We start from the raw sequence: 57671 nt of genomic DNA on the forward strand, positions 1-57671 counted from the left end.
ACGGACTCATACTAATATCTAGTTATCTTTTGCAAACAGCCAATAGTATTATGGAAAGATAACTGACTACTTGCACTATCATCGTAAATATAAGCCAACGACTGGAAAGCCAAATGCCTTCATTCTTTTGAAGGTGTTTGGCTAACTCTTTACTATGTTCCTCCAAAAGTTTCTTCTCTTCCTTGATGTGATTGGCAGAGCATTGGTTCACCTTGGCAAGTTCACTGTCGTCAACCTTAGCATGGATGATGGTATTCTTTTCCACTTTGACAATGGCATTGCTGATGCCGTCCACTATGTTGTCGGCACTTTCCTTGGCTGCTTCCAGAGCCTTGAAAGCCGCCCGTTCCCGTTGGACGGTGTGCTTTAGGCTGCCGTGTATGCCGTGCAGTTCTTCTTTCAGGACTTGGATTTCATTCAGCAGATTGCGAAGTCCAACTATTTGACAGTTGACTTCTTGAAGCAGTCCGTCAAGCTCCTGCATATCCTGTTTCAACTCCTCTTCGTGCGTATAATTGGCAAGCCGCTCACGCAGGGCGGCGGTATCGGGTTGTTTCATATCCTCTGTTGTTTATTGGGTTTGTCATTTGCGTTTCATTCCTGATTTCTTCTGTGTGCCGAGCCTGTGCGAAGCCTCATGCGCACAACGGCGGGCAAACTCTATCTCGTCCTCCTCCGGGTCGCGTCCCCATTTGAGGTCGGACTGCGAGCCGCCTCCACCGCCGCCGGATGTCATCTCGTAGGGTGACGCTATAAGGGTGAAGTAAGCCATCGCCAAGTTCTGCTAGTCCTGCCAGTTGGTAAGTTCTTGGTAGTCGAACTCGTTGTTGAAGAAGTCAAGCACCTTGTCGGGCAGATAGCGTTTGTAGGTTTTTCCGTCATGTTCAAACTCCGTGGGCTGGCGGTTCGGCTTATAGTCCGTTGTCGGGCTTCATTAGGAACGGATGGCTTCAGTGTCGCTGTGGCGGTCGGTTTGGGTGTCGGGCTTGCTTGTTTGGCTTTCTGTTTGTTCTGTTCCGGATGCAGCTTCTCCCATGTCTGCCTGATGCGTGATGCGGTCAGGTTGCGCCCCTTACCAAGTTCGGAAGCCTTAAACCTTGTGTTGCTCTTGCAAAGCACATAGCCGCGTATCACATCCTTCTTGTTCTTGCGCAAGTACAAATCGTACCCTTTGGCGGCAAGCAGTTCCTTGTAACCGTCCCATGACCATTCGTCAAGCTTACGCAAGGCTTCCATGCAATCGGCACTGACTTGTGGGATGTTCGCCTCGTGTATGTGCATGGCGGTAGTCCAGCCCCTTTGCCGTGCGATCTTTTCAGTTGCCCGTTGTGCCCGTAAGTGGATGGCGTGGTCGTTGTTGATGTTCCCGTCCTCGTCCACACGGCAGACAATGGCATGGAGGTGCGGTATGCCGCTCTTGGATTCCTCGTGCAACCATACGGAGGACTTGCTGCCCGATACGTTGGTGCGTGGGGAAACAGCATTGCCGTCCTTGTCTCGGATTTCCTGCTCGTCGAAAGCCGCCACGAAGTCGTACCACAGTTGCCGCCAGTCATCCAAGGTGAAGTCTTCAGTATGTTCCATCGCTGGGCTAATCTCCATGCGGATGACATTGTTCTTGATGTTTGCGTGGTTCATGGTAGCGAACTTCATTTCCGTCCATATTCCCGTAGCGTCCATGCCCTGCGGCATGAAGTTGTCTCAGATGCGCGTTATCTTTTCGGGATGTTTCTTGTTCCTCGATTCGCCCGATACATAGAGCATCGCCCTTATGCCGTGGGCTACCGCCTTTGCGTTGGCTATCATGCGCCGTCCTCCTTAGCTTCTTGGTTTGTTGTCCCTGCCGGATAGCTGTTCGCCGTCTGCGTGGACTGCAGGAAGTCGGCGACATGGTTCGTGACATGGGCCACTTTCTCGTACCATTCAAGCATGGTCTCTTCGTGCTGGAAAAGGCGTAGCTTCTCGTTGTCGGTCAGTCCGTGCATGGCGTTGGCGAAGTTCACCATGTCCGTGCGGCAGGCCGCAAGTTGACGCAAACCGTCCAGTTCCCTGTCGGAAAGCCTTTGCCGTGGCTTGTAGCCGAGTACCCTTACCCGGATGAAATCACTGCGTGTCATGCCGTACCGGCTAGCGGTCTCTTTGATTTGCGAAAGCTCCTGTTCCGTGACCTTGGTGACAACCACCTTGTCGCGCCTTATAACGACCTTCTTTTGCTCATGCTCTTGACTGGAGGTATCTTCGTATTCCATATATAACAGATGTCTTTGAAAAGTCGTGAAACGGTTTCTAAAAGAGGGATGATGCGAGCCTGCGAGCGGCAAGGACAACAGTCTGCCGGACTGTTGCGAGGGCGTCGTGGTATTACTGTCCGAAGACGGTAATACCTCGGCATACCTCGCAACTGAACGCTACCGCTCCATGTCAATCCATCCGTCCGCTTGCCACAGCCAAAACAGACTGGTGCCAGTGGAGTGCCGGATAATTGAACAACGGAAAATGTTTTTTGCATCCTGTTTCTGTCAGCTTTTATTCTTCCCTCTATTTTCTGAATGAAGGGTTGTCGAATACAATCTTGTCCACCATCTCGTTCAGCCTGTCAGCAATCCTGTCGCCGTACAACTTGCGTATCTGTTGCGGTACGAGGTTGGTGGTTATGAACGAGAAGCCACGGTTCTCGTATCTTCTTGCAAGCAGGTCAGTCAGCGGCCTGTGCATGTTGCCGAACTCCTGCACCTCCACAGGCTCTATGCCCATGTCATCGATGTCGAGCATCTCCATATCACACAGCCTCAGGAACTCGGTATAGCTGTTCCGACACAGATGGGCAATATGAACGGCATTCACGATCGGCATACCATACACAGTCCTGTGGTTGTTGTCCGGTATCCTGATTACATTGAGCAGGTTCTGGAACGCCCTCATTACGGTGGCCTTGCCGTTGCCGCACAAGCCGCACAGCATCACCCCGCACCGTCTGCCGGAGGTAAGGCTCGCAGCAAGGCTTCTGACTTGTGAGTCTACTGCGTCAGGATAAAGAAATGTGCCTCCGAAACGGCTCATTTCGCCTGCGATGGCACATTTAAGCAGTTTCGCAGCCGTCTCTTCATCGAAAGGCAGTCTAAAACGCTCCTTCGTAGTCCTCGGCTGACACAGCCGTGACATCAGAGTCTCTATAAGTTGGGGATTTCCGTTTTGTTCCATATCGGGTTGTATTCAGATGTTTGATAATCCAATGGTAAAAATGGCTTCGGCAATCGCTCTCGTCCCGCTGCGCGTTTCCGCCGATTCTTTGCTCGTCGAAGAAGTCACGGATATGCCCGTGTAGCCTGCTTCTGTCAATAATCCAGTTTTCTCTTTTCGCCAGCACTTCGATAATCTTGTCCTGCCAAGCCGTATCGTCAAGCAGGAGTGACTCAAGCTCATCCAGCGGTTTATGTCCGTCTTCCCGCGCATGTTGGGAGTTGATAATATCTTCATCTTTATCTTTTATATTAGAATGGGGCAATTGTACGGTCAACTCATGGGTCAACTGTCGGGTAACCTGATGCGGCAACTGCCGGGACGGCTGCATGGTCAAGGAATATAGCGCAGGGGTGTGGATTCCTGTACCGACCTGACAATCTATCAGCCCACGCTCTTTGAGGTGCTGCCGTGCCTTGCTGATATTCTGTTTGGTGGTCGAGAGCCGCACGCAGAGGATGGCTGTATGGCAGGCAAACGGCATGTTCCAGCGTAGGCGGTTTGCCTCATACAGGAGGTAATGATAAAGTGCTACCTCCGTAGGGTTGAAAGGACTGCGCTCCGCTTCTGCCCAAAACTGGTTAATGTAGTCGTATATGCCTGCCATGACTTACCGCTTCGAACGGTTGATGATTTACTTCTGTGCCTGTTGGTCGAGTTCCGCCAGCGATGCCACGCGTACATTCTTCATCCATGCCTCCAGTTCGGCCTTGTCGAAGAAACACAGTTTGCCGTTGGGTTTGTAGTAAGGTATGACGCGTCGCATCATCAGCTTGTGAAGATAACTCACTTTGATTCCGAGAAATTTCGCGGCCTCGGCCGTCGAGATCAGTTGGTTCGTCTGTTCCATATTTCTGTCGTTTTTGATGTGATTTCTTAGGCTGTGAAAGCCGTCGTTCCGATAAGGAAGACGGTGCAAAGTAAGTCATCGGAAATCACACGACAAAAGCTCTTAACCAACTGTAAAACAGATGGAAAGCTAAGTGGAAAACTTTTAAAAGCACGGCTGTAAAACAACCGCAAACAGACGAAAACAGGGAATAGAAAAAACAGATGTTAAACGAGATGGGTTGCCTGAAACGATAAGGCGGTTAAATTTTGATGTTTCTCTCCCAACTGCGATATGCATCGGTATTGCGGATATTATCGTCGGCTTCCGCCACTTTCTTAAAAATGGAGATTATAACATCCTCTTTGTCGGCTTTGGAACCCCTGCGGTTCTTCACATCCAACAACTGGCGCATATTGTTCAGATGCCAATAGTCGCCAAAAATTTTCCACTGGCGGCTGATGTTGCAGATTGCTGCTATGCTGTCCGCGATGAAAGCCATCAGTGTGGCATTACATCCATCATGCGGACGGTATTCTGCATCAAGAAAGCCTTCGTGACGCAAGGCTTCCATAAATATCATAGTTCTGTCTCCTTTCAGGGCATCCGGGAAATCCGGTGGAAAGGAAAACCGATATGCTGTCTCTGGTTCTGTGGTCGATTGAGACTTGCCAGAGGAACCGCTGCCGAACGGTGAAGAAGCCTTTTTAGATTTGCGCTCCGACAATTGCTCGATTTTCTTGCGATACTCCATATAGACAGCCATCGGAACAATGAAGATAACGAGCGAGATTACCACGAACATGACGACGGTAATAGCATCCGTCTCAAGTCGTGCGACCGCTACCCGTCCGGCAAGGACAGATATGAGTAGCCACACTGCTCCCGGCAGCAGGATGTTCACATTGAAATCATCTGGCAATCTTCTCATACTCTATATTATTATATTCGTTCAGGTATTGGCAAACTCCATATCGATAAGGCTGATGGCATCTTCCTTTTTCTTGTTGATGATTTTGGCGTAGCGTTGGGTGGTAGTGATGCTCTTGTGCGCCATGTTGCTTTGGATAGTACGGATATCAGTACCCGCTGCAGCCTGAAGAGTCGCGTATGTCCTGCGGTATGAGTGAAAAGGTATGTTTTTGGTAATTCCTGCGGAACGGATCCATTCCTTCATAGGCTGCTGCGTCAAGCTCCGCTTCAGGCCTTTGAACACAAGACCTTTTTTCTCGGGACAGTACCCGATCAGTTCCAAGGCTTCATCGCTTATCGGGATGATGTCTTCCGTCTTGGTCTTCTGGGTGATGGTATGAACGCATTTTCCTCCAGCTGCAAAGTCAACGATTTCCTCCCAGCAAAGGGAAAGTATATCACTGAGCCGCAAACTGGTCAGGCACGAAAAGAGGGAAGCTGTCTTTAGAACAGGTATCTTGCACGGGGTTTCAGCCAGGCAATACAGCTCTTCCACACTCAGATACTCCTTGGCAACATCTTCCGGTTCGATTTTTTCCAGAAAGTCATTGACATTGGTCTTTATCATCCTGTTGCGATACAGAATCTTCAGGAATCCCCGGAAAGTGGACCAGTAGCCGGAAGCGGAGTTCTTTGATATCTGTCCGTCACGCCGGAGTTGCTTTGCGTTAAGCAGGTATTCCCGGAACTTGTTGCACAGGTCCACATATATTTCTTCGAAAGTGCATTTGCCGTGAACGAAGTTGTAGAAGTGCTGATAGACAAATCCCCATTTCTGGTCATGCTTGCGGAGCTGCTTACGGTAATACTCCAGGAAGTCCGCTTTGTACTTGCGTTTGTCGAAGAAATCGTACCGTTCATTTACGATGGCTTCGAATCGCCGGCACCGGATTGCTTCGGCCTTTTCCGACATGGCAGCGTTGAAGTCGCGTTCACGCTGATTCTTGGGATTGGCATAGATGTAAATGTTCAATCCTTCATGGCGGATGGTCTTCATTGTTTCCTGATCCCGGTAGCCCGGATAATAATCAAGGTAGAAAGATAACATTCCTTTCTTCAATGGACGTGTTCTCAGTGTTACTGTTTTGCATTCTGACATAATGTTGAATATTAAATGGTTGTAACTGATTTTTGCTGCGAAAATCCTTAATGCTTTTATACAGACCATAATCAGCAGGAAATAATTTCCCGATAATTACAGTCGGTCGCATTTAGCCACTAACGGGCTCCCATGATGTGGTCGAATTCCACCTTCAGAAAGCGCACGAACCTGCCTTTCTTCTCCCGTTTTATTTCGTGGAATTGCAGGATGCCGTAAACAGAATCTTTGGTGAGATTGTATTTTTTCATGGCTTCCTGTACTGTGTAGTATTCAGACGAGTCATCTTCGGCGGTCTGTTTTGACAGGTCGAAGTGAAGTTTGGAGTAGAATATCTGGCCGTGTTCTTTCTTCGAGGGGATGTTGTTGCGATAAACATGCGAGCGGATGGCGACACGTGTCATTCCATATTTTTCCTCAATCTCTTCCGGTGTGTACCATTCGGTCAGGGCATCGTCCGTCTTGTATTTGGCAAATGCCGCATCGATATGTTTTTTGCTGTAGTAGTTGAATTGGCGAATACGGATTTTGGGGATATGGTTCTCTCTTGTATATGCCCAAATCCATTTTTGCGAGACTTTGTACTTTTCGGCAATTTGCTCGGCAGTGTAGTACTCAGTTATATCAAGATCATCTTTTACTCTTCTTCGTTCATAGGGGCGTGTTTTGAGCATCAGTTCAATATCGGCTCTGCGAATGATTGACATCCTTGCACTGATTCTTGAAGCTCTCAATTTTTCCTCTTTGACAAGCTTGTAAATGTATTTGCGAGAAACGCCCATCAACTGTGCGGCTTGTGCAAAAGTAAAGTAGTCTTGATGGTCAAGTTTACTTTTGACTTCTATCAGCTCCTGTAATTCACGAAGTTCGAGTCTTCGTTCTCTCATACGGTGTTTGTAACCTTGACTGGCACATTGGTGGCTGCAATAATTTGTGGTGGTCTTTTTTGCCATGAAAGGCTTGCCGCACCACTGGCAGATTCTTTTTACTTCCATTTTGTTATTCTCCATATTTTAGTGAAACATGAGCTTTTTACAGCTCGGATAATTTCGCTTTTTGTCTACCTATGTAAACCATTGTCAACACATGTTGTTGACTACTTCAGTGTGACATCGGGACAAATCCCGAAAATGTTCCGCGGTAGAAATACGGTAGAAAAATATGGTGGACAACTATAGCCGACTGCACATAGCCGGATTTTGGACAAATAAAAAAGCCACTGAAAATCAGTGGCTTCATTATAATTGGTTCTAATTCGTTACAGTTAATTGCGATATATCATTTTCCGATGCAAAGATGTTAGTAATCTGTATGTCAGTTAGTTGGGTTGTATTGGAATGGTATTTGAGCCATGATTTTATTGTTGGAAATAGGAGTTTAAGTAGTTGTAAATCAGCTTATTATGTACTATATAAATGTCGCTTTCTTTTGTTTTCACAAGTTACTTACCAATACATATTTGTTATATAGTTGATTGTCAGATAATTAATGGCTATTTGGCTCGTATTTGAGCCATTACTTCCACTTACTAGCTAAAATAACTTATATAATTGATTATCAGTATTTTATATTGTATGCCTGCAATCTGAGTGCGTAATCGCTGGTTGAATCTTCTTTATTCAGCTACTTACCCACACAGTTATATAAACAGTCTGATGCTCAATTTGATACAGCTAATTGAATCATATTTGAGCCATTAAATTTTACGTTTCTATCCATTTGGAAATATGAACGGTTCTGATTTTTTTATAAGTTTCAATTTTTTCATCACTTTCCTGATTTAGATGTGATTTTATTAGAGTTTAATATTTAATAACACAGATGCGAATGAATTTATCTCTAATATGCATCTATATTTTGCAAAATTAGGTAATTATCAATTATTTCGCATAATATGTATCGAAAATATTTCTCAATATCTCATCTGTGTTTATTTAGTCGCCAATTATTTCAGCAAGGAGAAAAAGGTATTCACATATATACAGGTTTTCAGATTCTCAGAAAGATGTACGTTATGTTGATCCTGCATATGGTAGAAATTTATGCTACATGATTTTTCAGCAAAGGAATAAAGAACTTACTTTCTGCTTAGGGATGAAGTTTATAAATAAGTTTATCAATTCATATATACATATATGAGTTCTATTAAACTTGTAAACTCAATGGCTTATCCTGTTGTATGGCTGAATCAGTCAAGTAAGTTTAGTTTAAGATACATGTATATATACATGGGTAAATCTAAACTTTAAACTTGTAGAAAGCCCTCCATCAGTCAGAATGCTGTTCTGGTTGATGGAGGGCTATATTGGTCTTTTTCTCCTTGCTGAAATTGTATTTCTGTTTATATTTACAACTGTTGTAATAGATGGCTGGTCTTTGCCCAATAGTAATATGCTTCAGGAGAAGTCCTTTTCAGCTTATTCAGTCGCGAAGGAAGTGTGAGTGCTATATCCAGGGAGCCTATGGTGGCAGGATTACCGTCGTATTTTTCTATTATTGTGTTGCCCGTCTCTATCATTGTGGCGATATAGGCTGCGCGTGCTGCGTCTCTAATCGCATCGTCAATGAAATAACCGCCATTGAACATGAAGGATTTGATCCTTTGTATACCACGTTGTAGTGCATCAAATTGTCCGTTTCCTTCACTTCCCCTTGTTGCCAGACACAGCGAAGTCTGTCTGATATCATCGAAAATGAGTTTTGGATTGTTTGGCAAATGCCTGTATGAGAGTTCAACTTCTGCAATTTGTACAAACGATTTTGTCGTTGTTTCAAGGACCTCTGTCTTCTCGAACAGTCTGGCTATATCATATAGCTGTTTGATGATCTCCATGCTGGCATCCTTACCATTTTTGATATATGGAATACCTGTTGTATTGGGTGCATACGCCGTAAGCTTGTCTCCGAGAATATCTCCAATGGATGGTACTTTTACATAATTCAGTTCACCTTCTGTCTTTATAAAACGGCTTTCTACAGGTAAAGTCACGACTTCGTTGTAGTGACAGTCTTCATTTAGAACGTCCAGCAGGATGGTTTCTTTTCGGTCTATGCCATCAAGGAAAGCCACTTGATAAAAGAATTTGGAATGCGATTTTGGTATGTCTGTTCCACGCTGAATTCTTTCTATCGGCTTATAGTCAATAAAGCCATAGTCTTTGTATGATTGCAGATACTCTTCTATTTCAGTACCTGGAGGACATATTATATCAATATCGATAGACAGCCTGTGTCTTTGTTCTTTTAAAAGAAGCATCAGACTGCTTCCACCTTTGAAATGAAATGGGCAACCTGAAGCCGCCAACATGTCCAGCAATGAAAAGGCATGGATGACCTTTTCAATGATATTTTTGTCCGGATAGTTTAGCTCCTTGGATTTTTCTTCAATCCATCTTGCTGTAAAGCATTCTTTATTTATCATATTTTTGTGATTGTTCTATTAATGAATAAGTACTGTCGTATGCTCCTCTACGTTTTGCATATCGGAGCATTTTGGGAGTATTGACTGTGTACAAATCAAAGGCGGTCTGATACATATAAGTGATTTCCGTGCCCTGCATATAATCAAAGTCTTCGTCTTTCTGTATATCTACGAGTAGCTTTTCGATGGTAGGAGTAACCATCCCATCAACCTTGTTTACTGGAGATTCAGTGACAAATGTCTTTACTATTATGCATGGTTCATGCATATTTACGTAGTCGTACATGAACTTTGCTGTCGGTTGCTTATAAACGGGCATGTCTGAATCCTTCAACAGAGAAAAAACAGAATCTACAGCATCCCGGTTGGTCTCGACATAAATAGCATGGTTCACAGAGACGTGATGTTGTAGTGTGGTGAAGATGCTGCCATCGTAGATGCAGAAATCGGTGAATGGCAATTTCTCTTTCAATCCGACATATAGTTTTCTAAGTGTTTCTGTTGGAGCAAATGAGAACACCTGTTTATCTGTAAGCATGTATTCACCGTTTCCTGTACGGGCTATCTTGTTCTCTTTGGTTAAGGTACAGAGATACTGGCGGGCGGTATTGGTCTTTATCCCCAATACTGATACTAATTGAGGCACTTCAATCCGTCCGTAATTACGAGCATAATCCAATATGCTCTGTTTAATACTATGTCTCTCGTCAATACTCATTGTAGTGCAAAGATAATATAAAGTCGGCAATAAATCAACTTTATTGCCGACTTTATATATAGGTTCTGAGCAATTAATCATTCTTTAGTGTGTTTTTCTATATTAATGTAACACCATTATGAATTCATCACATTATGGAATATATGAGGTATTTTTCTTGTGTTGTAAAAGCATAGTATTAAAAGTATCCCGCAAATGACTAAGAAATTAAGTAGAATCTCTTATAAACGAAACTACATCTGTCTGCTTGACTGTTTCCTAATATGAAGAGGTAAATATTTCTCGATCAACAATCTGAAATCACACCATAAAACATTGTCTTACCATTTACGTTTACTCTTTGTAAAATGATTCCATTGTTCTGCTAATATAATATAAAGTCGGCAATAAAATCGATTTATTGCCGACTTTATATTATCAAATTCTTTTATCCGAGCTGTTAACTACTTTATGAGAATATTTACATGGTTGTGCATTGTCTGTCGGTGCTTCAGTAAGGAGAAAATGTAGTTCCCATTTTCTTTCTCATATGATATTTCTATTCGCAATGAATTGTTCGTCAGTCTTTTTATAAACCTGTTCAGGTTTGTAACCAAAGTTTAAAATACATGTATATATACATGGGTAAATCTAAACTTTAAACTTGCAGTAAGCCAGAGTAGGACAGAAGTCCGCTCTTTGACTGATAGGCATTGCCTTTCTTTTTCTCCTTGCTGATTTTGCACCTTTTCATCACTCACATGAGTGGCATCAGCCTTGTTGTGCTTCACCTCTGGCTTCCATCCTCTTGAATAGCTTCCGTGTTCAGACCTTTTTATGCAGAGTGCGGAGTTTCGTATTTCTCTTGCTATGCTATGCCGGGTTCATGGTGAAGTTTGGGAGTTATCGCTTTCACTATGTCCGGATTGCTTGCCATGGATCTGTGAAACCTGTCGAGTCTGACTATGAGAACAGCATTCTTTACCATGACCAGACACAAGAATATCAGGCCATTCCCTTCACATCTCATTTTGGACGAAGCCGTGACACTTACTTTTTCCTGTTGCGAAGTTAGTGCAAGCCGCATACTGCAAGTACCAGAACCTTATTCCCTGAATTTTTTCAAAAACTTTTCCAGCTGCAGCTTTTCGGAAAACTTTTCCTGCCTGACGGTGAAATAATTCGGTAATTACTTGCCTGATTGCTATCCTTGCCAACTTTGATGGCAACGTAAAAAATAAATGTTTCACTTCTAAAATTTCAATGTTATGAAGAAAATGGAAAATTCTTTCGTAGTTTCTGGTTTTGTAGGTAAGGATGCAAGCATCCATCAGTTCTCAACCGCAAGCGTTGCACGTTTCCCTTTGGCAATCAGCCGCACTGAGAAATCAGGCGAGGAAACAACCCGCACTTCCGCTTTCATAAACGTCGAGACATGGCGCAAGAATGAGAATACTACATCCTTTGACCGCCTTGTCAAAGGAGCACTCCTCACGGTTGAAGGCTATTTCAAGCCGGAGGAGTGGCAGGATGCCGACGGTGTCAAGCGCAACAGAGTGGCATTTGTAGCCACCAGGTTCTATGAAGCTGTTGAAAAGGAGGAAACTCCAGCAGCTCAGGAGAAGAACTCCAAGAAGGGCAAGTAAATCCTTTCTTCTCTCCAATAGAGCGGCCTTCGGGTCGCTTTTTTTATGCTTATACTTCTCTTTGCCGAGATTCGTTCCTCATACACCGACTTCGGGGAACTGGCATAAATTCCGTTGCGAAGGTAATTGTCCGGTCTTGTCATCAGCAAGGTCAGGGCTTCGCTTTGCCGCAAAATCTCCACACCTGCGGGTAGTATTTTGGAGCAAAACCTTGCAGAGACAGCCCCGACACCTTCTTGGTGCAACAAAATTTATATGTGTTCCCGAAGTAGTTGATCTACGAGAGGGAAGAAAAAAAACAGATGATATTATGACGACAATCCAATCAATCCTGAGCCGACTGACCAAGGCTGTTGGCGGTACTGAAAAGATGCTCTACATAGAGCCGGAGTTGAACAAGTTTGCAGAGTTCTACCTTGACAAGTGGGACGAGAACACCAGTGAGGATGTCATAGCCGAGTCTTTCACTGACTTCTGGTGGGACACAGACAGGGCTTGCAGAAGATGTTCAGAGTGTGGCAGACTGATGCGTGCCGGGTATTGTGCTGACATGGGAGTAGCCTACTATTGCAGTGATGAATGTCTGCACAGTGACTTCACCGATGAAGAATGGGCTGAGGAATGCGAGAACAACGACCAGAGTTATTATACGGAGTGGTAATCTTTTAAAATTCAATGATATGGCAAATTTAGCAACAACGACCTATAAGGTCACTGGGACACGTGAAGCAGTAAATAACCTGTGGACTACCTTTCAGGACATGGAAGTGGATAGTAAGGATATAAGGCTGTTCAAGCTTGCCGAGCATTACGGCATTGACTATGAGAAAAAGCAAATCAGTGTTAGAGGACATATCTATTGGGCTGAATATGAAGAAGACGAAGAGAATGATTATTTCCTTCTTTCATTTGAGACAGAAACCGCATGGGATGCCTGTAACGAACTCTTCTTTGAAATAAACCGGATATTGAATGATGAACTGAGTATTTCATACAGATGTTGCGAAAGTGGATGTGATTTGTTCTATACCCATGACGAGGGGGATTTCTTTCCCGAAGAATGTTGTGTGAGTTCATACGGCGAACCTTTCGAGGATGCATGTGAGGATGTTTTTGACACCATTGAGGATGCCATAGCTGAATGGACATCAAAGACCGGTATTGGACAGGGAGACCGCAGTGAAAAAGAAATGGTGGATTTTATCAATAGCTATGAATACGAAAGCGAAGAGACCTATTTCTACATCCACCCTTTTACATTCGAATAACATACCCGCAAGGACATGAGGCAAGTCTCGTGTCCTTGCATAAAAACAAGATAATATGGACAGGTACAGCGCAGAACTGATTGGAGCATCTTGCGAACTTATAACCCCATGCAGGGGCTGTAGCCATGGAATAATTGTGGCAGTGTATAACGAACAACTTCTTGTACGGTTAATCAGCGGAGCACAACGATTAGTGAGCAAAGATGAAGTCATATTATTATGACCCTGATACTTTCCCTGACTGTTTTCAACTGTTAGGAGACATTGGTAGGTGTTTGTATATCATACATTTACCTTTGTATACATTGATACATGTGGACAAGTACACGTGTAAACAGGAATACAAGAACACATTGAAACATATAAACATAAAAACAAATAGTATGGCACAGAAAATCATCACTTTCGCCAACCATAAAGGTGGCGTATCAAAGACAACTTCAACCGCCTCTATCGGGGCTTGTATGGCAATGAAAGGCAAGAAAGTCCTGCTTATAGACCTTGACGGACAGGCAAACCTGACACTGTATTTCATACCTAATGAGGATGAAATTGAGACGAGCATTTTTGATTCATTGGTAAACGGTGTTCCTTTGCCTGTAAAACATATCCGGGAGAATCTTGACCTTGTCCCTTCTTCCCTTGAAATGGCAAGTGCGGAAATAGCTCTGACCAATCTGTTGGCAAGAGAGCAACTGCTCAGCCGTCTGCTTGAACCGCTCAGGAAAGACTATGACTATATCCTGATTGACTGTCCGCCTTCTCTTGGTATTGTCACTACCAATGCCTTTATCGCGGCTGATGAGATCATCGTACCGATGACACCGGAGCTGCTTCCTTTGAAAGGCATGAGGATGCTTGACGCATTTGTCACCACCTTGCAACGTGTCAAACCGTCGCTTCGCCTGGGAGGTGTGTTCATTGCCAGATTCAATCATCGTAAACTGAACAAGGTAGTGGAACAGGCTGTAAAGGAGCGTTACGAAAGTATCACCATGAATACCCGCATCCGTGAGAATATCGCCTTGGCTGAATCAGCCGGTAGTGGCAAAAGTATATTCGAGTATGATTTAAATTCCAACGGTGCAAAGGATTATCTTGCACTTACGGAGGAAATTCTTTCACGTAACCAATAACAACTATGGCAAAAAACAATATGGACATTCTGCTTGGCAATATTTTGGGCAGTGCTGCTATCAGCCCTGACAATAAAACAGTAGAACAAACACCCGAGACCAAGCCAATTCCGAAACAGGAAAAACGGTCAGTCAAGGCAGAACGTAAAGAGCAACTGGACAATTCCTGGCGGCATTTCTCCTTTATCTGCTCCAGGGAACTTGTAGATAAGGTACAGGCAATAGCTTACAAGGAGGGTTTCACTATACGTGCCTTTATGGAGTATGTGATGAAACAGGGCATCGAGGCATACGAGGCGAAGCATGGCAAGGCTCGGAAAGTCAAGTCCAAAAGCATCAATGATGTAATGTAAACGTGTATACACGTAGCCATGTGTACGTATAGGTATGTGTACGTGTAGCAATATATACATGTTTACACGTACACGTGAATACACAGATATATTCAAGTCAATAACAATCAAAATATTATGAATATGAATAAATACTTCTCATTTGCCATTGTAGTATTCCTAATGGCAGTACCATTGGTATTAACTTCTTGTGGCAAAGACAACATTTTGGATGATGTTGAAGAGCTTCAGCCGGAGTTGAAAGTATGGACGGAGCCTTATCATGTTGAAAGTTCAACCATAGACGAGGTCAAGAACTATATGGAGTTTTCAATGAAGCGATATGGTCTTGTATCGGAGGCAACAATAGCTGGTTCTATTCAACTCACTTACAAAACCGGCAACGGTAATGAGGGTATCCTATATAGCTTTTATGCTTCAAATGGGGAATTGTATTCGGTAATAGATACAGAGCTGATAGCTAATAGCCGTCTGGTTATCGACTATTTGAAGGAACATTATTCTCTGATTGTTCCGGCGAACGAGGCAACACTTGAATACTGTTTCACGAACTCAGACAGGTCAATGGTCATTACGACTGCAAAGGTTTCTGACACCTATTTCAACGTAAATTACGCCTACGTCAATTGATATTGTCTTATATAGCTTTGAGCCATCATCAAGTCTTATGATTTGGTGGTGGCTTTTTGTATACATGTATTCATATGGACGTGAATACATGGTTATATGTAAACATGTATATAAGTCCACTTGTATAGGTGTATATATGTAAACGTGTGGACATGAATACATGTGGACATTGGATGAATGAAAGATAATTCTCTAAATCATTGATAGACAAATGAAATAAACCCTTTATAGTTGAATCTAAATTCGCCTTCTTGTAATTGATTAAAGCATATTTCATAAGCTTTTTGTATGCTGACAATTCACGGCTTGTCAGATTTTCACCGCAAAATTACTGTGAATGTCCGAACGCCAAGTACCGATTCTCTAATGTGTCTCAGATTGGTATGGCAACCTTCCGCAAATCAGAGATTTGGGTATTCCATACAAATCTACAGCCATTTACTTGTCTTATCTTCCATGTCTCACAGTATCGGGAGCGTGAAAATTTGAAGCCCTTTGAAATTGTCATGATTTCACAAAAGGGAAATGATTAATTTTAATACTTATAGATATGGAAGTACAAAAGATTCATCCGGCAGAAGAGTATCTTCGCAACGAAAAGAACCCCACATCATTGTATGTCAGAATTAGTGGAGAACGTAGAAAGTTGTTCATTAACCGCAGTGACGGAGAGGGAGTGATTGGCATTATTGCAAAAGGTAAACGCAAACGAGGTTATGTTTTCAATGCCTGGTCAAGCATTGAGAAAGTCTATTATCCGACCACTGAAAATGAAGAAGAGGCAGAAAAGAAGATGATTCTCAAATACCAGAAACTTGCCAGACTTGCCACACATACAAATGATTGGTTGCGCAGGATTGCAGGTGCGGATTTGACAAAATCCCTTTACGAGAACCATATAACCACAGGAACAGGTATTGACGGAAAATGTATCAGATTGAGCACCATCGAGAAGTATTGCGGCTACATGGTGATGGCATGCTTCAGGGAAGCCTTCAAAAAGAAAGAGAAGTATTCAAGCTATAGGTTTGACTTTTGCGGTTATGACGGGACACTTTGGTGTGAACCGAAAGAGAATGGTGATATGATAGCCGGATTCAGCAAGGAATACCGAAATTGTGGTAACGGTTATTATTATCTGCTTATCAATGATGATTGTGTGATAGGTTATGACATAGACTGATATAGTTATAATTCAAACAGACCATATCGGGAAGCCCCGATGTGGACTGTTTGAAGATCGAGTATGCTGACGGTTGATTACCTCTTTTAATACTTACATTCCAGGTTGGAAAGTAGTGAATATATTCCTTGAAAAGTCGTTGGTTGTTATTCCATAGCCAAAATTCCTGTTTATAAGACGTAGTCAGTTCTGATATATGTTTGAATCTGTAACGTTATTTGTAGAACTTTTTTTACTCTTCGCCCACGCCAATGTCCGCATTCGCAAACAGTTTGCCATAGAGATATTCTGTCCATGGTCGAGTGGATCGACTATAGCCAGAACATCCCTCTGTCAAAAGTACGGCAGGAGCATTCCGCTATCAAAGATAGTGGAGAGCTCCTTAATACCGTACTTGCTGTTGGCGTTGCAGGACATTTCCCACCCGACAGTTGTAATGCTATGCTCTTACCACTCCACCAGCTAACACTTGCCTTAAACTTTATAATCTTAGAGTTTTCTTTTTCCTTTAATCTTCGCCCACACCAATGTCCGCATCCGCTAACAGTTTGCCATAGAGATATTCTGTCCATGGTCGAGTGGATCGACTATATCCAGAACATCCCTCTGTCAAAGGTACAGCAGGAGCATTCCGCTATCAAAGATAGTGGAGAGCTCTCTCATGCCGTACTTGCTGTTGGCGTTGCAGGACATTTCCCACCCGACAGTTGTAATGCTATGCTCTTACTTCTTTATAAGCTGACGCTTCCCTTTTATAATCTTAGAGTTTTCTTTTTCTTGTAATCTTCGCCCACACCAATGTCCGCATTCGCTAACAGTTTGCCATAGAGGTATTCTGTCCATGGTCGAGTGAATCGACTATATCCAGAACACCCCTCTGTCAAAGGTACGGTAAGAGCATTCCGCTATCAAAGATAGTGGAGAGCTCCTTGATGCCGTACTTGCTGTTGGCGATGCGAGACATTTCCCACCCGACAGTTATAAGGATTGTATTCAGTTATAAAGTTCCTATATACTAGTATTTTAACCATTATGTCTTCATTCCTACTTGTGATTCAGCGAACTTTTTTCTGCAAAGTTGTTGCATCCATCACCAAATTGGCAAGTCGTTCTTAGTAAACAATCTTCCTTTTCCTTGAAAAGAGTATTGTCCACTGAAGACTTGCTGTATTGGTTTGTCTGCACTTTGTAAAACAGAAAAAACTTCCCGATCACAGTCCGAAAGGACTTAACAAAAGGGAAACAAAATCAGAGTGCAGTATGAACACAGTGAATGTTTACATCAAAGGTCAGGAAGACAAGGAACTGATTAGTTTCTTGCGATATTTTCCTTCACGCATCAAGAACATAGGAATGGACGCAGTTTTTGACCGTCAGATTGTCTATGACTACAAGGATGGCCGCAACCACCTGGAGGTGGCCAAATGCGTGGCAAAGTTCCTTGTAAAGAAGTTTGGCCGTAAGATATGCAATGTGGTATTCTCGTGCATCCCTGCAAGTAGTCCGGAACGTAACGAAATGAGAAACAGACATTTTTCCGAGCTTGTATGCAAGTTTTCCGGAGCCATTGACGGGTTCTCTCATGTGAGTGTCATCGGTGAACGTACTGCAGTCCATGGAACAAAGATAAAAAAGGAAGAGCGTGCCAAACGGATAAATGAGCAGAACAACATTGAGATTGATGCTGATTTCTTCAAGAACAAGGAGGTCTGCATTTGGGATGATGTAGTCACAACGGGTGCATCCTTTAATGCCTATGTCTCCCAATTAGAACAGGCCGGAGCTCATGTGACCAACGGCATCTTCCTTGCCAAAACAAGCTATAAATACGTACTAAAATGACAATTATGAATGATTTGAAATTTGACAGGACAGTCTCAGCTGCTTTTACAGGACATCGGTTCTATGACTTTTCCCAAAGGGAATTTATTCAGGAACGCCTTACCTCAGCAATATCCGAAGCCTATGACCATGGCATCAGGAATTTCATTTCCGGATTTGCTTTGGGAATAGATCTGATGGCAGCACAGTTGGTACAATCGCTGAAGTGTGATTTGCCCGGAATATCTCTGACTGCAGCCATACCGTTTGAAGGCCAGGCAGAGAGATATAATATCTATGATAAAAGAGTTTATAGACGGTTGCTTGAACTGGCTGATAAGGTAATTGTGCTCAGTGACTACTATTATCCGAGGTGCTTCCTTGACCGGGACAAGTTTATGGTTGAGAATGCTTCATATCTCATTGCCTATTATGATGGCCGTGAGAAAGGGGGAACATACTACACCGTTAAAAAGGCACGAGCGAGGGGCATCCCGATTATTAATGTGTATTGATTTTAAATGGAACGAGTATGAATGAACTTTTTGATACTATTATTGTCTTTTTCGTGTTCCGTTTTTTCTTCTACATTTTGGAAGTATGGTGGAATGGAGATGAACGGAACGATTTCAGAAGAGACAGATAGCAATCCTGATGTATAAGTCAAGTACAGGTGAGTAGGAGCGGTCTTGCCGTCAGCTTCTACAGGACAATCACGCTTTCATTGCAAGGATAGGTTTTTATCCTTGCCGGGTCTTTGCGTATTTTGGTGAACGAGACTTTGGTATAACCTGTTAAAACTCCGGAGTATCAAGTCTTCTGATAGACAGAATATTGTCAATCAGAAGCACTCTTCCGTCCGATAACGTGAGTGCTCTTGTCACCTCTTCGTATTTCTTGGCTGTGCCTGTTATTGACACGTATTTGCCTCCATCTTTTTGAGTATCAGGTACGAAATACACGAAAGTGTATTCTTCCTGTTCCGGCACCTGTTCAATGACGCGGGCGAGTTCTCTTGTAAGACTTGCCATCTCATCATCAGAAAGGAGCTTCTTGGGAGTAGTCAGCCTTGCTGTTTCGGCTAACGCTTCATCATGTCCTGTGAGAGCGGCAAACGGGGCAAACTGGGCGGCACGGTTCTCCATGGACATGGGTGTCCTGTTCTTTGAGACATGATGTGGCAGATTGATTATGTCGTCATATTTACTCATGGTGCCCTCCAATCTGTTGGTTACGTTCTTTCTGGGTTGCTCCATCGGCATAATTGATGCCCTTCAGGATGGCATTCTTCCCAAACTTCTTCTTTATACTCAGGATAGCTTCCTGACGTCTGCGTTCCTTCTCAGCTTTTTCCAGGTCAGCTTTCCGCTGTCTTTCTGACTCTTCGAAATCAGTAAAAAGATCGAGTTGGACGATTTTAGGTTGCTTTTTATACTGCTCCTCATGTACGAGGTGATTCACCGACAGGTTAAGACGGCGCACGAGTAGGACAGGATTCACTATGCGGCCGTACAGTTCAGCCACTTTTTCGGAGATGATACTGCCTGCAGAAGTCGGCTCTTCGATATTGATGGTGCCATGAGCATTGACCGGCACCTGTCTGCCGTAATGGTCGGTTGTAATCTTACCATGGTACTTCTCCCTTATTGAAGGGTTGGTCAATGATTCAATGTCGTATCCGACGGTAAGCACCAACTGGTCAGTGAGCAGCCTCTTGTCCACAAGGTCGAGCGACACACTGTCGGCCATTTCAAGTATCACATTACGGGCCATATCCGTAGTGTAAGCCGACTGGAGAACCTGTCCGGAACTCAATGATTTGCTTTCAGGCTTATAGGCTTTCACATATTCCATGGTAACTGGTTCCCATCCCCAGGCATGGTCAATAAGCAGTTCAGCATTGACTCCAAACATCTGGTACAGGAATCCTTCATGTTCTATAGAGCATCTGGCTACATCACCCATCGTCAGGATATTGTACTGGGCAAGCCGGTTGGCAATACCTTTGCCTACACGCCAGAAATCTGTGAGAGGAGTGTGTTCCCAAAGCAATTTGCGATAAGTCATTTCGTCAAGTTCGGCAATGCGTACACCGTTTTCATCGGGTGGCATCTTCTTGGCCACAATATCCATGGCTACCTTGCACAGATACATGTTGGTACCGATTCCTGCCGTAGCTGTAATGCCTGTATCCGAAAGGACATGACGGATCATCTTCATTGCCAGCTCATGAGCAGTCATCCTGTAAGTCGCGAGATAGGTGGTAGCATCGATGAAGACCTCGTCGATGGAATACACGTGGATGTCATCCGGACTTATATATTTCAGGTAGATGTCGTAGATTCTTGTACTGTATTCTATGTAGTGAGCCATGTGGGGAGGAGCCACCACATAGTCTATGGCCAGACTTTTATTGCTGTCCAGCTCCTTCTTCGAGTAGGATTTTCCACTGTTACCTCGCTGCCTGTTTGCCACACGTACTTTCTCAATCACCTCGAATAAGCGAGGACGACCTCCAGTACCATACTTCTTTAATGCCGGCGAAACAGCCAGGCAGATGGTCTTTTCCGTTCGTGAAGCATCAGCCACGACAAGGCATGTGTCGAGCGGATCCAATCCCCGTTCAACACATTCTACTGAAGCATAGAATGATTTCAGATCTATGGCTATATATTGTCGTAATGGCTCTGTACTCATTATATTTCCGGAAAACGATACAAAGATAACGAGAATCCTCCAAAAATTCCTTAATATTGTTATTGCTTATCAGTTATATACAGCCCATATCTCACTCTTACATGCAGTCCCGGACTGATTTTCACCTGTTATATGTCTGCCTTTAAGCACATCCGCTGTCGTGTCAGAGGAAAATTTTTCAGCGAAGTTATCTTGGATCTGTCAAACTGCAAGACGTGTCTTGTGAACAATCTTCCTTTAAGTGACAGGCACTTAAAGAGTATTCTTCATGCCATTCTTGCCTTATTTGCCTTCTCCAAACTTCTGATGCAGAAAAATCTTCCCGACACACAGCTGAAAGGCTGTAACAAAAGGGAAATAAATAATTCAGATATTATGACAGTAACAAAATTCAACAATCGTCTGGTAACTCCAGAACTGAGAGAGGCTCTGAGTGATTATCCCCTGTATTCACAGGACGCAAAAGGAAAGGATGCGCTTTGCATCGCAGTGTTTCACCTTGGCAATATCCGTTGGTATATTATGGAAGGACAGCCCGAAGGAGATGACTTCACCCTATATGGTATAGTGGTCGGTCTACATGAAACAGAGTACGGCTACATGTCAGCATCTGAAATGGCCGATGTCACTTATGATGCGAGTAAGTACGGACTCGGCTTATTGAAGATAGAACAGGATAGGAGTTTCAAATCTTGTGCCCTCAAAGGGATAAAGGACGAAGAACTGCAGTCTTTCTTATCAAGACTTTACGATGAAAACTAATGTATAACTTAAAATTTGGACAACTATGAAGATTATTGTTATGGATTGCGCAAATGCCCGTATAGATGTTTTGAACGTTCCGGAGAATATGGTTGGAGAGGACGTTGAACTTTTCCTTGTAGAGCACGACTACTCCTTGAATAACATTTCATGGATGGCAGTTCCTGCAGATTATGTTCCGGTGCAGTTTCATGAATTCGGCATAGACGAAGAGAATGGCAAGGAAGTTCATGAACAGCGGGAAACTAAGTTGAAGAACTTCTCAATCTATGATAGTGTGCAGGAGGTAAAGCATCGCGAACAGGAAGAGCTTGTTTCTGCAATTCGCCAATATGGTGAGAAGGTTGCCGATGGCTATGAATGGCACTTTGAGGGTGATTGCCCGATAGTGGCAGCGTATGACTATGATGAGCCTTGTGATGTGGTAATCCTTGCAGTGAGGGTTAGCAATGATGGAAGAATAACCATCATAGGAGATGAGAAAAACGACCGGGGCAATGAACATGAGATTGATGCCGATGATATATTTGCTGGCCACATTGATTTCATTACGTCGGAAATTGAGTGATAAGAACAAAGGAACAGGAGCCACAGGGATGGTCTTCTGTTCCTTTACTCGTTGCAGTCTTACGGTTATAGCGGCTATGCGGATAAACCTTAAACACTCAGATGTCTATTTCCGTAAACCTTGAAAAGCTTCTTCCATCTCTTTCTATAGTCTCGAAAAACATCTTTTCCGGTCTGACCCAATAGGATTTTTCTCCATAGAGAGCCTGATATACAACCATCCGCTCCTGAGTTTCACTGTCAAAAGCGGAATGGATATATTTATAGGTACCACCCTTGAAATGACGGAAATATCTTTCTTCTTTCTTAGGAAACTCCATCAGCATCTTCATGGCCAAGGGTGCATACCAGGTCTTCACTTCCTGTTCTGTAGGAGTATGCGCACCCGGGAAATGATGGGAATTGTTGTAATGTCCCATGAACATGGGCTCATAGTGAGCCAGTCCGTCCTGTTCGCCGAATAGTCCCCAGACACGGTCTCTGTAATACGGATTACAGCAGTCAAACTGAATCTTTTCGAGTTCGGCAAACTCCTCGATTAAAGCTTCATCAATGACTAGTGTCTGATTGCCGTCCTTGCGTGGAGCTTTGTACTGATGCTCACCGATTCTTTCTTTTAAGAATTTCGTCATCTCAAAGTGCGGATTGCCAAGCAATGCCGGGATGCCGACTATCGGGGCGAGAATCTGCGCAAGAAAAGATCCGCAGCTGTTACCCAGCAGCAGGTCGGGCGATTCCTGTTCAATGATGGAGCGTACCTGTTTTAATGCCTCCTTGGGATGAAGCGGAAGGTCGGGTGTTAAGACGGAGGCATGATTTTCAAATGCTTCTTTCAGAGCAACTGCCATCGGACAACTTCCTGTGGCAAAGAATCCGTGAAGGAAAAGTATCTTTTTCATTATAATCAGCTTTTATTCACATCTTTCGATGTATCCTCTTCATTTTTCTTTTTGATAGGTCCGGAATGGTTCCCTCTATTGAGTTTGATGCCATGCTTGTTCAGAATACGGAACACAGAACTTCTGCTTTTGAAGCCGCTTGCTCTCCATATCTCATCTATAGGATGACCGGCTGCATACAGATTGATGACTGTCTTTTCTCTGTCGAGCTTTTGTAATTTTGTGGAAGAAACCTTCGGTAATGATGCAATCATTTTCGCCTGCAGGTTCACCACATGCTCGGCAGTCTTTCTCAAAGCAAGTACTTCTTCAGGTAAGGCACCCATCATTTCCAGCACATCCGATGGCTTGGTTTCAGGAAAAAGCTGGTTCTTGGAATCAATCCGGTCGTGTATGCTTATGACGCGAATAGCTTTTACCCGGCAAAATTCCAGGAATGTAGCCAGTTCTCGACTGCCACGGATGGCATTTGAAAATTTAGGGATAACAAGTTCATCTCCCCTTTGCAGGGCAACCATGAGTTGCTTCCAAAGCGGTCTGTTGCGTTCGTTCTCATCGCACTCCTCAATAATGCGTATACATCCGAAGTTATTCATCCACTCCCTGTCTTCTTCCAGTTTGTCATACTGGGATATTGCCATGATGTAACCTATCTTTGCCATATTATAAAGGTTTTGACTGATAATCAAATAGTTGTCTTATCTTGTCTTGAAAAATATATAGTATAATAATTCTCCAAGAGTATAATGAACACTACTCTGATGCAAAGGTATAAATTATATTCATATTAGTAATCATACTGACATGGCAGTTTTATGATTGGCTTTTCTTTTCCCAAATTCCTATTACTAACGGATATACATTATAAATCATACTATTATGAGTATGAAATATAAATTAGTATAAACTGAATATTTTATACTGACAATGTGGAATTTTATCTGTACATTTGCCACATAACAAACAAAATTATGCCAATGATATATAGAAATTTAATCGGTCAGAATCACTGTAGTAGCGGTTTGATTGGTATGTCTGACGCAGGTTCAGGAAAACAAGTGAAAGAAAGTAAATCAAGTGAAAGAAAAAATACTCAAATGAGTTTAATCTTTCACTTGATTTTTTTATGCTCTATATTCTTGTTTTACTCATGCAATAATCATGAGAAATATGATTTTGACTCCTCTGGTGAAGCTCTGAATGAATACGGCAACCTTTATAAAACTATCAGTGTACAGGATATATGTAATGCCGAGCAGCTTGCCTCATTTATCAATCTGTGGTATGAATATTCAGACACGGTCTACAAATTCATTCAGAAAGACCCTTCGTTTACGGCTCATGCCGGTCTGACCATGAGGTTTGACAGTATAACGGATTCCATTCGCACGAGGTTGATGGAGCTTGCGGACAACTTTACTCTAAGCGATGTGGCATATGTCAAACTTCATACTTCTATCTATGGTCAGGATAAGGAACTTGACTCATTAAAGCGACATGCAACAGTATTCTTTTCCTCATTGGACAGTATTCCTGTATATACCGGGAATATTAGAGACTTGCTTGCCGATTACTCAGAGTTTCTGCTTTCATATAAATTACATGGGGTACACTCAGAAGATGCGCTTCTTCGATTTATCCGTATGGAAGACTTCTTCTTCCGAAGCTTTCTTGCTTCCATTGACGAGTGCTCAGCTTTGGGTATGGCGGATATTACTGATATGACGGCCAATATTTGTGACAGCATTTATAAGGAAGCATCAAATGGTAAAATCAAGGCAGATGAAACTATTACCTATATGTCCATGAGGACAGGCCGCCGTCTGCTTCTGAATGCCAAAGTCTGTCATGAGAAACTGAAACGTGGTATAGTAAAGGATTCGCAATATGCCAATGCTTACTTGTGGATGATGCTACAACCTTATCTCTCGATAGATGCCCTTGCCATAACAATGCTGACACCGGAACAGATTCGGCTTATGAAGGATATTGCAAAGGATTATCCGGCTATCATATCCAGATTGGACAGCAAACACCTAATCGATCGGGATGTGGCCACAAAAATTCCGAATCAGCTAATTCGATTATACATATCAACCATCTAATCAAATAAATATCATGTTACAGGAAGCTATTTTAAAATTCAGATCATCCGGTCCCATATTGTTACCAGCCATTATTGATAATTACTGGCTTGGGGAAATCAAGACTTACGAAGATTATGCCGTACTCCCTTATGAAGTACACGAACCTCAGCCTCTCGAAAAGGTTCTGGACATGTTTGAGATGAATGCGGATCTTGCCATTCTTTACCACATGGTGCCATCATCCGCTACCGCATACGGACATGAATGCTGCGCCTACTGTTATCCGGTGACGGAACGTATGTTCAAGATAAACTGCAAGACACATACGGACGGTCTTATCCATGAGTTATATGTTACTATCTATAATTCCATTGAGGTTATGTCTGCTGACATTTTTGAGGATTTGCGACTACATGAACGTCGTGGAAAATTCATAGAAAAGCGAGAGCATGTCCAGATAATGAATGACTTCAACTGCGGACTTTGAATGAACAGGCAGACGTATTACCTCATTGCAGACATCATACATAAAAACAGGACATGGATAAAGGTTATAGGCACAGAGAAACTGGTAGAGATGCGAATACTTCAGGATGGAATGTTGAAGCCGCTACTGTTTAAAGCTATCACTTTGAAAAGCTATAGGGAACATTTCTGTTTCAAGAGGTCCTGTACCTGGAACATCAATGAATACGATTTGAGAATGGGATTGTTGGCTCTTTGTAAAAAAGATCCTTTAGCCTCTGAACGGATAAAGCATGATGCGCTCACTTTGCGTGATGTCGAATACATTATAGAGAAAGCTTCTTTCGGTATAATAAAACTTGAACTTGACGATTATGAATACTAACAGGAAAATTTATGTTTTTTATTTTACAGTCATCCTGCTGGCTGTACTGGCGATGATGGTATTTGACCTGAATATAATAATCAAGGCTATACTGTGTTTCCTCATATTCTCTTGCCTGATGGTTATGAGAAGCATTAAAAGGGCCTATGACCTGGCCGATGATGTTGACCCTGATACCTTGGAAAAGGTGACTTCATTGACTGATGATTATGCCATAGGAGATGAGAAAAGGAATCACGATTCTAATTTGGATTCTTATCTGAATCTTCTCATCAAAACGGATGAGGAGCTTTCAAAAGACCCCACTATTGACCAGAAATCGTTCAGCTATAATGTCCGGTTGAACAAGCGCATCGCTAAACGGTTGGAGTCAATCCAAAGAAAAGGGCAGGAACACGTTGAGAATGCAAATAACTAAATGGATTCACTATGATGCATACATTAACCTTCATCCGTTTTTTGTTTCCGTTTTTGCTTCTCCTGGCATTCTTCTGTTTATACAAGAAACAGTACCGCTGCATGAAAAGCTTCATGTGGAGAATGGTCGTATTTGACAGTGCAAGAAAGTTTTATGTAAGTATTATGATGCTTGCGCTCATCTTCATTAACTGGTGCTGTTGTATGACAGAACCGAATCTGGCAGTTGGACTGTCAAGCATCCTGACGCTGGCACTTTTGAACAGAAGGATTGCCGATAGTACCCTTCATATTCTGCATGAAAGGAAACGGTTTTGGTATATCACACTCCTGATAGCAGTGGTATGTTATGCCACGACTTATATGAACAGTGTGTTCCAGCTTTTTTTCCTGCTAAGTGTGGCAACTGTCTTTTATCCGTCTGAAAGAGTTCTTCAGCAGAAAAGCGTACTTGAAGACTGCGACAGTTTTAAAAGCCAGGTTGAATGGATAATGAAGAACTACTATTAATGCCACTTACATGTGGAATATATATTCTTTGCTTGCTTGTTTTCCACTTTTTTAATGTAATCTAAAAATGACGCAAATGACTAACAATAAAAACAATTATGCTTCTGAATTGAATGACCCACAAGGCATAGACCGCTCTTTGTTGGAGTATCTGAAGCCTAAATCAGAAGACCGATACAGTAAATTGGAAGCCTATTGTGATCTGCTCACAAGAGCGACATCAGGAACATACTCCACATCTGTTGTGGTAGGAAATCTGAAAATACTCCCCGGCCAGTTTGTTGCCACCATATCTGAGCTTGCGCGGAAATGGCAGTGGCAACGTGCAACAGTCCGTCAGTTCCTGACCGGTCTTGTCAATCTGGGCCATCTTAACATGGAGCAGTATTCAAAAAGCTACGTGTTTTCTGTAAGCCAGAAACAACGTCTTTCTCTCTTTGTTGAGACTCCGTCTGATATATTGGACTTTAACGCACTTCAGTTTGTGCGGTTCCTTAAAGGACGCAATACTTCCAGTCAGGTAGCCCAATCCTATAATTGTTATTTCAATAAGGTAATGGAATTGGCGGTAACGGAAAATGACGGAGGCAGACCTGATTGCCATGTTCTGAAACAGCAGAGTCTGGTATTCGATTCATTGGTAAAGTCCATATTTCAGATATTGAAAATGGAGAAGGAAATGCCTGAAGAAATGACGGATTCAACCGGTCTTCTCTTTGGTAAAGACCATGTCTGGGACTGGCAGAAAGTAATAGACATCCTTGGCATTCTGGTTGTTGCGATACGTGAAAACAGGAAGCCCAGTTATATGGTAGAAACCGTGTCCTGTTATACGAAGGCAGAGATTATTCTCCTTGACATCATCTTTGAATACTATGTATCTGACCAGGGATCATTTTATTACGATAACCCTCCTCGACCTGATTTAAGCCCCGTGGGGAACAAAACGGATTATAAGCCTGGGGGCACTTCCTCTGTTGAAAACGGAACGGATTAAACGCCTTATTAGCGATGCACGGCATGTCATACGCTTTTGTACACTTCGTCTTTGTCCCGCTAACGGATGGAGGTAACGACAGGCAGCGTGCTTGCACGTGCCACTTTTTTACAGTCTCGGGAAGCCTAATACCCCGACCGCTACGAAGCGGCGGGAGGGCTGACCAGATGAACAGCAAGCTGGGTCAGTTTTCTAAGTGTGCGTATGACCGTAAAGGAGACTGAAAAAAGCCTAAGAATAACACAAAAAATAAAATTGTCATTATGGGTACTACATCAAAACAAGTCATGGATATAAAGACTTCCAAAGGGCTCTCACAGACGAGTAATGAGGAGTTACGTGCCTGGACCGATAAGGGATGGGAACAGGCTATGCGTGAAGGAAACTATGACCGTAGCCGTGAGCATCTTAATTTCGAGGTGCAGAAAGGTGGCATAGTCACACCGATAGACAAGAAGCGTCCGCTGACAAAACGCATGGCAGAAAACCTTGCGTCACGTGGCATTAAAGATCCGAACGAAGGACTTGCCGAGCCACGTTTCCGGACAGTAGTCAACTTCATATTCGGAGGCTCAACCGACCGTATGCGTGAGCTGGCCTTCGGCAATCAGGAAGTTGACTTTGAGAGCAAAGGAGGTAACGGGCATGTACGGCGTATGCCGGAAATAGAAGAATGGGCTCGTGACATTTATCGCTTCGTGGCAGATAAATATGGAGAGGAAAACATCATTTCCTTTATAGTCCACTGTGACGAGAAAAATCCGCATGTTCACTGTGCTCTACTACCGATAGACCAGAACGGCAAGTTTGCTTTCAAGCAGATTTTCCATGGACAGAACCGTCTGGAGTTTAAGAATTATATGCTTGCCCTGCACGATGAGCTTGCAAAGGTCAATGAAAAATGGGGGCTTACAAGAGGGGTGTCGGTTGTAGAATCTGGTGCGAGACATCGCTCCACAGAGGAGTACCGAAGATGGTTGGCCAACGCCTGTGTGACACTTGAAGCCCAGTTGGAGAACAACAGCAAGTTGCTGAAGTCACTGAACGAGGAACTGGCAATAGCCCAGAAGAAACAGAAGTCATTTACGACTATGATTGATAATCTGAAGACGGAGAAAGACCGTCTGGAAGATGAACTCCGTCCTCTTCGGGCAATGCAGGCCAATAGCGAGAGTATCAGTGCAGAGATAGCACGTAAGATTCAAAATCTCGAATACCAGAAGGCTCAGGTCGAAGCTAAACTGGCAGACAAGGAAAAGAAGCTTGATGAGACTAACCGGTTGCTTGAAGCTCTTCGTGAAGATAAGGCTAACATCGAGCAGCAAGCCGGGGAACTGGAAAACAAGGCCAATCAGTCTGAACTTTCATGGGCTCATAACATGAGCTATCACTTGAACGGTGCAATGCTTGACACAATGTCACAGGAGTTCACATCCCGCTATCACCATCTGCCGGAGGAAACAAAATCCATGTTTGACGATACACTGCTCTGTCAACTGGCAGAACAGGGGAATCATGTTGTCATGGTTGCCTTGAACCTTGTGTGCGGTTATGTGGACGATGCAACGACTATTGCTAAGACTCATGGAGGTGGCGGTGGCCCCTCCACTGGTTGGGGAAGACGGCCGGAAGATGATGACCGTGAGTGGGCACGTAGGTGTCTGGCAATGGCACGCAAGATGTGTGCGCCATCTGTCAAACGGAAAAAGAGAATGTAAAAGTAAGCCTTTTGGCTTATGACAGTATCAATTATTAAAGTACAAACTATATGAGAAAGAATATTCTTATGTTTTTAACCGGATGTCTTGCTGCGATGACAGTCTCTGCAAGTAACATCAATCACAATGCTGACAGCATTTATAAGCAGAATACTTTCAGTCAGGAGCAGATGCTCTTGCCTATGAATCCTACATATCTGAAGAATGTAAGCGAAGCAGCCAACTGGGGTAGAAATTGGTTTATAGAAATTAAGGGCGGGGCTTCAGCTTTTCTCGGATCACCCATTGGTTGCGGTGATGTGTTCGATCGAATAACACCAGCCTTCCAGGTCGGCGTTGGAAAGTGGTTCACACCCGCAATCGGTGGACGTGTAGGTTTCCAGGGACTGACGTTCAAGAACGCTGAGTTCAAATCCATGAAGTATCAGTTCTATCATGCAGACCTGATGTACAATCTGACTTCCGGACTCCGTCAGAATGAGTACGGATTCTCTCTTTGGGATATTGTTCCTTATGTGGGAGTGGGTATGATTCATAATGCGAACTGGTCTGATCCATGCTCATGTGGCAGAGGTTCAGATGGCAGCCGTCCGTTCGCCTTTACCTATGGACTGGAGATAGGTTACAGAATTGGCAACAGGGTAAAACTTGTTGCCGGAGTCAGTGGACTGACTACAGCCCAGAATTTTGATAATATGGGTAGCTCTATAAAATTCAAGGATAATATGCTTACGGTCTCAGCCGGTCTCTCCATCACATTAGGCAAGACTGGATGGAAGCGTGTGGTTGATGCTAAACCTTATATCAAGCAGAATGCTTATCTCAAGGATTACATCTCCTATATGAAGGATGAGAATATACGATTGCAGAAAAAAATGTCTGGAGATAAAGAGGTACAGACTGTCTATCCCAAGAATAACTATAGTGGGCTTAACTCACTAAGAGCACGGTTGTCCGGGAAAAAGTCTGGCTCACCAGAAAGCAAATCAGGTATTGACGGTATAGCTGAAAACTCGGCTGATGATGCTGAAATCGGTCTTGTGGATACGTATGTACAGATTGGAAACTGCCACTCAGATTCACTTTTGTCTGCTGGTCAGAATATATCTGATAATCTTATGTCTGCAAATAATAATGCATTGGACTCAATTGCAATTTCAGGTCATTCTAAGATAACTGTGGGTGTTCCAGTGTACTTCTTCTTCCAGCTAAATTCTGATAAGCTTGTAGATGAATCCCAGATCGTGAACCTTGATGACATTGCAAAAATATCCAAGGCACATAATTTAAAAGTGGCCATATCCGGAGCAGCTGACAGCGCCACTGGTACACAGTCCATCAATCAGGAACTTGCTCAGCGTCGTGCCAGATATATTGCTCAAATGCTTGTGGATAAAGGGGTATCCGAAAGTCTCATTCATCTGCATAGCTTTGGTGGAATAGATAAATATAAGGTCAATGACTCAAACCGCTTTGCGGTAGTCATGCTTACTGAATGATAGAAGTTGTTTTTTGTATAAGCTAAAAAGTCTTGAGACTTTCATTAAAATTTAAATCTCATATTTAAAAATTTGTCGAGAAGGTATGCTTGGATTTTCCTTGCATACCTTTTTTATGTGGGCTAACATGGAAATGTTTTTCATACTACAACTTAAATGTTGGGAATTGATGTCTCAAGACAAAATCAGATGAATATCGAAAATGATTGGAAAAGTTGATTTTTAACGATTTTATTAGATGGGAAAATATTCAATGATACTTAAATAATACCTTGTATTTTTGAAATTTATTGAGAAATATTTCCTTGGATAATTTTAATTTTGTACCTTTACAGACAAATTATAAAGTATCTTAGAGTTATGTATTATCCAAGAATGATAGACGGATATTTGCTGGAATGGTCACAAAGGTCTTCACATAAACCTTTGCTGTTAAGAGGTGCGCGTCAAGTAGGAAAGTCAACAGCAGTTCGTCATCTGAGTCAGAAGTTCAAGAGCTTTGTGGAGGTGAACTTTGAACGGCAACCTTCATATAAGCAGCTATTTCAAGGCGATATTGATGTGAAACGAATTGTTCCACAAATGGCGGCTATTGCCGGTAAGCCGATAGAACCAGGAAGCACACTTCTGTTTCTTGATGAGATTCAGGCTTGTCCCGAAGCCATCATGTCACTCCGATTTTTCAAAGAGGACATGCCCGAACTTCATGTGATAGCTGCAGGCTCTTTGTTAGAGTTCGCACTTGAAGAACTGCCAACATTTGGTGTCGGCAGGATTCACTCGATGTTTATGTTTCCGATGACGTTCGATGAGTTCCTGCTTGCTAATGGCGAGAATTTGCTTATTGAGGCGCGGAATCAAGCTACGTCATCAGCACCACTGCCAGCTCCTCTATATGAAAAGTTGGTGGGGCTACTCCGTACTTTCATGCTTGTTGGCGGAATGCCTGAAGCCGTGAGCAAATGGGTGGAGACCCACGACTATCTGGCTTGCCAGGAGGTGCAGGATGATATTGTCGTTACCTATGAAGACGATTTTCCGAAATATAAGAAGCGTGTTGATCCTATGCTTTTGCGCCTGACCATGCGTAGTGCAGCCGTTCAAGCCACTAAAAAGTTTGTCTATTCTCAGGTCGGCGGCAGTTATAGTACTTCAGAAGTGAAGAAAGCCCTTGAAATGCTTATTCTTGCAGGCATACTGATTCCTGTCACACATACGTCAGCCAATGGCGTACCTTTAGGAAGTGAGGCTGATTATTCCTATCGTAAGATGCTTTTGCTCGACACTGGTTTGATGTTGCGTCTGCTGAATATGACGACCGGTGATGTAAGTGAGCTGACAACCCAAATCCTAACATCTGATGTTTCAGAATTGGCAAACAAAGGACCAATGGCAGAAATGGTTGCAGGACTGGAAATACTGCACTACAAAACTCCGAACATCCGCCATGACTTGTTTTACTGGCTTAGAATGGCGAAAAATTCCTCTGCAGAGATTGATTATCTTGTAACATATAAGCAGCAAGTTGTTCCCATCGAGGTGAAGGCGGGAATGCAAGGCGGAATGAAGAGCCTTTGGCTGTTTATGAACGAAAAGCATTTGGACAATGCTCTTAGATGCTCAATGGAGAACTATGGAAGTTTTGAGTATCAGGATGTCAAGGATAATAATGCAGTACGTCACGTACAAATCTGCCCACTCTATGCCATGTCGCAAATGGATAAACTGCTGAGTGCCTTTGTGTGGAAGAATAATCAGTAGAGTAATGTGTTCCTTATCGAATGGCAAGGCTTCATTTCATGGAATATAACGAAAGACTTTATTTGAACATCAATGTGGAATACTATATTAATTAAAATATTATCGATATGTGGCCTTTTAATTATTTCAAAAAGAAGCGTGAAAAGGAAGAACAAGAACGCCGTCGCGCTGAAGAGCAAGCTCGCCAACAAAAGTTGGAGGAAGAGCGTATTGCACGTGAAAGAGAACGTAGGTTGGAAGAGAACCGTCGTAAAGAACTTGAACGTCAAGCCAAACTGAAAGCAGAACGTGAACAGAAAGAGTCAATACAGCCTTTTACATTTCGTTCCAATTGTCATCAGCGTTATGAAAACGACACTCCTGTTATGGGTTTACAGGAGTGTATTCGTACTGTCAGCTTGGTAAAGAATACTGATGGTTGCCTTGGTTACAAGCTAGACCCCGGCGTTGGTTACATCGTAAAGATATACAATGATGACCTGGGTAAGCCGAACATGTCAGACAAACCTATGAAGGTTGTAACAAAATCGGCAGACATGGTAGAATTGCGTGGTTTCCCTATTGAGGCACGATCTCCTTTCGGTTGGCAAGAAGTAGATTACAGCGACTATGGTTTTGTAGTTTATTATAAAAACGGACAAGTAGAGAAATGTGTTTTGCATATGTACGACAGAAACATTAGATTGGAGTATATGACAAAATCTGCATCTTCTTCAACAGCTAAGACCAATTCGTATATTACAAATGCACCTGAGTCCAATAAACTGACAGAAACAGAAACACTCGTAAAAGAAGCACTATCCAATCTTAGGGCAGGAAGGGATGGTGACGATACCTATCATCCTTTATTTAAGGCGTGGCGTTCCTTCCAAAGAGCTCCCGAGCAACTAAAAAAAATCCAAGATGAAGGTTCCTTTGGCACGGCTTTCATGATTTTTTTGTCGTATGGAACTGTTTCTGATATAGATGACAAGCAACAACTTGCAAGCATTGCATATCTTTTCCTTAGTAAGGCAATTGAAAAGAATGGTAACGATGTCAACTTATATAAAAACCGCATTTTACTGATGATGTTGAATGACGAAGCATTTGGATATACGGTTTTATCGGCAATTAACCCAGGGGGTGGTTTTGATATTTTCAGTATGAATCTTCATCCGTTCGAATCAAGGGACGCTATTTATAAAATGGAATATGTGGATCTTTTGAAGAACCCTCGGCTTCTAAGTGTGGATATGTTAAACGAAAGATTCTCGGATTTGAACAATAAAATTTCCAATGGTTTCTTTGGTCAAAACCAAACAAGCCAAACAATTATAGAAAAGGGGCTTGAATTACATAAAAAGGTACTGGATTACCTTAACAATAAAGTATTGACAGAAGAAGATCTTGATTTTTAGTAATATGGCATCTTGGGAACATACAGACATAATTGTTGATGGGAAGCCTGTGAAAGCGCAGGCTCCTATCATCGTGTCGGCAAGTAGAAGTACGGATATTCCTGCATTCTATGCCGATTGGTTTTTTGACCGCTTAAAGAAAGGTTACTCAGCATGGACCAACCCATTTAATGGCGTGAAGTCTTATGTATCGTATGATAAAACTCGCTTTATAGTTTTTTGGTCAAAGAATCCTCGTCCGCTTCTTCCATATCTTGATTATCTCAAAGAAAGAAATATAAGGTGCTATATACAATACACATTGAATGATTATGAGAAGGAGGGATTGGAGAAAGTACCTTCACTTTTAAATCGCATTGAGACATTCAAAATGTTATCTGATAAACTTGGAGCGGACGCTGTTGTTTGGCGTTTCGATCCGATGATTCTTACAGATGATATTACTATAGATGACCTTATTAGTAAAGTTGAGAAGATTGGTGACCAGCTCAAAGGATATACGGAGAAATTGGTGTTTTCGTATGCTGACATCAAGCTTTACAAAAAAGTTAAATTGAATCTTGAAAAGAATGGCATTCCATATCATGAGTGGGAAACTGCACAAATGGAGGAGTTTGCTATGAAATTATCAAAAATGAATATCGAAAGAAACTGGAATTTCCAGCTTGCCACTTGCGGAGAGCATATAGATATTGATAGATATGGAATAGCTCATAATAGATGTATAGATGGAGATTTAATAACTCGCTTGGCGTGGGACGATAAGGTTCTTATGGATTTTATGAAGGTTAAAATTCAGCAGATGCCAGCACCGTCATTGTTTGAAGATTCACCATCATTACCTGATGGCGCAATTATTCTGCCACACAATCAATTCTTCCTAAGTGCTCACAAGAAAGATCCAGGACAAAGAGCCCTGTGTGGATGTATGGCAGCTAAAGATATTGGTGAATATAACACTTGTCCACATCTATGTGAATACTGCTATGCAAATACTACTAAGCATTTAGCTTTAGAGAATTGGAAACGTCATCAACAGAATAAAAATGCTGATACAATAACGGGAAAATAATTATGCCAAATTTTATAGATATATTCAGAAGAAACAGAAATATCTCGTTTGTCGGTATGAGGGATGCAGCATTGGCTCTTCTTCCTACTGATCGAACGAGTCGTAATAAGCTGTATCAGGATTTAGAACGAGGTAAAGGCATATTAGATGATGAAGACCATTTAAATATGTATCTACATAGCTTCGGTAAAATGCATAAAGCGAAGCTTGATGCTGCTTTTGGCTGCATTCCTGATATTTCTGAAATCTTCTCAGAAGAAGTGGAGATTTACGATTGGGGGTGCGGTCAAGGAACAGCCTCTGTATGCTTATTGGATTTTCTACATTCAAAGAATATATCACCTAATATCAAGAATTTTTGCTTGGTAGAGCCTTCTACTGCTGCTGTCGAAAGAGCAACCCAGGTTATTGAAAGTTTTAATTCTGCATATTTTGTAAAGTCCATTACTAAGGATTTTGACTCTTTGAGTCCGGAAGATTTCAAGAAATCGAATATTAGGAAAGTACATCTTTTCAGTAATATTCTCGATGTAGAAGCCTTTGACCTTGCACGATTCATTCACTTGTTCCAACAGCTATTCGGAAGTGATAACTATTTTGTGTGCGTCGGTCCTTATTACAGTAATAACAGACGTGTTGATGAATTCGTAGCTGCCACAGCACCTGACATTATGTATGCCACGATGAATAAGGAACGTGGGACATGGCAGGGTGACTGGACAATCTCAATGCGTATATTCTTCAAACATTTCGACCGCATTGAGACCGTTGAGAATATTCGTAAACGTATTGAAGATTCACATAAGAAAGAACAGTTCTTTGCAGGATTTGTTCTTGATGCTGTCGCAGAGGAATATAGCAAATCTGATAAGGCAGATAATGCTGAAGAACTTTATCGTTCTCTTTCTGCTTTCGATGTCAAATCAAATATACCTCTTTCTTATAATTCAAATACAGACTCCAAACTTGCAGTCTTGGCAAATATTATATCAAGAGGTTTGCCAACAAAGGCTCCATTGCTATTAGAGAATACTTTTGCTGAGTTATTTCATATTTCAACCAAGCCAAAAGAAGGAGCGATACTTGATTATAAATCCAATCATAATGTTTCGGTACAGGACATTTATGAAGCCCTGCATATTATAGATCCTCGTTTTAATGTAGAGTTCTATAATGGAGATATGCTTGGCAGTTCCTTTGAGAAAGATTTTATCGAAAAATACTTGAACGGTTCTCAAAGTGAATATCTGATTCAAGTTTTTGAACCACAACGTAATCTTTCATCAATTGTAGATATTCCTGATAGAAGATTCAGCAAAGACCAACGAGTAGATTTTGCATTGGAAATTCCTTATGGTGATGCAAGAACCGGCTTCATTCTAGAGATGGACGGTCTGCGTTATCATTCTAATATTTTCAGTAGAATTAACGATGAACGACGTGACCGAATGGCTCTCAATGGAGGCTGGGATACATATCGGATTGAACAACTGAATAATATGGCGTTCATGCAAAATTGGGAAAGTGACGCTGCTTCAGTTGACTACTTACAGATTATAAAGGCTAATTACAAAAAGGCTCTGTCTGGAAATTGGTTGGACACCTTGCAAATAGTTCTTGCACCAATGGCAATTGCACGAGTAGAGCGAATGTTGGTGGAGGCAATGATGTCCGGTGCTCTTAGTCTTGATAGCGATGTATGGAATATTGCCATTGTAGAACGTGACATTCCATGTTCTGCATTGGCTATAAAGGACCTTGCTGAAAAATATAGGTATATTTGTGAATTAGCAGCTTCATCAGATAGACTGCCGGAGATAAAGCTTCAGATCATATCAACAGAAGAATTCAAAAAATCTCCATTGCATTTGGGAAACCGTGTCGCTATTCAAATGCCAGAAGGACATTTTGACCTATGCTTGGATATATCAATGTTACTTAGAGACAACATTGATGCCCTTCCTTTGAATGTCGATGCAGATACTGTCTATCTTATCCGTTCTTCTCATTACAAGAAACGTGAGCGAACAATCTGCGCTGCAGACAATATACAATATCCTCCATTGGTTACAAAAGATGGCACAGGGTCTTATGTAAATATAAAGGAAAGGGAAGATGTCCTTACATATTTCTTGCGTGATATTTTCCGCAAGCCATCTTTCCGTCCTGGGCAGTTGCCTATTCTTAGCCATGCTTTAGCTGATAAAACTACAATAGGATTACTTCCTACTGGTGGCGGTAAGTCTTTGACATATCAGTTATCATGCATTTTACAACCTGGCGTTTCTATAATTGTTGACCCTCTCGTTTCACTTATGGTTGACCAGGTTCGAGGGTTGCGCGAAGCACGAATTGATGCTTGTGAATGTGTTAATAGTGGAATGAATGCCAAAGAGAAGGCTAAAAAACTGAATCTTCTTCAAAATGGTTCTGTCTTGTTCATGCTCCTTTCTCCGGAAAGATTTATGATGGAGAATTTTCGTTCAAGTTTGCTTACAATGACAGAGAAGAATCATGTGTATTTCTCTTATGGCATTATTGATGAGGTTCATTGCGTATCTGAATGGGGACATGATTTCCGTACTTCTTATCTCCACCTTGGACGAAACATGATAAATTTCATGAATACGAAATCAGGTCGTCCATTGTCTATTATAGGTTTGACGGCTACAGCATCGTTTGATGTTCTTGCAGACGTTGAGCGTGAATTGACTCTTGGTGGAAACCTTACTATTGACAGTGAAACAATTGTACGTCCTGAGTCTGATTCACGTCCTGAACTAACATATCGTATTATTGAGGTCTTTTCTAATTTTGATGAATTGAGAGAACCTAATGAGCAGTTCTTGCTTAAAGCAAAATCAGATTGGGAACTTAAAGATGTTGTAGCAACAGCAAAAAAGAATAAGATGTATGAGCTACTGCATGAAATACCTTCAGATATAGTGCAAGTCAATCAGCATGAGACTGAGAAATCAAGGGTTGCTCATATAGAGGATTTTTCAGCAGAGGATTTCTATTCGGCAGATAGTGAACAACACTATAAAAATGCTGGAATAGTATTCTGTCCACATGCACATGGAACTTTCGGTGTAGAAGATAATGTTTGGGGTACCAGGACTGGTATCTCCACTGAATTGCGAGAGCATGAGCCGGAATTGTCGATGGGTACGTTTGTTGGCGGTGACAAGCCTTCTGGTGATATGAAGTCATTTAATGAAAATGGCCAAAATCTGATGGTGGCCACTAAAGCGTTCGGTATGGGTATAGATAAGCCAAATATCAGATATACAATTCATATAAATCACCCTTCATCCATTGAAAGTTATGTTCAAGAGGCAGGTCGTTGTGGTCGTGATAAGAAGCATGCCATATCTTATGTTTTATATGATCCGACAGAATTCATTGAATTTACTATAGATAAAATAAATGATATTCGATATTTGATGGGGGATGAAGACCCAACATGGCTTGAACGATATATAAATAAGTTTGTTCTTGCAGATGATATTCCTGCATTGTGCAAATATAATAACTGTACCAAAGAACAGACAGATAAGATTCTTGATATTATCAGAAAGCAAGGATTTCTGGAGAACATAGACAAGGACATTAACTTGTGGTTCCATAATAACTCGTTCCGTGGTCTATTCAAGGAGAAGGTCATTCTTGTTGAACTCACTGATAGAATAATCAATGCTAAGCCTACACTTCTAACAGAGATTCAGGCAAAGTTGAGAGACGAAGCAGGAAACGAGGATGTGTGCTTAAAAATAGATACAAGAAAAAATGCAGTTAAAATCGTTTCGGAAGAAGATAATAACAAACAATATGGTTATATCTTCCTCGACAGCCTACGCCCGACTTATAATTATCTAGGTTTTGAATATTCATTATGCTCGTATATATCTAATTGTTTGATCCAGATACTCCAATCATATGAAGATTATTCTCCTAAGACACTTATGCGCCCTTTGGAGGGAGAAGACAATATCACAGAGGGTATATATCAGGCAATGGCACATGCTGACGAAGACGGCAATGCAAGTGTTGTTGTTTCTTGGGAGAATAATGTTCAACAAGATCCTGAAGGTTTTGAAGCCTCAATCAAAAAGGAAATTCTTGCTATATCTGAGGAACAGGGATGGCAAAATATCAATGAGGACAGATACGGAAAGTTGGATTTGAAAAAAATTGGTGATTTCAATGAGTTGATAGCTAAGATAGCCAAATGCTCAGGTGATACTAGATGGCTTCGCAATCATGCAAATAAAAGCATCTATAAAAGGCTACGAATGGCTTTTTGTAAGAAAAGAGATAAAGATGATACAGATAAAGCAATATACAGAATGTGCTGCATAGGGCTTGTAGATGATGTGACTATTGATTATCTGTCACAAACATACGAACTTAAAATCCACAAACGAACTGATGAAGAGTTCAAACAGTATATGTTGGATTTCTTCCGTAAGTATTATTCTTTGGAGCAAGCTCAGAAGAAGGTGGATGAAATTGACAAACAGCCAGGGCGTAATTATTTAGACCGTTGCCTGGGCTATTTAACAGCCTTTGTGTATGAAAACCTTGAAAAGAAGCGTTATCGTGCCATCGAGGACATGTGTATAGCATGTGAGGACAGTATCATAGAACGTCAAGCAAATGGTAACGATGAATGGCTGAAGGAGTTTATTCATCTGTACTTCAACTCTAAGTATGCGCGAACCGGCTATGAAGTTAATGGAAAGCCTTATTCCCTGAAGTATGATACAGATATAGAGGGAAAAGATGGATTCGATGTCGTTAAGAAGTATATTGAAATAATTGACCCTGTTAATGATAACTCTGGCAGTGAAGTGGATAATGTCAAACATCTGTATGGCGCGACCTTACTTTGTCTGAGAGCACATCCTGATAATGCTGCTTTGCAGCTTTTGCTCGCTTATTGCATTACTTTTTTAGGCGCAGGGAATAACCAGACACTGAAAAATAATGCTTACAACAATTATATCGAAGGCTTTATGACTTTGTATAATAGGGATAATAAGCAGGTTTGGAGTGACATTGACACTTTTACATCTTATCTAAAAGCCAAAGTTCGTAAAGATGATAAGTTTATCAAGCAGAACTTGGTTGACGATGGTAAGAAAACGATAACACTGTTTGTCCATGAGGATAAGTTAAATGAAATAACAAAGAAATATCTAAAATAATTATATCAAAATGACATACGATATTAACGCTACTTTGGAAAGGTTAGAACAGAACCTAAAGCAACTTGATTCTGCAAGAAAACAAGTTGAAAACACTGTTCAAGCAAGTGAAGGACTGCAAAATGCCGTTGCTGGTTATGTCGCTTCAATCAATTCTCTTGTTAAAGAAATCAAAGAGTGGGAGAAACAATTAGAAGGAGCACAGGTTGGAATTTCAGAAGAAGTGCAGAAGTCAGTGGGTAAAATGACCTCTGCTTGCGAGAATATTACGTCTAGTTTCACATCTTCAGTCGATGCTTCTTTGCAAGAATTTACCGAGCAGAATAACTTGCTATCTGAAAGGGTCGAAGAACTTAGCGCTCTTCGTGAAGAGATAAAATCAACCACAAAAGAGATTCAAACCATTAAAAAGTTTCTTTTTGACATTTCCAAAGATTTGAAAGAATCTCAAAAGGGGCAAGATAATGCCATTGCATCAATCAGTCAAAATGTTGATGACCTTCCCTCAAATATTAAGGAACATGCTGATAGCATTACTACGAAGTTGAATCAATGGAATCAGGAGCTGAAAAAGTTAATAGATGATATTTCTCCAAAGATAAAATCTATTGAAACAAAAGTTGATGCAATTACCAATATAATTAATTGTATACAGACTTCATGCAATACCATTAAAAGTTCAACTGATAATATAATTAACGAGACTAAGAATTTGCAAAATGAATTAGCGACTTCTTCTGAAGCTACGACGAAAGCAATTAACATCAATCGTTGGATTATTATTGCTGGTATCATTATTATTGCTGCTTTGCATTTCATTCGTTAAATAGTAAGCTGTAATTGTATGCACAATCGTCCTATAGCTAAACTCATTAAATGGTTTGTCAAACGTGAGAAAGGCAAATTAGTTGATGCACGTATCCGAAATACAACGACGTTTTGCTTATCTTGATATGAATGACCAAAAGAAAATCCTTTTATTGTTCCTATTTTCCGGTAAATTAAAAAGAACCAAAACAACTAAAATCTAAAATATTTATGAACTCACGTAAAAAATCTATTTTAATCTATTTAGGTGGTATCATAACGGGTATCATTCTTACTTTTGCATTCTTTTTCTTTGTAGCATTAGGAAATACAAACGGAACGCCATCTGACAATAATGTCGTTATGTTTGAAAAGCCACAGCAAGAAATTAATGTCCATTCCTTTGAGATTATGCAAGTACTTCCAGATGGGAGTGCATTGGCAACGGTAGAAGATATTTCTAATATAGGAATGATTGTTTTATTCCTTGCTGATAAAGAAATTTCATATTATGATAATCAAAAAATAGATGTTCCATCAGACAAACGTGTAATGCAAGTAGGTACTTACAAATACATCTCGCGTAGTGAAATGGAGAAAACTGTTCTGATTGTAGAAATTATGGATAAGTAAAAACTCTTACCATATAAGGTGATATTTAGTAAGAGAACTACCTGTTTCCATAGAGAATACGTAACAGGTAGAAAATCACCTATATACAAATTTATCTACTTGTCTTAGAACTTCGAATGACGAAGCCTAATACAAGTGGATTTATTTTTGAAAATACGAGAGGGAAAGATACATTATGTTGCCTTATTAAATTAGGCAGTCAGGAGCTATTCTTCAGCGCCTGAATTTATTACTATAAAGAGACTATAGATTTATAATCCCCAAATCGGTTATTATGATTGGGGGTTATAAAAATTTCAGTCATCATAATTTCTACCCCAACGATTGGGCTCAGGATTGTTGTCATAGGGGTAAAAGCCTTCTTTTTCAAATTCAACTACTTGTCCCAATTTGGGATGTTTGCATAATATAAAGCACTCATCTCCCTCTTCATCTTTACATGTAGCTACTGTACTTTCATTATTTCCGAACATAAAATCAAATGGGCGAGACCTTCCTATTTCCTTTGATATATAAACATAGGAATAGTATTCATACGAAGAGTGCTTCTTATCTTGTGTTAGAAATCTTAACGTCTTTCCTTCAGCATCAAGCCATTCGTCAGCGACACGAATTCCACCGTGATAGTAACAAAAATCACTAAGTCGTTGGCTTTCTATTTCTATTATGGTTGCTTTCATTTGTATATTTTTAGTTATCATCAGAACTTATAAAGAATAAGGAATAGGGCTATTGGTTATCAGTACCCTAAACCTTATTCTATATAACGTCTATTATTGATAGAACAAAGGTAGGTGTTTTTCAGCAATTAATAACATGAGTTCTGAAATAAATTTATCACTATTCCCAATCTCATAAGAATATTCCATTATCTTCCTCGATGAAAGTGAGTCTCTTCTTGTGCGACAGTTTCCATTTTCTGTTCCTGTTTTTCAGCAATGGACTTGACATCAGCAGTGGCGTTATCAGGCAATCCGTAACGGGTGATGTTCTGTCTGACTTCTTCAGCAGTGACTTTACGCATCACATCATAGGTTCCTCCAACAGACGGGTTATATACCACGGCATAGTGTTCGTTCTCCACCAACAGGTCATCTCCACGGTATTTTGTAGGAGACAGGTAAGTGTTGGACAGGTCTATGGCATCACCGGCATCGTACTCAATGGCTTCCTTCAATAGTGCCTCATAATCGCCCTTTTCTTGTAGCTTGTCAAGTCTGTCTGTGTCTTCACCCATTTGAAGGTAGGCTACAGAAGCATAGTACACAGGCTCTTGGCTATTACTTTGGACTACTTCTATGTTTTGTTCCTGGTCAATTTTCTGTTGCATGGTATCAATACATTTTGTAATCATACTTGATGCCTTTTTCACATCTGTCAGTGTAGTTTTGATGAATTCCGGAGATTCATTCAAGCTGTCAAGCCAGCTTTTGAGGTAGCTGGCACTGTCTTCTTTCAGATGCTTGGTCATACCATAGCGTTGTGCAACGAGGGCTGCACTTAGCTCGGCCACAAGCTCTTCCCGGGCATATTCCTTACTACCAAAGGATGTCGGCTGTAGTCTTCCCAACTGATTTTCTGCTCCTGTGGAATGGGCCATTTCATGCCCCAGGTTGGTATAGAATGACTCACCATCCTTGAACTGCTTTTTCTCAGGAACGACAATCTCATTCTTCGAAATGCTGTAGTAGGCACTGTCTCCGTAAGTAGGCTTGATAGGGCAGATCCATCCATTATCCTTTATTATCCGGTCGATAGGAGCAAAGGAAAATTCTTCACCTTCAGATTGTGGACGTATCTGTTTTCCTGCATCAGCAAGTTTCTTATATAAATCAGGACGAGCTTCCTGAAGATTGGTCTGGGCCACATTGAACACGTTATATACCTGAAGCTTCGGATAGACGTTGTAACCTTTCTTTTCCTCCTCACTCAGCTGTTTATAGTCATCGTATTTAATTTTCTCTTTTGTCTCTTTATCAACAACAGTGAATGTCGTGATGAACACCGGGAAACTCTTTTCTCCTTTCAGAATGGAAACCTTTGGTAGTTCCTGACCATTATTATCCTTTATCTGCTGACGGACTCCCTGTTTGTCTTTGGTATAGTTCAGACCGGCTACACGGTCAAAAGTACAAAATACAGGCAGTTTATATCCCTGTTTCTCACAGTGCATCATGAGTAAAAGTGCATTCATTCCATTATATTCACGGCCTGAAAGATTTCTCGGCCAAGAGATGGATTTATCTGTAAACCAAGGCTTCTTCCAGTCATTCTGCAAAGTCTTGATTTTCTCAATCATCATCTCTGCGAATTTATCCAAGGCCTTATCTTCACTGCTACGGCCATCTGAATTATAAATCTTTTTACCTGTCATAGTCATTAGTGTTGGTAAGAGTTAGAGCTTTTCTCCCAAAGAGAGCATTCGCTTATGCGGCATGTAAGGTCAAGTCTGTTATTATACACACCTAATTCCAATTCCCCCTTAGCATTGATTCCGGCTTTGGGTTGCATCCATGCTTCTTTTCTTTTGTCGAATTGCATAAAGCGTACCCAAGTATAGGTGTAATTATCTCCATCCTTTTCGCTACTATAAGCGGAAAATATCGTAAATGACTTACCACTTTTAGTTGTCTTGTCCTCAATTTGTTTGCCTAAAGTACCTCTGAACTCCATTGTACCGTTAATGCCGTCGTTATTGCCTGCATTGAATGTGTTGATGCCAGTTGCAGACAGGTTAAGGTATAATGCTTCTCCCTTTTTGTGAAACATTAGAATACCGGCTACTTCAATGCGAGTCCCAACTTGAATTGGTGGTAACTCAGATAGGTTGTTACAGGTCTTGGCCACACTGATTTCAACTGTCTTATTAATTCCTGATTTTGCCGGAATAACGATATTGATACCGAATGATGCGAACTGCGTACCTTCTTTGTTAGCACGCATTTGTGCCTGGCGGGAAACGGTGCCACACACGGTTACATTACATTTAATCATAATAAAACGAATTGATGGTTATACTTAAAAAGCAAATTATTTCAATTGTACAGACTCCTGTTTGCCTTGTTGGTTCTCCAAATTATTTTGGTAGTTTTGTGACATCTGCAGCGTGACCACGGCAGAGTTGATAACAGAGGCGATGCTTCGTCGTTTCTCGTCATCGTTCATCATGGTACTGCCAAGTGTCTGTTGGATCTTGGTTATTTCTGCATTACTCAGTTCTCTGTTGAGCTGTACAACTCCATTGTCTGCGTACAGATTGGGTTTACCATCCTGCAGACTTATGGTGCAGGTCTTATAGGAAGGGAGGATAGGAGTAAGGTCTATGCTTTTACTGACAGCTGCAGCAGTAGCTTTCTGCATCTTTTCCTCCTCACTTGAATTATCTATCTGGAGGGCAAGAGCCATGAGTGAGGTGAACATAGTCATGGCCATCTCTATTACAGGATCAGCTATAGGCATATTCACCCCACTGTCTTCAGAGGACAGAATTTTCTTCATCCACTCATCCGGACTCATGGCTGTATCTGGCTGCACATTGGCATCGGATTGACTTGCACTCTTGTATTGCGCAGTCAGATCTTTTCCGTTGCTGAGAACCTGTAGTGAGATGTTCCCTTTTTGTGCAATCTCAGCAAGATATGCAGCCGGGTCAATATCTCTTTTTGTTCCATCTGTGGATATGGATTTTACTCCAAAATGAAGATGTTCGCCAGTAGTCCGATACCCGGTGTTTCCTGAAATGCCAAGCTTCTGTCCGGCAGCCACTTCATCACCGACCTTGACGGATATACTTTCCAGATGCATGTAGGTACATTGATATTTACTGCCATCGTTCCTGTTGTACTCGACAGTCACAGACCGTCCTCCGTTTGTATTGGCATTACTGTTCACATTGACAACTTTTCCCTTATCTTCAGTAGCAAGGACGGCCTCATGATTTGTCTGGATGTCAATTCCTTTATGCACCTGATATTTACTTGTGTCTAAAGGGTCTTTTCTTGTACCAAAGGGAGAAGTAACCAGCATAAACTCCTCTCTCTTTAGAGGGAAGGAATATTTCTTTTCTTCAGTATCCTGTACGGAAACATCATTTGATGTGGCTTGACGCGGATTGTCAGCAGTTCCAAAGGATTTACCCTCTGCCTTCATCTCCTGCATTACCATCTGGTCATATTTTTGCAATCCGTTCTTCTCGATAATATTCTGAAGGGTTGCTGCGTATTGTTTGCTTGACGCATATCCTGCATCCTGTAATCCGTTTGTCCATCCTTTGTAGTCATCAGGAGAGAGTTGGAACAGCTCTGCGTATCTTCCGTTCCTTTTCAGGAACTGAGAATGATGCTCATAGGAATCTCCAACATTCGCATACTGGCAAAACTTTTCGTTTGGACGGTCATCGGTATATACAAGATATTTGCCTCCATTCTCAATCCAGCTGGAGGTAGCTTTGATCCCAAAATGGTTGTTTCCCTTACGGGACAGTTCACTCTGGCCACTGGCACTTTCACAGATACCCTGTGCAAGTGTGACAGATGCAGGTATGCCATATCTGCGCATCTGCTCCATGGCATACTCTGCATATTGTTGGATATATTCTTGATTCTTTGACATTGCGGTTACATGTTATCTGTGCATTCTTGAAACCTTGCTCTCTTCCTGATTATCGGGTTCATTTTTCTGTTTTTCAGTAACGTCTTTTTCTTGCCTGGGAGTTTCCAATTGGTCACAGATGGCAATTCGCTCACCGGCACGGATCAGTTTAGGAAGGTAAACATCGAGCGCATGGTGAGGAAACCCTGCTATCATAAGAGGTTTTCCTTCAGCATCTTTTGTGTGATTGCTTTTGCTGAGCGTGATTCCAAGTATTTGGGCTGCTTTCTCTGCATCGTTGCTGTAAGTTTCATAGAAGTCTCCACATCTGAAGAGCAAAATTGCATCAGGATGCTTCGATTTTAATTCATAGAATTGCTTCAGCATCGGAGAGAGTTCGGTGGTTACCTTTGTTTCTGTCTTAGGACTTTCATCCTTGCTCTTATTGCCCTTAGATTCGGATGGCCCATGAGATTCACTCTGTCTGCTCTTTTCTTCGGTCTGTTCCTCATATACTTCCGTTTGCTGATTTGGATTTTTTGACTGAGTCTCCTGTTCTGATTTATCCGTACCTACTGCAACAGCATCTGTACGGTCCTTACGGAGCACATCGGCAAAAAGACTTGCTGCAAGATGTTTCTTGTAATCTTGCATATCTTCCGCCAGCCACATACGTTGCCATTGTTGTGGACTAATTTCACGAGCCTTCAATTTTTCACCGTTGACAGTGGGCATACATAATATCACACTGGGAGTACTCTCAGTACCTTTGGTCTTGAATATATTCACACGGTCTATCCTTGCGAGTTCTTCTGCTGTTGCATCACTTTTGAAGAGGTCAACCTTAATGTCCGGACTGTTCTGGGCGGCCATATAGTATTTCTGGGCCAAATCCTGACGTACTTTTTCTGAAGTTTCTTCGTCACCTTGCTTTATTGTGGTAAAGAAAAGGTTCAGATCTGCCTTCTCGGGGTAAACGCTGAAGCTCTTTTCATTTTCGGGCTTCAGATAGAGTGCCCATTTCCCTTCGTCATTACGCAACATGAGTATCTTTTCAAAGTCTATGGCACCGGAACGTCTGACGGCATCAGACACATCAAGTAGTGTAAGGGTCTCCAGATTCCACTTGTTCATGCGGTTCACGGACACCTCCTTACCGTCAAAAAAGCTGTCATCGGGACGATACCCCATAGAACCATCTATATTGTAGAATGTAACCGTTTCATATCCCTCTTTTTGAAGTGCATGTTCGATACGGCCTTTGTTCATTCCAGGAATCTCATTCTCGACTCCTAATGAAGCTCCAGATGGGAGAACCACATCAGCCATTTTCTGTTCAGGTTCTTTTATAACCACGAACTCTTTTGTATCTATGTTGGGCAATGTCTTGATTTCATCGGCTACATAATAGTGTTTGGGAAGAATGTGCTTAATCTCTGCTATCTGATTCTGTAGGACTCTGTTGTTGAGCTCTACTTTCTCACCACGTTCAGCCTTGTGAATCATATCTATAGCGTTGTTTACATCCCTTTCCAGTATATCCGGCAGATGCGGGTCTTCTTTAAGTTCTCTGAGCCAGTAATCGGTCATCTTCATGCTGTCCGGAGAGAGTTTAGCTGAGATACCCAACTCCTGCAGCTTAACAGCTGAAGCTACTTCCACAACCAGCCTTTCCTGTTTCATGGCATCCTCTGAAACCTTTCCGTTCTTGACTACCATTCCTTCACGGGCGAGTCTCTGTTGATGTCCTGTTGCGGACATAAGCATGGATACAGCATCACGGGCATAGTCTTCATAATGTTCATAGGATGAAGCAGGTGGCAGGAAGACAATATCCTTCTTGCTGTCGTAATGCGCTACACCTGTAGTATCAGTGCGTATATCAACCAGATTTTTTCGTGACTGTTCCAGAAGATTTTCGACACCCTGACGGATTTCATTCGATGCTGACTCTACATCTGTACGGTCTTTCAGAGGACCGGTCTCTTTTACTACCGTATCAAATGTTGTTTTATCAACCATAGGGAGTGTGGTCTGCTCGATATTGAAAAGTGAGCGGACTTCACGGTTCCTGATTCCTTTATAATCCTCCTGCTTGTCAGCTGGCAGTGCTTGATAGTCTGAGCGACTGATTTTCTCTTCAGGATTATGTTTGTTTACATACTCATTCCAATTATACCAGAGAAAAGGTACTCCCTTTTCTTTGGTCTGGACAGATTCACCGCGTTTCTTTGCTTCAGAAAAAAGCGTATATTGATTTGTTTTGTATCCATTCTGGTCGCTGTGCATTCCCAATATGATGGCATTGAAAGCAGAAATCTGCAAAGGCTTCAGATATAGTTTCGGTGCTTTGCGACCATCGTTGTCAAGCCACATTCCACCATTTTCTTTGGCTTTATTGAAAGCATTCTCAAAAAGCTCAACCTGACGTACTATTGCCATTTTCTCTTGTTGGTTCTTCTCTTCCATAAGTCTGATTATTATATTGTTATCCTTTTATCTTTGTGCAAGTGGTCTTGCTAATGTTTGCCGTTCGCTTGCTTCATAGTTTTCAGAAGCAATCTGACGCATCTGGTCATTCTTGGCCAGTATTGCATTTGCAAGTGTGTTGAGAGGTAAAGCTCCCTGCTGATAAGCATCCACAACTTTATCCGGCAAAGTGATGCTGCAAGGAACCTTGTCTATTGTAGCAATCAGACAGTTGGACCTAATCTGAGGATTGACAATCCGGGGATTGAGCGGTTCATCAGGATAAACCCGATAATTCACTGGGCTGTTTCCTGCTTCAGGGTGCTGATGTGCTTTGAAATCATCCAAAGTCTCATGCCCGGCCTTGTTCAGCAGATTGAGTCCTCCCATACCGATAAGTATCATTTTCAGGATTGGATTCTTGACAAACATGCCTGTAACGATACTGGCAATAGGCATCATATTGTCCTTCAGATTGATTGACTTTGTTTTTCCCGTGAAGAGTCCTACAAGCATGTCAGGTAGCATGGCCAGTACATATCCGATATTGTGTCCAATGTCGCTAATGCCATTGAGTCCGAAAGAGGTCAGCAACCCTTGCCATCCGTCCATATTGGTCTGTTCCGGCTTCGGGGAGGTCTGTTCTTCTGTTGGTTGTTCCTCTTCGACCGCTTCTTCTTGTTCCGGTGCAGTCTCTGCTGATGAAGTCTTAGTCTGTGGCTTTTCTTCTGACTGCTTTTTCATTTTCTCCTGGTCTTGTCTATATTGTTCCTCGCATCCCGGGCGCACTATTGAAGGTATGTCTGAACGGTCTTCCTGTTTGTCAGAGAATTTAGATAACAGGAAGTCACCGCCGACCCATGTGGCCGCTGTTTTCCAACCGCCACCGGCTCCACCCATACATGCGAGATCAGTTACGGATCCGAGAATTATACCTGTGTTCTTTTCCCACGCAGATGGGTTGTATCTCTTTTCGGCTTCTGTATCCATATGATGTTCTAATGGTGATTTTGCAACTTCCTGGGGGAGATAAAAGATGGTGTTAGTTGCTGCCTTCTTTAAGATGTATTCAATGGATGAGCGTGGAATCTTATCCTGAATCATCTTGTCTATCATCTTTTTCTCCATGGCGGAATCAACGGTGATGTGCTGGCGTTGAAGTTCTTTCTTGACCATTTTAATATAATCTTCTGCTGTTTTCGAGTTCCATTCACCTGTGTAACGCAAAGACTGCATCTGTGCCTGTCTGGCAGACATTCCACCATCAGGACCAATGGTACTGGCCATCAATCCTGCAAATGATGAGGTGTGCTCTTTTAACTCAGCTGTCATCTTATCTTGCAGTTCATTCCGAACTTTGTTCATGATTGGAATGACCTTTGTCCTGAATATTCTATCTTGTTCTGACTCTGCCATGAGCTGCTGTTTTATATGATTGATAATTTATATGCCATTTATAGATTTATCTGGTTGAGTAATTGTTCGCGTGTCTGTTCTATGGCATTGTGGTATACTTCCATCTGCTTCGGAAAATATTCTTCCAGCCATTCATCCTTCTCAATGTTTTCGTTGATAAATTTGATTGCCAGTTCACGTTCAATCTCTATCGCAGCTTCTCCTTTCTCACTACCATTGAACCATGCTTTAGTCCACCATCTGATACCTGACTTATCAGGATACACGCTTACCATACGGGGAATATCGAAGCTTTGAACATCAATATCGAGCTCTGCCAACGGATCAATAAGTCCACTGGTTGCTATGGCCAGTTCTTGTGCTTTTTTTTTTCGTAGTCACTTAAACTGGAAAGAAATATCTGATGACGCAGGGCAAGATAGTTCAGGAAATCACTGATAAGCAGATTTTGTACCCGTTCTGCAATCGGTATGCTTCGTGCTCCCATACCTAATGGATTGGCCATACTGGGGATGGTCTCATAGAAATAATTCTTCATGGCCGACAGTGAGAGAATATTTCTCAAAGTGAACTGTGTCTGTTCGGGTAAAGTATAGGCACCGAGGCTGATGTCTTTCATGTAGTCTGGAAAGAAACGCATCATCAGATTCTCTATCTCTTTGCTGTCTTTGTCATACATGGTTCTGACATCCATATCCAGTGTCACAAATTGTGGTACCGCACCAGGTTGCCCATTTTGTTCCATGACTTTCAAGTTACTGTATATCATGGTCAGGAACTCCAGAGGATTGAGCTCTTCTCCTTTATACTTGACCTCCATGTGGAGTATTTCCCCACTTACGGCAATAACCTGACCGGCTTTGACCTCACTTCCGTAGTTGGCAAAAACGTTCGAGAGGTGTGCGTATTTTACTTCGTAGTCTCCATAGCGTGTCACCTGATAGATACCATGTACGGCATCATTCCCAAGTCCAGTAATCTTTCCTGTTGCAACTGCTGAAAGAAGATAATGGTTGGCCTTGAAATCCACACCATGATGAAAAAAAGGTTCCCCTGTATGCGGATGTTTCTGTTTACCGTAGCCAAGACTCATCTGTACGTCACGGCCTTTTTCTTCGTAGGGCATACAGTATCCACTGTCTGAACGAAGAATCATTTCTTGTGTATATTGCATATTATATCTGTTTATAAATTTTACTATTATCTTCGTCTGCCGCCACCAGTGCCTTGCGCAACCTCCGACTGTTGACTTTCGTCTTGACTTTGTGCAGCAGGTCGTTTCTTCTCACTGGCAAGTGCCTCGTTCATATTTACATTATTTCCTATCATCATCATGGCAAGCACAGCTCCAGCTATCTTGCCCATCCATCCGAATCTTCCGAAAACAAGTAGTGCAGCCACTACAAGTCCGATGAGACTCAGACCGGAAACATTCCCTTTACCTATATTGCTGAAAAAGTTCCCCATCATGTTTCCACCGTTCCCGGAGAAAACACCTTGTAGGAACTTGCTCATACCGCTCCATTTGCTGTCTGCACTGGTGATGGCATCATTGACATTTTCAGTGAGACCAGTTACAGAGTCTTTCACCTCTTTCATACCTTCACCTATATTCGAAACTGTATCTCCAATCTTTTGTGTCGTTTCTTCGCCAATGACAGCATCGCTGACAATACCCACTACGCTTTTGTCTGTAGTCAGTTTCTCCCAACCAATGTAGCCCAGGCTTCCACCTATGGCAGCAGACTTTGTGGCGCTTCCTAATCCTTTTAGCGTTTGCTGAGGATGTACTACTGCACCCCCTGCCGATTTAGCTATAGCTTTTATAGCTCTTCCTCCTAAGCTGACTGCTGCTTTCAATAATGCTCCCCAACCCATACTTAAAGTTTGATTGTTAAATTGTTATCCTGAATTATCTTTATAGCTGAATACTTACTTTGGCTTTGCGTTCCTCTTCCATCTTTCCTTGCATTTCTGTACAATATTGGGCTTGTCCACCTCACTTCTGCCATTGTAGTCTATCTCCGCCCATATGTCAGAGAGTGAAGTATATTTAACAGCTCTCGTAAGCCTTTTGAGCTTTTGATTCATGAGTTTAAGTTTCGGACGGATGGAAAAGAGAACTTCCAGTCGTTCCTTCTCTGTCATCTTGGTATCGGAGAGGCACAGTTGCCGGATGTCATTGACTATATCGACACTATTCATGATAAGTTCTCTATAGATTTTATTCCTGTTTGAAGACAATGCTACTGCCAGGGTATTTCCTGTCTGGTGCTGGAGCTGGTCATTAAAAGTTCCCAGGTGTTTCACGAGTCGGTCTATTTCATGATAGAATCCATATATCTGTGCCGCATAACTGATGATGCTATGAAAGTTATCCAAATAAGAGTTGAACTCCTTTTGCAGGTCAGTCACTCCTTGTACTTCTTCCTTTATCCACAGATGACCTGTAGATTCCAGAAGCATCATTTGTTCCTGCTGCTTCAGTTCTTTTTCTGCCTTATTTGTGTATGCCAGAATCATTCCGGCCAAAACAGGGTCGTTGCCCTGAGCCCGGAGAAAACTCCCACCCAGCCCTTCAAAAGGGAGGGTGAGAGAAATAAGCATGGCAAAAAACAGCAATAAGCGTTTCATTGTGTTATCCTGATAATCTTTTATGGTGTTACTATTCGTGCGCATCTATGCCACCTGTCCAAAGCTTGACCGGCAATCTCAGCGGTGTTCCTGTCTATCATTCCTGCAGTGGCTCTGCTCCATACATCGGCCATTGTGTAATAACGGATGCTGATGGAGAGCTGTGAAAGTCTTTTGTTGAATTGTGCCAGACGGTCATTCAACTCCCAAAGAATCTTACTGCGTTCCGCACCTGTAAGCATATTGCTTGCTCCACCTTTGGCTACGGCATCTTTCAGGATGCTGTATACAGTGATGAGTTCGGTCGCTGTTTCGATATAAAGGTTATTCATACTCATTGTGGCCATTATCCCTTGTGGATTCTGTGATATGGCTTTCTTCAAATCACAAAGATTGATGAATATCCTTACACCGTCATCATAGAGATGGCTACAGGCTTTGAGGGTGGAAGCATAGCCAGACACGGTTTTCAGGTAGCTGTTGTACTTTTTCTCCCATTGCCTTATCTGAGTGAACTCTGCCGCAATGGTATTTTGTAGTAGTGCCGTCTTCTGCTGGTCTTCAATCTGATTCTTGATTTGACCGTTGATAAGCTCATTACCTTCGGCTAAGGCCACATATTCCATAGGATTGCTGGAAACCAATTGGGCACGACCTTCAAGACAGAATAGAAACAAGGTCAAAGCAATGGCTGAGATAATCATCCATCTGCTGTCGTAAGCAATGCCTTTGGAAGTCTTGGCTTCTGACGATATATTATCTGTTCGTGATTTCATAGATACCTTTCCTTTGTTTGTTATACTCAACCCGTTCACGGATAATTCCTACAACATCAATGCGCTCCTTGATTCCAAATATGTCCAGTTTGGGATTGGAACGGTCTCCGCTGAAAATCGAGACAGTCTTCAATCCGAACAGCTGTTCCACGATACCACGGTTTTCACTGAAGTCAACCACCCTGTAGAGTTCAATGTAGTCACTCTTCCTGATAAGTACACCATGTTGGATAATCAGTTGTTCGGATGTGATGATATAGCTCAGTTTGTGTAGATAAAGACAACCGTAGAGCATGATGCACGTCATGATTGCACCGAGTACCACAAAAGGCATCTTATAGGTGATGCTTTCGTGACCGGCTGCCAAGAACAGGGCACAACTGATAAGAAATGCCATGCCTTGTGAGATAATGTATTGCGCCCAGTGAGGGTGCAATGTGATTATGCTGAACCGTCTGTTTGAGTCTGTCATATCATTTATCGTTTTAGTCCGCTCTTTTTGGTTTCTTCATTTTCTTCTTCTCTCTCTTCAGTGAGAGAAACACCATTTTCGTCAAAGGCTGTCTCAACGACATCGGTCATTGAGTATTGTTTCTTTTCCAACAGTTCATCATTAAAATCCTTATAGCCTTCAGACGGCAGTTCACGTACTATTCCTATTGGATTCAGGTCTTGTCCGTCCTGAACATGGAGCTTTTGAAACAGGGCCTCTTTAAACTCCTGATAGGTTTTGTTCATTCTGTCAGCCGCTTCCTGCTTGTCTTCCTTGCACAGAAAGGGAGAATAATGGTATTCCCATGCCTCATTTCTTGCTGTGTCATAAGCGAGGTAAAGCTTCTGCAGTCCTTCAGGGAGTTCTGCATATCTGTCATCGTCAATGTCAAGCAGCTCTTTGGTAGATGTGATACCTTCCTTGAAACTTTCAATGAAGCCTTTCATGTCCGATGAGACTGATTCAGGGTGCAACGGATTCATCTTTTGTACGATTGATTCAAAGTTGAAGACGAACTGTTTTCCCGCCAGGTCATTGTCAAAGCCAAGATGGAACGTCGCACCGGGGGCAGCCTTGACCACTCCCAGTATCTGTCCGTAGCTGGGATTTCCTCCGGTAGAGACAAATACGGCTGACTTCAGATTCTGTCTTGCATTGTAATCCAGTCCGGAGTCTTTCTTCATTCTCAACTGGTAGAATGCCATGGCATCGTAAGCACTCTCAAACACATATACATCTTTCGCATCTTTCAGTTCTGTGTCTTTCGGACTTGCCATCCACAGGCCTTCACTTGCATTTGTCCCGGCTGCCATACCTTTTCGTGCAGAGCCGTCCTTACGTGGATAGCCTCTTTCTTCCAAACCGACACATTTCTCAGGATACCCCGGTATATACATGGGAAAAGAAAGGTTCTTATAACTTGCTCCATTGTCTGCGGCCTTGGAAGCAAGAAAGAAGTTACGGTGAAAAGCACAACGTGTAGCAAAATCGATTCCTCTTGACTTGAAGAAAGCGTAAAAAGGTTTCTGAGAGTCAGCTTCATCAGGATGAAATCGCTCAATCTTATAATCTTTGATATTGAAAGGCTTTGCATCACGGGTAGGAGCAAGCATATTCTGGTTACGTCGCTCCACAGGAATATTCAATAGCCGCTGACAGACTTTGTGAACAAGAGCAGACTCTTTCATTCCTTGATTGTATTCAGGAAAGAGATTTGGATGTTCCCAAATGAAGGATGTGACAGAATACAGTTTTATCGTTGGAGGTTGGAAACAACAGTTCTTATTGGGCATGACAATAAATTTGTCACCCCTGATTCTGCGTCCATCATTATCCAGACGCACATAGGCAGGATAGCGCAAGCCGTCCCGCTTGTGAAGCGTATAACCTGCATCCGTCAATACGTCTCTGATATTAAGACGGTTTCGATAGTCTTCAAATTTCTGCTCTTCGTTCATTGTGTAGATGGTTATTTAATATTATCTGCCATGTCCTAAGCCGACTCCATGCTCAGCTGCATTGAGTCCGGCATCAAATGCTCTTGAAGCAAGATCCTGTGGTGAATCAACACCTCCTTTGAAATAGACGTGCGGGCCAGGTGCATGATGGTGCTCAACGAACACAGCCGGAGCATAACGGTCTCTTCCGAGTTCTCGCATGACAGTAAAGCCTGCAAGTAAGGCACCTCCAATCATGGCACCTATATTTTTCCCATGACCTGGTGCATTCTTCATGTCCACTTCGTCAAAGATTTTAGAGAAGAGTTTCATGCGATGATAGTCATCTACGGCCATGAACTTGTCATATTGCTTTTGGGTTATCTCGTGACTGATGCTTTCACCATTGATGACAGCGGTCATACGGAACATAGCATTGCCTTTTTCGTCTTGCTGGATTTCTCCTTGCTCGTTTCGTACAGGCTCAACTCTGATGTCGTCCACCTGTACCTCACGTCCGTTTCTTCCTTCCCGAAACCAACCTTTATCTTGGTTTATGTCATAAAGGCTGTTGCCATCCACATGGGCTACGCTTCGGCCTTCCTGCTCCGCAATGACATATTCATTTCCCTGAGTAAGAGGAAACGCATGTTCTGCCACTACTTCTTGTCTGGCATTCAGTTCTGCTTCCACTTCAGGAGTAAGATTCAGGGCTATCTGCTCTCTTGAATTGAGCATGTCTATCGTCAATCTATCTGAAAAATCATTTTTGATGACGTTGTTGATGATGTCCAGACGGTTCTGTACAGGCACATTCTTGGTAGAATTGTCTGTAAGCCGGGTAACTTCTTCATCCGTCAGGTCGTAAACAAGATCATGCTGGGTAGTAGCCGACTGAATGGTCAGGGTCTTGCTGTTGGCATCAATAATGACTCCATGAGAAGACAGACATTTCTGCCACTTTTCGTTGCTGAAGTATACGTCTGAGGTGATAAGTTCCTTGTATGTTTTTGCTGGTTCCTGTGGACGGGTAGGTATTTCAACAGGTGGAATCACTGCTTCCAATCCTGCGAGCACATCCTCTGAAGGTTGTTGTACCATGTTTTGCTGTCCTCCTTTATAATAGAAACCATAGCCTCCATTGAGTAATTCACCTGGTTTGATTCTGCAATCAGGACGTTCCGGAACCATAGGGGCTCCCTGCAGGAACATGGCACCACCGACACGGCGCATGTGGAAGCCTTCCTGATTGCGCAGTGTCCATCCTAAGAATCGTCCATGAAACGGGTCCATCATCATAAAGGCACGTTGTCTGTCCCACGGCAGTCTGCCGTATTCGCCAACACCAATCCGGTAGCCGTGAAGTCCCATCGCCACACGACCGTTGGCATTACGGGCATGGACAAAGTCTCTTGGCATATAGAAGTCTTTCTTCACTAAATCAGCAAAGGTGTTATAGGCTTTTTTGTTAGCCGAGTTTGTACCCCAATCTGCCAAGTCTCTTATCTGTCTGGCACTGATATGATAGGTTAGGAGAGGTGAGTCATGCCCTTGAACCGCCAGAAGATAGTTTTCACCTTGTCGGATGATATGTGCTTGCATACCATTGCGACGGAGGATATCCTGTAGTTCAGGTGATAAATCTCTACCTACTGGTAGTGCATTGGATCTGATTG

55 protein-coding genes and 1 pseudogene (1 of these 56 running past the window's edge) are annotated in these 57671 nt (G+C 42.2%); 26 read left to right on the forward strand and 30 right to left on the reverse strand.

Annotated elements, in window-relative coordinates; translation table 11 throughout:
• Positions 1-22: 22 nt before the first annotated feature.
• From M3089_RS12465 to M3089_RS12520, 12 genes and pseudogenes are all read right to left on the reverse strand, one after another.
• Positions 23-559: a hypothetical protein gene (locus M3089_RS12465; protein ID WP_249084451.1), complete on the reverse strand. Its 537-nt coding sequence runs from the start codon at positions 557-559 to the stop codon at positions 23-25.
• 24 nt (positions 560-583) lie between these two features.
• Positions 584-1806, reverse strand: a pseudogene (locus tag M3089_RS12470) (relaxase).
• Positions 1803-2249, reverse strand: coding sequence for a plasmid mobilization protein (locus M3089_RS12475; RefSeq protein WP_249084452.1), 447 nt, complete (start codon positions 2247-2249; stop codon positions 1803-1805). Before M3089_RS12475 ends, M3089_RS12470 begins: the two are co-directional and overlap by 4 nt.
• A 289-nt stretch (positions 2250-2538) precedes the next feature.
• Positions 2539-3201 carry a hypothetical protein gene (locus M3089_RS12480; RefSeq protein WP_249084453.1) on the reverse strand — a complete coding sequence of 221 codons (663 nt, stop codon included), beginning with the start codon at positions 3199-3201 and terminating at the stop codon, positions 2539-2541.
• A complete protein-coding gene (locus M3089_RS12485; protein WP_249084454.1) occupies positions 3119-3847 on the reverse strand; it encodes a hypothetical protein in 729 nt (242 codons plus the stop codon). Before M3089_RS12485 ends, M3089_RS12480 begins: the two co-directional genes overlap by 83 nt.
• A gap of 27 nt (positions 3848-3874) precedes the next feature.
• A complete protein-coding gene (locus M3089_RS12490; RefSeq protein ID WP_249084455.1) occupies positions 3875-4090 on the reverse strand; it encodes a helix-turn-helix domain-containing protein in 216 nt (71 codons plus the stop codon).
• A 241-nt stretch (positions 4091-4331) separates the two neighbouring features.
• Positions 4332-5000: a hypothetical protein gene (locus M3089_RS12495; protein WP_249084456.1), complete on the reverse strand. Its 669-nt coding sequence runs from the start codon at positions 4998-5000 to the stop codon at positions 4332-4334.
• A 21-nt stretch (positions 5001-5021) separates the two neighbouring features.
• Positions 5022-6140 carry a site-specific integrase gene (locus M3089_RS12500; protein WP_249084457.1) on the reverse strand — a complete coding sequence of 373 codons (1119 nt, stop codon included), beginning with the start codon at positions 6138-6140 and terminating at the stop codon, positions 5022-5024.
• 119 nt (positions 6141-6259) lie between these two features.
• Positions 6260-7135, reverse strand: a complete 876-nt coding sequence (locus tag M3089_RS12505; RefSeq protein ID WP_249084458.1) for a helix-turn-helix domain-containing protein — start codon at positions 7133-7135, stop codon at positions 6260-6262.
• 1352 nt (positions 7136-8487) lie between these two features.
• Positions 8488-9561 (reverse strand): nucleotidyl transferase AbiEii/AbiGii toxin family protein, encoded by a 1074-nt coding sequence (locus tag M3089_RS12510; RefSeq protein WP_249084459.1) that lies wholly within the window; start codon positions 9559-9561, stop codon positions 8488-8490.
• Positions 9551-10279: a DUF6577 family protein gene (locus M3089_RS12515; protein ID WP_249084460.1), complete on the reverse strand. Its 729-nt coding sequence runs from the start codon at positions 10277-10279 to the stop codon at positions 9551-9553. The genes M3089_RS12510 and M3089_RS12515 overlap by 11 nt, the downstream gene beginning before the upstream one ends.
• Before the next feature lie 998 nt (positions 10280-11277).
• Positions 11278-11508: a hypothetical protein gene (locus M3089_RS12520; protein ID WP_005826895.1), complete on the reverse strand. Its 231-nt coding sequence runs from the start codon at positions 11506-11508 to the stop codon at positions 11278-11280.
• Positions 11509-11526: 18 nt separating this feature from the next.
• Here M3089_RS12520 and M3089_RS12525 point away from each other — a divergent pair, with 18 nt between their 5' ends.
• From M3089_RS12525 to M3089_RS12570, 10 genes are all read left to right on the forward strand, one after another.
• Positions 11527-11904, forward strand: a complete 378-nt coding sequence (locus tag M3089_RS12525; RefSeq protein WP_004309321.1) for a single-stranded DNA-binding protein — start codon at positions 11527-11529, stop codon at positions 11902-11904.
• A 310-nt stretch (positions 11905-12214) separates the two neighbouring features.
• Positions 12215-12565, forward strand: coding sequence for a hypothetical protein (locus M3089_RS12530; RefSeq protein WP_009275648.1), 351 nt, complete (start codon positions 12215-12217; stop codon positions 12563-12565).
• A gap of 19 nt (positions 12566-12584) precedes the next feature.
• On the forward strand, positions 12585-13172 hold the full coding sequence (locus M3089_RS12535) for a hypothetical protein (protein WP_005826889.1): 588 nt from the start codon (positions 12585-12587) through the stop codon (positions 13170-13172).
• 383 nt (positions 13173-13555) lie between these two features.
• A complete protein-coding gene (locus M3089_RS12540; protein WP_004309323.1) occupies positions 13556-14308 on the forward strand; it encodes a ParA family protein in 753 nt (250 codons plus the stop codon).
• A 5-nt stretch (positions 14309-14313) separates the two neighbouring features.
• Positions 14314-14661, forward strand: a complete 348-nt coding sequence (locus tag M3089_RS12545) for a hypothetical protein (RefSeq protein WP_004309324.1) — start codon at positions 14314-14316, stop codon at positions 14659-14661.
• Between the two features lie 117 nt (positions 14662-14778).
• Complete coding sequence (locus tag M3089_RS12550) at positions 14779-15291, forward strand: hypothetical protein (RefSeq protein WP_004309325.1); 513 nt, start codon at positions 14779-14781, stop codon at positions 15289-15291.
• A 550-nt stretch (positions 15292-15841) separates the two neighbouring features.
• Positions 15842-16474 carry a hypothetical protein gene (locus M3089_RS12555; protein WP_004309326.1) on the forward strand — a complete coding sequence of 211 codons (633 nt, stop codon included), beginning with the start codon at positions 15842-15844 and terminating at the stop codon, positions 16472-16474.
• A 294-nt stretch (positions 16475-16768) separates the two neighbouring features.
• The gene (locus tag M3089_RS12560) at positions 16769-17257 is read left to right on the forward strand and encodes a hypothetical protein (RefSeq protein WP_036631308.1); all 489 of its coding nucleotides are present in this window, start codon (positions 16769-16771) and stop codon (positions 17255-17257) included.
• 477 nt (positions 17258-17734) lie between these two features.
• Positions 17735-18316: a hypothetical protein gene (locus M3089_RS12565; protein ID WP_004312124.1), complete on the forward strand. Its 582-nt coding sequence runs from the start codon at positions 17735-17737 to the stop codon at positions 18314-18316.
• Between the two features lie 5 nt (positions 18317-18321).
• Positions 18322-18810 (forward strand): SLOG family protein, encoded by a 489-nt coding sequence (locus tag M3089_RS12570; RefSeq protein ID WP_004312125.1) that lies wholly within the window; start codon positions 18322-18324, stop codon positions 18808-18810.
• Positions 18811-19089: 279 nt separating this feature from the next.
• On the opposite strand, the gene M3089_RS12575 is transcribed toward M3089_RS12570, so the two are convergent.
• Together M3089_RS12575 and M3089_RS12580 are read right to left on the reverse strand one after the other, a co-directional pair.
• Positions 19090-19506, reverse strand: coding sequence for a hypothetical protein (locus M3089_RS12575; protein WP_018668641.1), 417 nt, complete (start codon positions 19504-19506; stop codon positions 19090-19092).
• Positions 19499-20992 carry a Y-family DNA polymerase gene (locus tag M3089_RS12580; RefSeq protein WP_004312127.1) on the reverse strand — a complete coding sequence of 498 codons (1494 nt, stop codon included), beginning with the start codon at positions 20990-20992 and terminating at the stop codon, positions 19499-19501. Before M3089_RS12580 ends, M3089_RS12575 begins: the two co-directional genes overlap by 8 nt.
• Before the next feature lie 222 nt (positions 20993-21214).
• On the opposite strand from M3089_RS12580, the gene M3089_RS12585 reads away from it, so the two are divergent.
• Complete coding sequence (locus M3089_RS12585; RefSeq protein WP_232429071.1) at positions 21215-21754, forward strand: DUF2958 domain-containing protein; 540 nt, start codon at positions 21215-21217, stop codon at positions 21752-21754.
• A 25-nt stretch (positions 21755-21779) separates the two neighbouring features.
• Complete coding sequence (locus M3089_RS12590; RefSeq protein WP_036631318.1) at positions 21780-22322, forward strand: hypothetical protein; 543 nt, start codon at positions 21780-21782, stop codon at positions 22320-22322.
• 97 nt (positions 22323-22419) lie between these two features.
• Here the strand turns inward: M3089_RS12590 and M3089_RS12595 are convergent, their stop codons facing one another.
• Positions 22420-23220 carry a YqiA/YcfP family alpha/beta fold hydrolase gene (locus M3089_RS12595; RefSeq protein ID WP_036631320.1) on the reverse strand — a complete coding sequence of 267 codons (801 nt, stop codon included), beginning with the start codon at positions 23218-23220 and terminating at the stop codon, positions 22420-22422.
• Positions 23221-23225: 5 nt separating this feature from the next.
• Complete coding sequence (locus tag M3089_RS12600) at positions 23226-23882, reverse strand: recombinase family protein (protein ID WP_036631322.1); 657 nt, start codon at positions 23880-23882, stop codon at positions 23226-23228.
• Between the two features lie 315 nt (positions 23883-24197).
• On the opposite strand from M3089_RS12600, the gene M3089_RS12605 reads away from it, so the two are divergent.
• The 14 genes from M3089_RS12605 (at position 24198) to M3089_RS12670 (ending at position 42181) form a co-directional block, all read left to right on the forward strand.
• Entirely contained in the window at positions 24198-25325 is a 1128-nt protein-coding gene (locus tag M3089_RS12605) for a hypothetical protein (RefSeq protein ID WP_249084461.1), read from the forward strand.
• Between the two features lie 13 nt (positions 25326-25338).
• The gene (locus M3089_RS12610; RefSeq protein ID WP_036631325.1) at positions 25339-25794 is read left to right on the forward strand and encodes a hypothetical protein; all 456 of its coding nucleotides are present in this window, start codon (positions 25339-25341) and stop codon (positions 25792-25794) included.
• Positions 25795-26157, forward strand: a complete 363-nt coding sequence (locus M3089_RS12615) for a hypothetical protein (protein WP_249084462.1) — start codon at positions 25795-25797, stop codon at positions 26155-26157.
• Positions 26147-26575 carry a hypothetical protein gene (locus tag M3089_RS12620; protein WP_249084463.1) on the forward strand — a complete coding sequence of 143 codons (429 nt, stop codon included), beginning with the start codon at positions 26147-26149 and terminating at the stop codon, positions 26573-26575. The genes M3089_RS12615 and M3089_RS12620 overlap by 11 nt, the downstream gene beginning before the upstream one ends.
• A gap of 101 nt (positions 26576-26676) precedes the next feature.
• Positions 26677-27084, forward strand: a complete 408-nt coding sequence (locus tag M3089_RS12625; RefSeq protein ID WP_211451893.1) for a hypothetical protein — start codon at positions 26677-26679, stop codon at positions 27082-27084.
• Between the two features lie 76 nt (positions 27085-27160).
• Positions 27161-28081, forward strand: a complete 921-nt coding sequence (locus M3089_RS12630) for a DUF3489 domain-containing protein (RefSeq protein WP_249084464.1) — start codon at positions 27161-27163, stop codon at positions 28079-28081.
• 263 nt (positions 28082-28344) lie between these two features.
• Complete coding sequence (mobV, locus tag M3089_RS12635) at positions 28345-29799, forward strand: MobV family relaxase (protein WP_249084465.1); 1455 nt, start codon at positions 28345-28347, stop codon at positions 29797-29799.
• A gap of 50 nt (positions 29800-29849) precedes the next feature.
• Positions 29850-31298, forward strand: a complete 1449-nt coding sequence (locus M3089_RS12640) for an OmpA family protein (RefSeq protein WP_175324241.1) — start codon at positions 29850-29852, stop codon at positions 31296-31298.
• Between the two features lie 360 nt (positions 31299-31658).
• A complete protein-coding gene (locus M3089_RS12645) occupies positions 31659-33059 on the forward strand; it encodes an ATP-binding protein (RefSeq protein ID WP_249084466.1) in 1401 nt (466 codons plus the stop codon).
• A gap of 107 nt (positions 33060-33166) precedes the next feature.
• Complete coding sequence (locus M3089_RS12650) at positions 33167-34459, forward strand: hypothetical protein (protein WP_249084467.1); 1293 nt, start codon at positions 33167-33169, stop codon at positions 34457-34459.
• 4 nt (positions 34460-34463) lie between these two features.
• Positions 34464-35531, forward strand: a complete 1068-nt coding sequence (locus tag M3089_RS12655; RefSeq protein ID WP_249084484.1) for a DUF1848 domain-containing protein — start codon at positions 34464-34466, stop codon at positions 35529-35531.
• A 2-nt stretch (positions 35532-35533) separates the two neighbouring features.
• Positions 35534-40741 (forward strand): DEAD/DEAH box helicase, encoded by a 5208-nt coding sequence (locus M3089_RS12660; protein WP_249084468.1) that lies wholly within the window; start codon positions 35534-35536, stop codon positions 40739-40741.
• Positions 40742-40751: 10 nt separating this feature from the next.
• A complete protein-coding gene (locus M3089_RS12665; protein WP_005939472.1) occupies positions 40752-41567 on the forward strand; it encodes a coiled-coil domain-containing protein in 816 nt (271 codons plus the stop codon).
• 212 nt (positions 41568-41779) lie between these two features.
• Positions 41780-42181 (forward strand): hypothetical protein, encoded by a 402-nt coding sequence (locus M3089_RS12670; protein WP_249084469.1) that lies wholly within the window; start codon positions 41780-41782, stop codon positions 42179-42181.
• A gap of 296 nt (positions 42182-42477) precedes the next feature.
• Here the strand turns inward: M3089_RS12670 and M3089_RS12675 are convergent, their stop codons facing one another.
• From M3089_RS12675 to M3089_RS12740, 14 genes are all read right to left on the reverse strand, one after another.
• A complete protein-coding gene (locus M3089_RS12675) occupies positions 42478-42861 on the reverse strand; it encodes a hypothetical protein (protein ID WP_175324244.1) in 384 nt (127 codons plus the stop codon).
• A gap of 188 nt (positions 42862-43049) precedes the next feature.
• A complete protein-coding gene (locus M3089_RS12680; protein ID WP_394802288.1) occupies positions 43050-44555 on the reverse strand; it encodes an ArdC family protein in 1506 nt (501 codons plus the stop codon).
• A gap of 5 nt (positions 44556-44560) precedes the next feature.
• The gene (locus M3089_RS12685) at positions 44561-45175 is read right to left on the reverse strand and encodes a hypothetical protein (protein ID WP_249084471.1); all 615 of its coding nucleotides are present in this window, start codon (positions 45173-45175) and stop codon (positions 44561-44563) included.
• Between the two features lie 36 nt (positions 45176-45211).
• On the reverse strand, positions 45212-46792 hold the full coding sequence (locus M3089_RS12690) for a glucosaminidase domain-containing protein (protein WP_249084472.1): 1581 nt from the start codon (positions 46790-46792) through the stop codon (positions 45212-45214).
• Between the two features lie 12 nt (positions 46793-46804).
• The gene (locus tag M3089_RS12695; protein WP_249084473.1) at positions 46805-49240 is read right to left on the reverse strand and encodes a MutS N-terminal domain-containing protein; all 2436 of its coding nucleotides are present in this window, start codon (positions 49238-49240) and stop codon (positions 46805-46807) included.
• 27 nt (positions 49241-49267) lie between these two features.
• A complete protein-coding gene (locus tag M3089_RS12700; RefSeq protein WP_249084474.1) occupies positions 49268-50656 on the reverse strand; it encodes a hypothetical protein in 1389 nt (462 codons plus the stop codon).
• A 38-nt stretch (positions 50657-50694) separates the two neighbouring features.
• Positions 50695-50976, reverse strand: coding sequence for a hypothetical protein (locus M3089_RS12705; RefSeq protein WP_018452583.1), 282 nt, complete (start codon positions 50974-50976; stop codon positions 50695-50697).
• A 23-nt stretch (positions 50977-50999) separates the two neighbouring features.
• Positions 51000-51830, reverse strand: a complete 831-nt coding sequence (locus tag M3089_RS12710; protein WP_214445231.1) for a M23 family metallopeptidase — start codon at positions 51828-51830, stop codon at positions 51000-51002.
• 26 nt (positions 51831-51856) lie between these two features.
• Positions 51857-52534 (reverse strand): hypothetical protein, encoded by a 678-nt coding sequence (locus M3089_RS12715; RefSeq protein WP_117852400.1) that lies wholly within the window; start codon positions 52532-52534, stop codon positions 51857-51859.
• A gap of 54 nt (positions 52535-52588) precedes the next feature.
• Positions 52589-53290 (reverse strand): hypothetical protein, encoded by a 702-nt coding sequence (locus tag M3089_RS12720; RefSeq protein ID WP_005939447.1) that lies wholly within the window; start codon positions 53288-53290, stop codon positions 52589-52591.
• 20 nt (positions 53291-53310) lie between these two features.
• Positions 53311-54066: a hypothetical protein gene (locus tag M3089_RS12725; protein WP_249084475.1), complete on the reverse strand. Its 756-nt coding sequence runs from the start codon at positions 54064-54066 to the stop codon at positions 53311-53313.
• Positions 54047-54538, reverse strand: coding sequence for a PH domain-containing protein (locus tag M3089_RS12730; RefSeq protein ID WP_005939442.1), 492 nt, complete (start codon positions 54536-54538; stop codon positions 54047-54049). Before M3089_RS12730 ends, M3089_RS12725 begins: the two co-directional genes overlap by 20 nt.
• A 5-nt stretch (positions 54539-54543) precedes the next feature.
• On the reverse strand, positions 54544-56016 hold the full coding sequence (locus tag M3089_RS12735) for a toprim domain-containing protein (protein WP_249084477.1): 1473 nt from the start codon (positions 56014-56016) through the stop codon (positions 54544-54546).
• Positions 56017-56037: 21 nt separating this feature from the next.
• Positions 56038-57671, reverse strand: the 3' portion of a protein-coding gene (locus M3089_RS12740) for a hypothetical protein (protein ID WP_249084479.1). The gene runs 4 nt beyond the window's last position; 1634 of the gene's 1638 nt are visible here — the last part of the coding sequence; its start codon lies off the right edge, out of view; the stop codon is at positions 56038-56040.

The sequence above is a fragment of the Marseilla massiliensis genome (assembly GCF_023336985.1).
Lineage (GTDB): Bacteria > Bacteroidota > Bacteroidia > Bacteroidales > Bacteroidaceae > Prevotella > Prevotella intestinigallinarum.

Coding starts and splice junctions, on each gene's coding strand:
- M3089_RS12510 (WP_249084459.1), bottom strand. CDS start 9,561: ATGATAAATAAAGAATGCTTTACAGCAAGATGGATTGAAGAAAAATCC.
- M3089_RS12675 (WP_175324244.1), bottom strand. CDS start 42,861: ATGAAAGCAACCATAATAGAAATAGAAAGCCAACGACTTAGTGATTTT.
- M3089_RS12615 (WP_249084462.1), top strand. CDS start 25,795: ATGAACAGGCAGACGTATTACCTCATTGCAGACATCATACATAAAAAC.
- M3089_RS12535 (WP_005826889.1), top strand. CDS start 12,585: ATGGCAAATTTAGCAACAACGACCTATAAGGTCACTGGGACACGTGAA.
- M3089_RS12660 (WP_249084468.1), top strand. CDS start 35,534: ATGCCAAATTTTATAGATATATTCAGAAGAAACAGAAATATCTCGTTT.
- M3089_RS12720 (WP_005939447.1), bottom strand. CDS start 53,290: ATGAAACGCTTATTGCTGTTTTTTGCCATGCTTATTTCTCTCACCCTC.
- M3089_RS12685 (WP_249084471.1), bottom strand. CDS start 45,175: ATGATTAAATGTAATGTAACCGTGTGTGGCACCGTTTCCCGCCAGGCA.
- M3089_RS12695 (WP_249084473.1), bottom strand. CDS start 49,240: ATGGAAGAGAAGAACCAACAAGAGAAAATGGCAATAGTACGTCAGGTT.
- M3089_RS12650 (WP_249084467.1), top strand. CDS start 33,167: ATGTGGCCTTTTAATTATTTCAAAAAGAAGCGTGAAAAGGAAGAACAA.
- M3089_RS12505 (WP_249084458.1), bottom strand. CDS start 7,135: ATGGAAGTAAAAAGAATCTGCCAGTGGTGCGGCAAGCCTTTCATGGCA.
- M3089_RS12655 (WP_249084484.1), top strand. CDS start 34,464: ATGGCATCTTGGGAACATACAGACATAATTGTTGATGGGAAGCCTGTG.
- M3089_RS12590 (WP_036631318.1), top strand. CDS start 21,780: ATGAAGATTATTGTTATGGATTGCGCAAATGCCCGTATAGATGTTTTG.
- M3089_RS12465 (WP_249084451.1), bottom strand. CDS start 559: ATGAAACAACCCGATACCGCCGCCCTGCGTGAGCGGCTTGCCAATTAT.
- M3089_RS12475 (WP_249084452.1), bottom strand. CDS start 2,249: ATGGAATACGAAGATACCTCCAGTCAAGAGCATGAGCAAAAGAAGGTC.
- M3089_RS12730 (WP_005939442.1), bottom strand. CDS start 54,538: ATGACAGACTCAAACAGACGGTTCAGCATAATCACATTGCACCCTCAC.
- M3089_RS12545 (WP_004309324.1), top strand. CDS start 14,314: ATGGCAAAAAACAATATGGACATTCTGCTTGGCAATATTTTGGGCAGT.
- M3089_RS12680 (WP_394802288.1), bottom strand. CDS start 44,555: ATGACAGGTAAAAAGATTTATAATTCAGATGGCCGTAGCAGTGAAGAT.
- M3089_RS12620 (WP_249084463.1), top strand. CDS start 26,147: ATGAATACTAACAGGAAAATTTATGTTTTTTATTTTACAGTCATCCTG.
- M3089_RS12690 (WP_249084472.1), bottom strand. CDS start 46,792: ATGTCAAAGAATCAAGAATATATCCAACAATATGCAGAGTATGCCATG.
- M3089_RS12560 (WP_036631308.1), top strand. CDS start 16,769: ATGGTCGAGTGGATCGACTATAGCCAGAACATCCCTCTGTCAAAAGTA.
- M3089_RS12645 (WP_249084466.1), top strand. CDS start 31,659: ATGTATTATCCAAGAATGATAGACGGATATTTGCTGGAATGGTCACAA.
- M3089_RS12495 (WP_249084456.1), bottom strand. CDS start 5,000: ATGAGAAGATTGCCAGATGATTTCAATGTGAACATCCTGCTGCCGGGA.
- M3089_RS12625 (WP_211451893.1), top strand. CDS start 26,677: ATGAAAAGCTTCATGTGGAGAATGGTCGTATTTGACAGTGCAAGAAAG.
- M3089_RS12575 (WP_018668641.1), bottom strand. CDS start 19,506: ATGAGTAAATATGACGACATAATCAATCTGCCACATCATGTCTCAAAG.
- M3089_RS12610 (WP_036631325.1), top strand. CDS start 25,339: ATGTTACAGGAAGCTATTTTAAAATTCAGATCATCCGGTCCCATATTG.
- M3089_RS12600 (WP_036631322.1), bottom strand. CDS start 23,882: ATGGCAAAGATAGGTTACATCATGGCAATATCCCAGTATGACAAACTG.
- M3089_RS12485 (WP_249084454.1), bottom strand. CDS start 3,847: ATGGCAGGCATATACGACTACATTAACCAGTTTTGGGCAGAAGCGGAG.
- M3089_RS12640 (WP_175324241.1), top strand. CDS start 29,850: ATGAGAAAGAATATTCTTATGTTTTTAACCGGATGTCTTGCTGCGATG.
- M3089_RS12605 (WP_249084461.1), top strand. CDS start 24,198: ATGATATATAGAAATTTAATCGGTCAGAATCACTGTAGTAGCGGTTTG.
- M3089_RS12530 (WP_009275648.1), top strand. CDS start 12,215: ATGACGACAATCCAATCAATCCTGAGCCGACTGACCAAGGCTGTTGGC.
- M3089_RS12540 (WP_004309323.1), top strand. CDS start 13,556: ATGGCACAGAAAATCATCACTTTCGCCAACCATAAAGGTGGCGTATCA.
- M3089_RS12515 (WP_249084460.1), bottom strand. CDS start 10,279: ATGAGTATTGACGAGAGACATAGTATTAAACAGAGCATATTGGATTAT.
- M3089_RS12725 (WP_249084475.1), bottom strand. CDS start 54,066: ATGAAATCACGAACAGATAATATATCGTCAGAAGCCAAGACTTCCAAA.
- M3089_RS12630 (WP_249084464.1), top strand. CDS start 27,161: ATGACTAACAATAAAAACAATTATGCTTCTGAATTGAATGACCCACAA.
- M3089_RS12490 (WP_249084455.1), bottom strand. CDS start 4,090: ATGGAACAGACGAACCAACTGATCTCGACGGCCGAGGCCGCGAAATTT.
- M3089_RS12735 (WP_249084477.1), bottom strand. CDS start 56,016: ATGAACGAAGAGCAGAAATTTGAAGACTATCGAAACCGTCTTAATATC.
- M3089_RS12715 (WP_117852400.1), bottom strand. CDS start 52,534: ATGGGTTGGGGAGCATTATTGAAAGCAGCAGTCAGCTTAGGAGGAAGA.
- M3089_RS12710 (WP_214445231.1), bottom strand. CDS start 51,830: ATGCAATATACACAAGAAATGATTCTTCGTTCAGACAGTGGATACTGT.
- M3089_RS12665 (WP_005939472.1), top strand. CDS start 40,752: ATGACATACGATATTAACGCTACTTTGGAAAGGTTAGAACAGAACCTA.
- M3089_RS12480 (WP_249084453.1), bottom strand. CDS start 3,201: ATGGAACAAAACGGAAATCCCCAACTTATAGAGACTCTGATGTCACGG.
- M3089_RS12670 (WP_249084469.1), top strand. CDS start 41,780: ATGAACTCACGTAAAAAATCTATTTTAATCTATTTAGGTGGTATCATA.
- M3089_RS12500 (WP_249084457.1), bottom strand. CDS start 6,140: ATGTCAGAATGCAAAACAGTAACACTGAGAACACGTCCATTGAAGAAA.
- M3089_RS12700 (WP_249084474.1), bottom strand. CDS start 50,656: ATGGCAGAGTCAGAACAAGATAGAATATTCAGGACAAAGGTCATTCCA.
- M3089_RS12525 (WP_004309321.1), top strand. CDS start 11,527: ATGAAGAAAATGGAAAATTCTTTCGTAGTTTCTGGTTTTGTAGGTAAG.
- M3089_RS12580 (WP_004312127.1), bottom strand. CDS start 20,992: ATGAGTACAGAGCCATTACGACAATATATAGCCATAGATCTGAAATCA.
- M3089_RS12565 (WP_004312124.1), top strand. CDS start 17,735: ATGAACACAGTGAATGTTTACATCAAAGGTCAGGAAGACAAGGAACTG.
- M3089_RS12570 (WP_004312125.1), top strand. CDS start 18,322: ATGAATGATTTGAAATTTGACAGGACAGTCTCAGCTGCTTTTACAGGA.
- M3089_RS12595 (WP_036631320.1), bottom strand. CDS start 23,220: ATGAAAAAGATACTTTTCCTTCACGGATTCTTTGCCACAGGAAGTTGT.
- M3089_RS12550 (WP_004309325.1), top strand. CDS start 14,779: ATGAATATGAATAAATACTTCTCATTTGCCATTGTAGTATTCCTAATG.
- mobV (WP_249084465.1), top strand. CDS start 28,345: ATGGGTACTACATCAAAACAAGTCATGGATATAAAGACTTCCAAAGGG.
- M3089_RS12555 (WP_004309326.1), top strand. CDS start 15,842: ATGGAAGTACAAAAGATTCATCCGGCAGAAGAGTATCTTCGCAACGAA.